The following is a 56113-nucleotide window of genomic DNA, read 5'->3' as shown; positions in this document are numbered from 1 at the left end:
CCACCCGGACGGCAGCGAGGTCGACACCGGCCGCACCGAGCTCTTCGAGGAGCTGCTCGATCATCGCGACCACGGCGTCCCCCTGCACGCTCCCCTGGTCGAGACCGGAGCGTTCATGGCCGTGATGGAGGCGGTGCGCACCGCACCCGAGCCCATGCCGGTACAGGATGCTGCGATCACGCTCCTCACCGACCGACCGTCACCCCTCACGACCATCGACGGCATCGCGGAGTGGGTCGAGCGCACCGCGAGATCCGGCGCCCTGTTCAGCGAGCTGCATGCCCCCTTCGCTGCGGCGCCACTGGCCGGTCGCACGCACGAGTTCCGTGTCGGCGCGACCGTCGTCGCCGTGCATGATGACGGATCGGCAGTCGCCCGCACGTCGGGATCGCGGCCCTTCCTGCACCCCGTGCGCACGCCGTCCGGCGTCGTCGTCTCCGCCGCGCACCCCGCCGATCACGATTGGCACCTCGGTGTCTCGATCGCGCTTCAGCATGTGAACGGTGTGAACTTCTGGGGTGGCCCCACCTACACGCGCGACCTCGGATATCGCTGGCTGAGCGACCACGGCCGCATCCGGATGACGTCGTTCGCCCTCGACGATGACGGCTTCTCCTCGACCGCCGACTGGGTCGCACCCGGCGGCGACGTGCTGTTGAGCGAATCCACGCGGTGGCAGCTGCGAGAGTCATCCGATCCGCGTGCGTGGCTGTTCCGGACGACGACGACGCTGCGGGCGGAGAGCACTCCGGTTGAACTCGGCAGTCCCGGCAGTAACGGCCGTGTCGGCGGCGGCTACGGCGGCTTCGCCTGGCGGTTCCCTGCGGCATCCGATGTCGACGTGCGTACCGGACGAGTGGCGGGCGAAGACGCTGTGCACGGCACCGTCGCGCCGTGGCTGGCGTTCAGCGCGCTTTTCGGTGACGGCGAGGCCACCGTCGCACTCGCCGGCGATGACGACCGCACGTGTGAGGACCCCTGGTTCGTGCGCGTCGACTCCTATCCCGGCGTGGGCTCGGCGCTCGCCTGGGAGGATGCGCTCCGACTCGACGCCGGCGCGAGCATCACCGTGTCGTTCCGCGGAGCCGTCGCTGATGGACGCCTCACGGATGACGAGATCGCCGGCCTGCTCGACGAGTGATCCGGCCGGTCTCACGACCGCTCTTGCACATCTCATCCGTCACCCTCTAGACTCGCATGAAACGATTCAATGACGATCTTCCGAAATGTGAACCCATGACCCGCCACTGCTTCCGGCTTCAGGTCCGCCCTGAGCTGCTGGACGAGTACCTCGCTCGCCATTCCCCGGTGTGGCCCGAAATGCTCGCCGAGATCGCGGCCGCCGGTCGCCGCAACTACTCCCTCTTCCTGGGCGGCAGCGGCACCCTCATCGGCTACTACGAGACCGACGACGACGCGGCAGCGCAGGCGTACCTCGCCGCCTCCGAGATCGCCTCCCGATGGGAGGCCGAAATGGGTCGCTTCTTCATCGGCCTCGACGGTCGTCCCGATCAGGCGGCCATCCCGCTGTCCGAGGTGTTCCATCTCGAAGACCAGCTCGTCGCAGCCGGCGAGCCCGATACATCCGACAAAGACGACGAAGGCAGCGCCCCATGAGCATCCTCTCCCCCGACACGCTGGCCGCCCTCGAGCAGCAGGCCATCGAGCTCCCCTCCTGGGCGTTCGGCAACTCCGGCACGCGCTTCAAGGTGTTCGGCACCCCGGGAACGCCACGCGACCCGTTCGAGAAGATCTCCGACGCCGCTCAGGTGCACAAGTACACCGCGCTTGCCCCGAGCGTGGCTCTGCACATCCCGTGGGACATGTGCGACTTCGCCGCTCTCCGCACGCACGCCGAGGACCTCGGCGTGGCCCTGGGCACCATCAACTCGAACACCTTCCAGGACGACGACTACAAGTACGGGGCCCTCACGCACGAGGATTCCGCGATCCGCCGGAAGGCGATCGACCACCACCTCGCCTGCATCGACGTCATGGATGCGACCGGGAGCCGTGACCTGAAGATCTGGCTCGCCGAGGGCTCGAACTACCCCGGCCAAGCCGACCTGCGCGGACGCCAGGACCGCCTGCAGGAATCGCTGCAGACGATCTACGCGCGCCTGGGAGATGACCAGCGCCTGGTGCTGGAGTACAAGTTCTTCGAGCCGGCTTTCTACCACACCGACGTTCCGGACTGGGGTACGTCGTACGCACAGGTCGCATCCCTCGGCGACAAGGCGATGGTCTGCCTCGACACCGGCCATCATGCACCGGGCACCAACATCGAATTCATCGTGATGCAGCTGCTGCGCCTCGGAAAGCTCGGCTCGTTCGACTTCAACTCGCGCTTCTACGCCGACGACGACCTGATCGTCGGCGCGGCCGACCCGTTCCAGCTGTTCCGCATTCTCTTCGAGGTGGTCCGGGGTGGCGGGCTGAACAACCCAGACGTGGCCTTCATGCTCGACCAGTGCCACAACGTCGAAGACAAGATCCCCGGCCAGATCCGCTCGGTGCTCAACGTGCAGGAGATGACGGCTCGCGCGCTGCTCGTCGATCGCAATGCTCTCACCCAGGCGCAGAAGTCCGGAGATGTGCTCGCCGCCAACGCCGTGTTCATGGATGCCTTCTACACCGACGTCCGTCCTGCCCTGGCCGAGTGGCGCGAGTCGCGCGGTCTCGCAGCGGACCCGATGAAGGCGTTCGCCGAGTCCGGCCACCTGGCGCGGATCGCGGCCGATCGCGTCGGCGGCGTGCAGGCCGGCTGGGGCGCCTGAGTCGATGACCACTCCCGTCGAGGTCGCCGACCGGATCCTGAGCGGACCGCACGGGCCGCTCCGCGTGCGCGTCTACTCGCCCTCATCCCCCCGCACGCACGGACTGGTCTGGGCGCACGGCGGCGGGTTCGCCGCCGGCGAGCTCGAGATGCCCGAGGCCGACTGGGTCAGCCACGCGTTCGCCGAGCGCGGCGTCACGGTCGTCAGCGTGGAGTACCGCTTGGCGCCGTTGCCCGCGGATGGCGGCGAATCGCCGGACGCCCGGGCACTCGGAGGCGCTCATTACCCCGTCGCGCACGAGGAGATGGTCTTCGCATTCCAGTGGGCCACGGAATCAGGTCTGGCGACCGGGCCGTGGGCGATCGGCGGCGCGAGCGCGGGCGGCAACCTGGCCGCCGGTGCGGCACTTCGTCTCGCGCACGAGAGCGATGTCGTCCCCGCGCTGGCTGTGCTCGCCTACCCGACGCTGCAGGCCGTGCAGGATGCCCCGGATGCCGCGCTGCGCGCGCTACTCGATGCGGATCCCGATGCCGACCGATTCGGCCCGGAGATCGTGCTCGGCATGTACGAGAACTACCTCGGCGGTGCTGTCGAGGACGCCGATGCCTACGCCATCCCCGGCACCGCGACGACAGCGCAACTCGCCGGTTTCCCCGCCACGATCATGATCAACGGCGAGGCCGACGAACTCCGGGTCTCCGGCGAAGCGTTCGCCCTGGCACTCGCAGAAGCGGGAGTCGAGATCGACGTGTCGACAGAGCCGGACACCACCCACGGGCACCTCAACCGTCCAGAGGAGGCCGCGGCCACGGCATCCGTCGAGCGATTCGCCGCACGCATCCACCGCGTGGACCTGTCACACCCGCCTCGACGCATGACGCGCTCGCACGTCGAGTCGACCCGAACTGCACCGACCCAAGAAGGCTGACATGACCAACCCCACCGCCGCCGCTCTCCTCGCGCGCAGCAATCGCCTGGGCGCCGACCCCAAGAACACGAACTACGCCGGCGGCAACACCTCCGCACAGGGCACCGAGATCGACCCCGTGACGGGACAGCCGGTCGAACTGCTCTGGGTGAAAGGCTCCGGCGGCGACCTCGGCACGCTGACCGAGCCGGGCCTGGCCGTGCTGCGCCTCGATCGCATGCGCGCGCTCGTCGACGTCTACCCCGGCATCGACCGGGAAGACGAGATGGTCACCGCCTTCGACTACTGCCTGCACGGCAAGGGAGGAGCCGCTCCCTCGATCGACACGGCCATGCACGGGCTCGTGGATGCCGCTCACGTCGACCACCTGCATCCCGACTCCGGCATCGCGATCGCGACGGCTGCAGACGGCGAGGAACTCACCGCGAAGATCTTCGGCGACGACGCAGGTGGACAGAAGGTCGTCTGGGTGCCCTGGCGGCGCCCCGGCTTCCAGCTCGGCCTCGACATCGCCGCCATCAAGGCGAAGAACCCGCAGGCAATCGGCTGCATCCTCGGCGGGCATGGCATCACCGCGTGGGGCGACACGTCCGAGGAGTCCGAGGCGAACTCCCTCTGGATCATCGACACCGCTGCTGCCTACATCGCCGAGCACGGCAAAGCCGATCCGTTCGGCGGCACCAGCGCCGGCTTCGAGGCCCTTCCCGATCCCGATCGTCGGGAACGCGCCGCTGCCCTCGCCGGCACGATCCGCGGCATCGCCTCGACCGACAGGCCGATGGTCGGGCACTTCACCGATGCTGATGTCGTGCTCGACTTCCTCGCGTCCGAGCGCGCCCCAGAACTCGCGGCTCTCGGCACGAGCTGCCCCGACCATTTCCTGCGCACCAAGGTGAAGCCGCTCATTCTCGACCTGCCTGGTTCGGCATCCGCCGAGGAACAGATCGCGCGCCTCCACGAGCTGCACGCCGAGTACCGCGCCGACTATCAGTCGTACTACGACGCGCATGCGACAGCCGAGTCCCCCGCGATCCGCGGCGCCGACCCGCTCATCGTGCTCGTGCCGGGCGTCGGCATGTTCTCCTATGGAGCGAACAAGCAGACCGCTCGGGTCGCCGGCGAGTTCTATGTCAACGCGATCAACGTGATGCGCGGCGCCGAGGCGCTGTCGACGTACTCCCCCATCTCCGATGCCGAGAAGTTCCGCATCGAGTACTGGGCGCTGGAAGAGGCGAAGCTGCAGCGGATGCCGAAGCCGAAGTCCCACCAGGGACGCATCGCGTTCGTCACGGGAGCAGCCTCCGGCATCGGCAAGGCCATCGCCACCCGACTCGCGGCCGAGGGCGCCTGTGTCGTCATCGCCGACCTCGACCTCGAAAAGGCGCAGGCTGCGGCAGCGGAACTCGGGAGCACCGATGTCGCGATCGGCGTCGCCGCGAACGTCGCCGACGCCGCCGCCGTACAGGCCGCGCTCGACGAGGCGGTCCTCGCCTTCGGAGGCGTCGACCTCGTGGTCAACAACGCCGGGCTGTCACTCTCGAAGCCACTGCTGGAGACGACCGAGAAGGACTGGGACCTGCAGCACGATGTGATGGCGAAGGGCTCGTTCCTGGTGTCGAAGGCGGCAGCGAAGGTACTCATCGACCAGAAGCTCGGCGGCGACATCATCTACATCTCGTCGAAGAACTCCGTCTTCGCCGGCCCGAACAACGTCGCGTACTCCGCGACGAAGGCCGACCAGGCGCACCAGGTGCGGCTGCTCGCCGTCGAGCTCGGTGAGTTCGGCATCCGCGTCAACGGCATCAACCCCGATGGCGTGGTCCGCGGCTCCGGCATCTTCGCCTCGGGTTGGGGCGCGAACCGCGCCGCGACCTACGGCGTCGCGGAGGAGGACCTCGGCCAGTTCTACGCGAACCGCACGATCCTCAAGCGCGAGGTCGTACCGGAGAATGTGGCGGATGCCGTCTATGTGCTCACCGGCCCGGAGCTGAGCCGCACGACCGGTCTGCACATCCCCGTCGACTCCGGCGTCGCGGCCGCGTTCCTGCGATGACCCTTCGGCAGCGTTTCGTCTCGCGGAGACCCGCACTGAGCGAGCGTCAGCGAGCCGAAGAGTCGCTCAACGCCCGGGGGTCGTCATCGGTCGTTGAGCCGGGCCCACGCCCCCGAGGCTCCGGGCAGCGCGAAGCGCTGGTCGGAGAGGGGTGGGGAGGAGCGCCAGCGACGAGACGAAACGCGTCGGTCCGTCCGCACGACCGAGGGACGGCCAGGCGATGACCGTGTGCTCCGTCGCAGCGGTGGACCTCGGCGCCACCAGCGGACGGGTGATGATCGGCCGTGTCGGCGAGGGCCGGCTCGAGCTCGAACTCGTCTCGCGGTTCCCGAACGGACCGGTCGAGCGCGAAGACGGCCTGCACTGGGACTTCGATGCCCTGTACGAGAACATCCTCGACGGCCTCGCCGAGGCCGTCCGCCGCGAACCCACGATCGAGAGTATCGGCATCGATTCGTGGGCGGTCGACTACGGCCTGCTGCGCGACGGCGAACTGCTCGATCAGCCGTTCCACTACCGTGACAGGCGCACTGAAAGGGGTGTCCTAGACGTCCACGATGTCGCCCCCTTCGACGAGCTCTACAAGCGCAACGGCCTGCAGTTCCTGCCGTTCAACACGCTGTACCAGTACCGGGCCGACGAGCGTCTGCCCGATGCCGACACCGCGCTGCTCATCCCCGACCTCATCGCGTTCCTGCTCACCGGAGCCCGCGTCGCCGAACGGACGAACGCGTCGACGACGGGACTTCTCGGCATCCGCACCGGTGAGTGGGATCTCGAGCTCGCCGAGCGCCTCGGCATCCCGGAGCGGCTGCTTCCCACCCTCGTCAACGAGGGAACACTGCTGGGAACGGTGCGCCCCGACATCGCCGCGCGGATCGGCGCCTCGCTGCCGGTCATCGCCGTGGGCTCGCACGACACGGCATCCGCCGTCGTCGCCGCACCCCTCTCTTCTCCGCGCTCCGCCTACATCTCCTGCGGCACCTGGGGACTGGTCGGCGTCGAGCTGGCAGAGCCAGTGCTGTCGGATGCCGCGCGCGACGCGAACTTCACCAATGAGCGCGGCGTCGACGGGCGCATCCGCTTCCTGCACAACGTCACCGGACTCTGGCTCCTCAGCGAGAGCGTGCGCGCCTGGGAAGCGGAGGACGGATCGCCGATCGACCTGGCTGAACTGCTGGCGGCGGCAGCAGAGGTCGCCGGAGACATTCCGCTGTTCGATGCGAACGACGCGACACTCAGCCTGCCAGGGGACATGCCGGCCCGGATCGCCACCCTGCTTCGGGCCGCCGGCGAAGGGGTCCCGAACGCGCGAGCCGCGTTCGTGCGCAGCATCGTCGAGAGCATCGCCGACGCGTTCGCCGACGCGATCCGCACCGCTGGCACGCTGTCAGGGCGCGAGATCGACGCCATCCATCTCGTCGGCGGCGGATCTCTGAATCGGCTGCTCTGCCAGGCAACGGCCGACCGCTCCGGTCTTCCCGTGCTGGCGGGTCCGGTCGAGGCGACCGCTCTGGGTAACATCCTCGTACAGGCACGCGCGCTGGGTGCCGCGCCGTCAGCGCTGGATGAACTGCGTGCGCTCGTTGCGGCGACTCACCCGCCCGCCCAATTCGACCCTCGAGGCTGATACAGCGGCCGCACCACGTTCAGTCCTTGCCGACGGAGTCCAGAACGATGTCCGCTTCCGAACCGTAGAACGAGTCGCCTACGAACGACGCGAGCGTGATCGTTCCACCGAGGTGATTCGAGTACACGTACGCCCCGCCGGAGTCGGTTCCCTGATAGTTCCACGCATAGACGGTGTCGCCCGCGTGGGCCGCTATCGGCGTCCCGCACGCGATCGCCAATGCGATCGCGCCAGCGGCCACTGCCCCTCGGACCTTGAAACCCATGACGTCATCCTCTCGACCCTGTTTCACCGGGGCGAGCCAACCTCGGCGGCATCATCGTCGTGTCGACGATCGTGCGCCTTCAGATTCGCACCCGACGAGACAGGCCGACATCCGTAGAATCACGGAAGTCCACTCGCATGCACGTCTCGCGCCGGGGCGGGTTCCTCAGGTCGTCGAGCCCCATTCGGGCTCGAACCAGAGCGCTACTCGACCGCGCCGACCTCGACGGCCGCAGGAAGCGTGTTCAACGCCGTCGCGAGCCCGCCATCGGCCACATCTCCGGTGATCTCCCCCGCGGCGTCCTTCACGACATCCGGAGCCTGCCCCATCGCCACCGCTCGGCCACCGACGCCGAGCGCCCAGCCGAACATGCCGATGTCGTTGCGGCCGTCACCGGCGACGAGCACCTGCTGGCCGTCGATACCGAGCCGCGCGCGCACGCGTTCCATGGCCGTACCCTTGTCGACGCCCTGCGGAGCGATGTCGAGCCAGGCCGTCCAGCCGATCGCGTAGGAGACCTCGTTGAGCCCGGCATCCGCGACGAGACGATGGAAGTCGTCCTCATCATGCCCGGGCGAGACCACGACGATGCGCGAGACCGGCGCGGCGCCGAGTTCTTCGAACAGCACCTGACGCCCACCGTCGAGGGTCCAGTCGTCGAGCTGCGCGGTGTACAGCCGCTGCCCCGATCCGAGTTCGACCATGTAGCGCGCATCCGGCAGACGCTCGCGCAGCAGCGAGAGCACCGTCGAGGGATCGAACGTCTCCACATGCCAGCGCTCCCACGCGTCGCCTGTGCGTCGCATGGTGACCGCGCCGTTCGAGCACACCACGTACTCCGGAGTCAGACCGAGCTCCTCGACGTAGCGCTGCGTGCCCATCCAGCTGCGACCGGTCGCGATCGTGACCACGTGGCCCAGGTCTCTGAGCCGCGCGACGGCTTCGGGCACGCCGGGACTCATCGTCTCGTCCTGCAGCAGGATGGTGCCGTCGACGTCGAGTCCGACGAGCCAGGGGGTCCCCGAGACGGGCGAAGGGTCGGTCACGCCTCCGGCTCCAGCACGGCGAGGCCGCCGAGATACGGCTGCAGCACCTCGGGCACGAGCACGGAGCCGTCGGCGCGCTGGTGCGTCTCCAGCAGCGCGACGATCCAGCGCGTGGTGGCGAGGGTGCCGTTCAGGGTCGCGACGTGCTGCGTCTTGGCGGACTTCCCGTCCTCCGCAGCCGGACGGTGCCGGATGTCGAGGCGACGAGCCTGGAACGTGGTGCAGTTCGAGGTCGACGTGAGTTCGCGGAACGCCCCCTGCGTGGGCACCCAGGCCTCGATGTCGTACTTGCGCGCGGCACTCGAGCCCAGATCTCCTGCGGCGACGTCGATCACCCGGTACGCGAGCCCGAGGGCTGTCAGCATCTCTTCCTGCAGGGCGACGAGGCGCAGGTGCTCGGCCTCGGCATCCTCCGCCGTCGTGTAGACGAACATCTCCAGCTTGTTGAACTGGTGCACGCGGATGATTCCGCGGGTGTCCTTGCCGTGCGAACCGGCCTCGCGGCGGTAGCAGGTCGACCAGCCGGCGTAGCGCAGCGCGCCCTTGGACAGGTCGACGATCTCGTCCTTGTGGTACCCGGCGAGCGCGACCTCGCTGGTGCCGATGAGGTACAGGTCGTCGTCCTTGTCGAGGTGGTACACCTCGTCGGCGTGCTCGCCGAGGAAGCCGGTGCCCTGCATGATCTCCGGCCGCACGAGGGTGGGCGTGATCAGCGGCACGAAGCCGTTCTGCAGCGCCTTGTCGAGCGCCAGGTTCATCAGCGCGATCTCGAGGCGGGCGCCGATTCCGCGGAGGAAGTAGAACCGCGCACCCGAGACCTTCGCGCCGCGTTCCATGTCGATCGCGCCGAGGATCTCGCCGAGCTCCAGGTGGTCGCGCGGCTCGAAGTCGAACGCGGGAACCTCGCCGACCCGGCGCAGCTCGACGAAGTCTGCCTCGCCACCGGCCGGAACGCCGTCGATGACGACGTTCTCGATGCGCGCGAGGGCAGCGGATGCGGCGTCGGCCGCCTCGTTCGCGACGACCTGCGCCTGCTTGACACGGTCTGCGAGGTCCTTGACCTGCGCGACGAGCGCGGCCTTCTCCTCCTTGGGCGCCCTCGCGACCTGCTTGCCGAACACGTTCTGCTCGGCCCGCAGCTCTTCGAACGTGGCGAGCGCGGCACGACGCGATCGATCGGCCTCGAGCGCTGCGTCGACGGTTCCCTGGTCGTTGCCACGCGCGGCCTGCGAGCGGCGGACGATCTCAGGCTGGTCGCGGAGAAGAGCGAGGTCGATCATCCCTCAAGTCTAGGGCGCGCGCGGGAACGACCCGGATGGCGGGATTAGAGTAGCGCCATGACGAAGCCCGCCGCAGCCCCGCGCCAGGCGGCACTCGTCTACAACCCGATCAAGGTCGACGAGAAGCGGCTGCGCGCCTTGCTGCGCGACCTTTCGAAGGACGCGGGGTGGGCCCACCCCGCGTTCTATCCGACGACGATCCAGGATGCCGGCCAGGGAGCAACCGCGCAGGCGCTCGCCCGCGGCATCGATGTGGTGCTCGTCGCCGGCGGCGACGGAACCGTGCGCGCCGTGGCGGAGGCGATCGCCGGCACCGGTGTGCCCCTGGCGATCCTGCCGAGCGGCACCGGCAACCTCCTCGCCCGCAACCTCGGCCTCCCGCTCAGCGACCCGGCCGAGATGATCCGGGCAGCACTCGGCGACTTCACGCACCCGATCGACATCTGCTGGGCAGCGCTCACCCGCACCGACGGCGAGACGTCGGAACATGCGTTCGTGGTGCTCGCCGGCATCGGACTGGATGCCGACATGATCGCGAACACGCGATCCGACCTGAAGAAGTCGGTCGGCTGGATCGCGTACGTCGACGGCGCTGCACGCTCCCTCGCCGGCGCGAAGCCGTTCCGTGCGATGTATCAGATCGACGACGGCCGACTGCACTCGACCAAGGTGCACAGCATCCTGTTCGCGAACTGCGGCACCCTCCCTGCGGGGATCGCGCTCATCCCCGATGCCTCGATCGCCGACGGCATCCTGGATATCGCCGTCATCCAGCCCACCGGCGTGCTCGGCTGGCTGGGCGTCTGGCGCAAGATCTGGTGGGACAACTCCGTTCTCCGTCGCTTCCGTGCCGGCCGGCTCGTGCTGCAGAGGCGCGGCAGGGATGCATCCGTGCACTATCTGCGCGGGCTGAGCGCAGAGGTCGCCGGAAGCGGCCCCACGCCGATCGAGTTGGATGGCGACGAGTTCGGACTGGCCGTCCGCATCCGCTGCCGCGTCGAGCCGAAGGCGCTGCTCCTGGCACTTCCCGCCGGGCACCCCGTCGACGCCCTCTGACCGCGGCCCCGGTCGTTGAGCGAGCGAAGCGAGACGAAACGCGCCGATCACCGTTCGACGCCTGATCAGCGCGTTTCGTCTCGGTCGCAAGCTCCCTCGCTCAACGACCGGTTAGGTCTTCAGTCGCCGAGGACGCTCACAGTGCCGTCGAGGTTGCCGCCGACGAGCGTCAACGTGAAGCCGTCCTCCTCGACGGAATCGTCACCGAAACTGAGCAGGGTGCCCCGCGGCGCCATGTCCATCGTGCACATCTGCTCGTCGTCGGTGGTGAACGTCACCGTGCCCGCATTGCCCGCACCCTCGACCGACTCGACGACCGGCGGGCAGCTCGACGAACCCCAGGTGAGCAGCACGAGACCGCCGTCACCGATCCAGCCGGCCGACGGCAGGTAGTCCGTCGAGGATCCGGGAACACCCGTGAATGCCGGATCACCGTCGAGATCCACGTCATCGACGAGGTCGCCGTAGGTGACGTTCAGCGTCAGTTCCTTGGTCGGGTCGACCCCCTCCGGCAGCGCCCCGATGCTCGCGCGCGGCGCCATGTCTCTTGTGCAGACCTCGTCGGCTTCGTTGTCCTTCACCGTGACCGTGACGTTCTGCCCGTCCGCCTCGACGGAGTCGACGACCGGCACGCAGGTGGACGACCCCCACGTGACGACGGCGAACATGCGCCCGCCGTCCAGCAGGGTGCCCTCGATGTCTGCGTAGTCGTCGTCCGGCGCACTCGACGGCGGCGCCGAACCGGTGCTCGTCGGCGTCACGGCGCCCGGCGTCGAAGTGCACCCGGCGATGAGCAGGACAGAGGCGGCGACCGCGGACAACGCGGCGACAAGGCGCATGGGGGAGGTCATGGCCCCCAGGGTACCCGCCGTCACTGCAGAGCGGAGGTGAGTCGTGCGAGATTGTCGAGAACCGTGGAGCGCAGCGGCTGCTGCATCCACTCCTCCAGGGTCAGCTCGCGGCTCAGCGCGCGGTACCGGTCCTCGACGGCGCGCATCCCGGCGACGAACTCCGCACCGCGCACCAGCATCGACACCTCGAGGTTCAGACCGAACGAGCGCATGTCCATGTTGCTGGACCCGATGACGGCGGTCTCCTCGTCGATGGTGAGGCTCTTGGTGTGCAGAATGTACGGCTGGCGGTACATCCAGATGCGCACGCCCGCCTTCAGCAGCGCCTCGTAGTAGCTGCGCTGGGCGTGATAGACGACCGCCTGGTCGCCCTCTTCCGAGACGAACAGCTCGACGGCCACGCCACGGTCGCATGCGGCCGAGACCGCGATCAGCAGCGCCTCGTCGGGCACGAAGTACGGGCTCACGATCATGATCTTGCGCTTGGCGGCGTAGAGCAGGCCCAGGAAGAGGCGCAGATTGTTCTCGGTCTCGAATCCCGGCCCCGACGGCACGACCTGGCAGTCCAGGTCTCCGGTGCCGGTCTCGACCTTGGTGATGTCGAGGTCGCTGAGCACCTCTCCGGTCTCGCTGTACCAATCGGCGAGGAAGACGGCGTTCACGCTCGCGACGACAGGGCCGTCGACGCGCACCATCAGGTCGACCCAGTGCAGGCCGCGCTTGATGTTCTTCGGCAGGTTGTACGTCGAATCGGTGACGTTCTGCGACCCGAGGAACCCCACTCGTCCGTCGACCACGAGCAGCTTGCGGTGGTTGCGCAGATCGGGCCGCTGCATCCGCCCCTTGAGGGGCTGCACCGGGAGCATCAGATGCCACTCGGCACCCATCGCATCCAGGCGAGCGATGGTCTTCTTGTAGCGCGGCTTCCAGCGGTTCGCCCAGTGATCGAGCAGCACGCGCACCGAGACGCCTCTGGCCGCGACCTCTTCGAGCGCGCGGAAGAAGTTGTCGGTGGCGGCATCCGACTGCAGGATGTAGAACTCCACATGGACGTAGGTCTCGGCTCTGCGGATGGCGTCGGCCATCGCATCCAGAGACTCCTGGTACTCCGAGATCAGCCGGGCCCCGTTGTCGCCCGACAACGGCAGCGCCCCCATGTTCTGGTTCATCTGCACCAGGGCGTCGAACCACTCCGGCGCATTCGGCCGCAGCGTGCCGAAGTGCAGATTCTCACTGGTCTCTTTGATGTACTCGTTGATCTGGTCCTGCTTGCGACGGCGGGCACGGGGCAGTCGCGGATTTCCGATAAGCAGGAACAGGAACACCCCGACGAATGGGATGAAGAAGATCGCGAGCAGCCAGGCCATCGCGGACGTGGGCCGCCGATTGCGCGGGATGATGATGATCGCGGTGATGCGGATGGCGATATCGAGGACCAGTAGGAAGCCGACGACCCACCACGGCCAGGCCTCCGGAATCATCGCGTCCCCTCGACCTCTCCTCGCCACGACGGCGTTCGCCGCAGCGCCGCGCCATGGGCGAGGCTTCGCTTCACAGTAGCGGAAGCCTGCACGTCAGGGGCGGGGCGGCATGCCTCGCGCAGCGCGCTCCTCGGCCTCGATCTGCGCGTGCACCTTGCGTTCGGTGCGGTCGAAACGCAGGATGCCGCGGATCACGATGAAGAAGACGATGCTCACACCGACGGTCGGCAGAAGGGACCATGCCGCTGCGAGCCAGAAATTCTCCATGCCTCCATGGTACGCGGACCGGCTGTGGCCTCGACTCCTCCTGCACAATCGCCGATCTCGGAGAATCCGTCCACATCGGACCGTTCGGCCCCCACGGGGCGACCCGCCCGAGCACACTCGCGTGATGACCACAGTTCTCCACGCATCCGGCTCCGCCGATTTCCTCGGCCTCGTCCCCGCCCTCGCCGGCTTCACGCCGCGCGAGAGCATCGTCCTGCTCCCCTTCCGCGGCAAGCGCGCCTACGGTGCGATGCGCCTCGATCTTCCCTCCAACGATGTCGACCTCGACGAGTACGTCGAGACGGCCATCGCGCTCATCTCGCGTGTGACGGGGACGGATGCTGTCGCGATCGTCGTCTACACCGATGAACCTGTACTGCCGACGCGCGACGGACTCGTGCTCCCCGTGGCGGTGGCGGTCGACGACCTCCTCGACAGTGCGGAGGATGTCGGTCTGCGCATCGTCGATGCGCTCTGCGTCACGCCGGACGGGTGGGCGAGCTACCTCGAGGAGGAGCCGAAGCTCGCTCCACTCGCCGACATCCCCGCCGCGCCGGTAGCGCCGGGCATCGGCGACGTCGCCGGCGATCAGCTCGCCGGCACAGCGCTGCCTCATATCGACCTCGCGGAGAAGGAGCGCGTGGGCACGGCCCTCCACGATCTCGAAGAGGTGCTCGCCCATGACGCCACCGGTCGGCTGACCGGAGGCGAGAATCCGCAGGCGCTCGCCGCCGTCGTGCTTCTCGACGACATTCCGGCCTTCTTCGAGATGCTCCTCGACGAGCCCGAGAATCTGCCTCCGTTCGCGACTGCGGCGTTGCTGTGGTGCCTGGGTCGACCGATCTTCCGCGATGTGGCGCTGACCCAGTGGGCGACCGATGCCGCTCGCGGCATCCGCGTGCTCGACGCCCAGCTCGCCTATTCGCACAGCGGCGAGACGATCCCCGACGACCTCGGCGCCGTCTTCCTCGGGCGCGGTCCGAAGCCCGATCCCGACCGGCTTCGGCTGGCCCTCGCCATCGTCCGGGGCGCTGCCGCACGAGCACCGCGCGCTTCTCGACCCGGGCCTCTGACGGTCGCGGCGTGGCTGTCGTGGGCGCTCGGACGCTCCAGTCACGCCGCTCACTACATCGATCTGGTGCGCGAGATCGATCCCGAGTACGGGCTCGCCGCTCTCCTGGGCTCGATGATCAGCGCCGCGATGCTGCCCGAGTGGGCCTTCCAGCGGGGCTGAGGCGCTACTTGACGAGCGGGAACAGGATGGTCTCGCGGATGCCGAGCCCGGTGATCGCCATCAGCAGCCGGTCGATGCCCATGCCCATGCCGCCGGACGGCGGCATGCCGTGCTCGAGAGCGCGCAGGAACTCATCATCGACGGGCATCGCCTCGACGTCACCGCGCGCGGCGAGCTTCGCCTGCTCGACGAAGCGCTCGCGCTGGATGACCGGGTCGACGAGCTCGGAGTATCCGGTGGCGAGTTCGAAACCGCGGATGTACAGGTCCCACTTCTCGACGACGCCGGCGATCGAGCGATGTTCACGCACCAGCGGCGAGGTGTCGACCGGGAAGTCCATCACGAACGTCGGGCGCACGAGGTCGCCCTTCACGAAGTGCTCCCAGAGCTCTTCGACGAGCTTCCCGTGCGTGGCCTGCGGCGGCAGGTCGACACCGGATGCTTCGGCGAACGCGATGAGGTCGGCGACATCGTCCTGCGGAGTGACGGTGCGACCGGATGCCGCGGAGAGTGACTCGTACATCGAGATGCGGTCCCACTCGCCACCGAGGTCGTATTCGGTGCCGTCGGCCCAGGTCACGGTCGTCGACCCGGTGACCGCGATGGCCGCCTGCTGCACGAGCTCCTGCGTGAGCCCCGCCATCTGGTTGTAGTCGCCGTAGGCCTGGTACGCCTCGAGCATCGCGAACTCGGGGCTGTGCGTGGAGTCAGCGCCCTCGTTGCGGAAGTTGCGGTTGATCTCGTACACCCGCTCGATGCCGCCGACGACGGCGCGCTTGAGGTAGAGCTCCGGCGCGATGCGCAGGTAGAGGTCGGTGTCGAACGCGTTCGAGTGGGTGATGAACGGACGAGCGGATGCTCCGCCGTGCTGCACCTGCAGCATCGGCGTCTCCACCTCGAGGTAGTCATGGCTGCCGAAAGTGGCGCGCAGACTGGCGTTCACCGCGGCGCGGGCGCGAACGGTCGTCCGGGCCTGCTCGCGCACGATGAGGTCGAGGTAGCGGCTGCGCACTCGACCCTCGTCGCTGAGCTCGGAGTAGGCGTTCGGCAGCGGGAGGATCGACTTCGACGCGATCGTCCAGGCATCGGCCATGATCGACAGCTCGCCGCGGCGGCTGGAGATGACCTCACCGTGCACGAAGACGTGGTCGCCCAGGTCGACGAGAGCCTTCCAGTCGGCGAGGGACTCCTCGCCGACGTTCGCGAGGGAGATCATCGCCTGGATGCGCGAGCCGTCACCGGCCTGCAGCGTCGCGAAGCAGAGCTTGCCCGTGTTGCGGCTGAAGACGATCCGCCCTGCCACGCCGACGATCAGGCCCGTCGCGGTGTCCGCCTCGATCTCGCCGTACTCCGCGCGCAGCGCCGGAATGGTGTGCGTCACCGGAACGGCGACGGGGAACGCACCGCCACCGGCATCCGACCGCTCTGCGATCAGGCGCTCGCGCTTCGCCAGGCGCACCGCCTTCTGCTCGAAGACGTCGTCTTCGAGGGTGTCGGCGGGGGTTGCAGCGGGCGCGGCAGACGCGTCAGTCATTCGGGGCTCCTTGGAAGTCGGTCCCAGTTTACCGGGGCGATTTCTGCCGACGATGGCGACAGCTGGGTAGCCTCGGAGAATGGCCGTCAACCGGATGCTCCCCGTTCTTACCGCGGTCGCCATAGCGGGCGCGGGACTGCTCGCCCCCGCCGCCGCCGCGGCATCCGCCGTCGACGCAGATCGGCAGGCATCGGCGGTCTCGGCCGACGTCGATGACTTCTCTTATGCGTCCTGGGATGCCCGATACGAGGTCAGCCTGGATGACGACGGCCGGTCGCACATGCTCGTCACCGAAACGCTCGTCGCCCGCTTCCCCGATTTCGACCAGAACCGGGGCATCGTCCGAGGGCTCCCGGTCACGTACGACAACGCGCACCTGGACACCCGTGTGATCTCCGTCACCGACGAGACCGGCGCGGCAGTACCGTTCGAGACCGAGGAGGACGACGGCCTCGTCCTCGTCCTCACCGGAGACGACGACTACGTGCAGGGACTCAACACCTACGTCATCGAGTACGAGATGACCGACGTGATCCTGCACCGCGACGACGGCCAGGCCGATGAGTTCTACTGGGATCTTCTCCCTCTGGACAGCAGTCAGGCGATCGAGTCGTTCCACGCTGAGATCGTCTTCGATGCGGCGATGAGCGCGCAGCTCACCGGCTCGGTGCGGTGCTACACCGGCTACGCGGGTTCCACCGACGAGTGCGCGATCCAGGGGCCGTCCGCCGATGGCGACGCGGCCTCGTTCCGCGTCGAGTCCGGTGAGCGCGCCGCCGGTGATGGTGTGACCGTCGCGATCGGGTTCGAGCCGAACACGGCCACGCAACCCTCCGCCCGCACGCCCAACACGGTGACCGACACCGTGCCGGCGCTGGCTGCCCTCGGAGCGTTCGGGCTCTCTGCGGGCGGATGTGCGGCTGTAGCCGTGCTCAAACGCCGGCGCCGCACCGCCACCGGCGTCGTCATCGCGCAGTACGACGTGCCCGATTCGATGCCGCCGCTGCTCGCGGCCGCGATCGTGCCTGGTGCGAAGGATCCGATCCCCGCCGAGATCGTGCACCTCGCGGTTCGCGGCACTCTTCGCATCGAGGAAGCCGGCGACAGCGAAGGCGCCACCGGACAGCCCCGGTTGCGGAGAACACCAGGAGGCCGGATCCCCGACCAGCTGGATGTCGAGGCACTCGACGCGCTGTTCCTCGGAGCGGATGCCGAGGGCGTCGTGAGCCTCCCGTTGACCGACGAGTCTTTCGCCGGGCGCATGAACGGCCTCCTGCAGAGCGGGAAGACAGCGGCCGCATCGCGTGGACTCACTACGAGAGTCCGCAGCCGTGGGGCGATGGTCCTGCAGTGGTGTGCGATCGCCGTCGTCGCTGTCGGGCTCGGCTTGAGCCTGTGGGGGGCGATCTCCGGCCGGGTGACCGGCATCCCGGCTCTCGTCGCGATCTCCTTCGGCGGGTTCGCCGTCTTGATGTCGAGCCTGTTCACGTTCTCGAAGCACACGGTCCTCACGCCGGAGGGTGCTCTCGCCCACGAGTACCTGCTCGGCGTGCGCGAGTTCATCCGCGTGGCCGAAGCCGACCGGCTGCAGATGCTGCAGTCGTACACCGGTGCCGAGCGTCGCCAGGACGGCACCGTGAACGTCATCGAGCTCTACGAGCTTCTGCTGCCGTACGCGATGCTGTTCGGGCAGGAAGACCAATGGGGCGGTGTGCTCGAAGCCGCGTACGCGCAAGCGCAACGCGGACCGGGGTGGATCGGCGACCCGACTTCCCCGTATCTCCGCACTCATCTCGCGGCATTCGCCGTGTCGTCGCACGCCGCGGCCACGTATTCGGAGAGTTCCTCGAGTGCGGGCGGCTCGTCGGGCGGCGGATTCTCCGGCGGCGGCGGGGGCGGCGGCTCGTCGGGAGGGCGCTGAGCGCGCCGCATCCGCTCTCCCCTGGCCTGGCCGTGCCTCTCGCCTGGCCTGGCCGCGCCTCTCGCCTCTTGCCCCGTCCCTTGGTCTGACACCTCGGGTCGGAATGCGCGCCGAATACCGACCCGAGGTGTCAGATCAGCCTCGCGCCAGCACGTTCATCTGACACCTCGGGCCGCAATCCCGGTGGTGTAGCGACCCGAGGTGTCAGATGAAAGTGGCGCCGGAGTCAGGCAGAGTGTCGATGGGGCCGGATGCTTCGCGCAGCGCCCGTTCGACGGTGGATTGCACGAGCGCGGAGAGGTAGCTCCCAGGGTTGTCCACACCGATCTCTCGCAGCCGGCTCGTCGACTGGCCGATGATCGAGCGGGAGAACTCGGTGGCGGTCTGGATCGCGTCGGCGTACGCCGTCCGATCCGCCTCTGCGATGACCACGGGTTCGCAGCCCATCTCGACGGCGAGCGCCTGACCGATCGGCAGGACGGCCGCAGGTGCCGTCACGGCGGCGAAACCCGCCTGCAACTGGCGCAGGTCGATCGACGTTCCGGTGAAAGTGATCGCCGGATGAACCGCCAGGGGAATCGCGCCGCGCTCGGCAGCGGGACGCAGCACCTCGATGCCGTAGGCGGGATCGGTGTGCAGCACGAGCTGGCCGATCTGCCATCCGCCGATCTCCGCGATGCCGGCGACGAGCGACGGGAGCTGGTCATGGGGGACGGCGATCACGATGAGCTCGCTGCGGCGAACGATCTCCAGTGCGTCCAGCACGGGCACGTCTGGGAGCACGGCCGAGGCTCGATCGTCATCGGACCCCGTGGTGATCCCGATGATCGCGTGGCCTGCCCCGGCGAGCGCCGCGCCGATCACGGGACCGACCCGGCCCGCGCCGATGATGCCGACGCCGAGGCGCCCGTCACGAGGCATCGCTACTCCCCCGGCTGCGTCGCTGTGGGCGGTACCGGCGGCGCGGCTGGCGGAACCGGCGCGGCCGGAGGAGCGGGCGGCGGCGGCGCGGGCGCGAACGTCGGAGGCGCGGGGGGCTGCGCCACCGGCGGCTGCCCGTACCCCGCAGGTGGTGCAGGCGGAGCAGGCGCGAATCCTGGCATCGGCGGAGCAACCGGCGCACCGGGGAAGGGCTGCCCGACGATCCCCGCCGAGGGCACCTGCTCGGGCGCCCACGACACCGCAGGCGCCTGTGGTGCGTACTCGCCCCAGCGGTGCGTGTGGTCCCGATGCGCCGCTTCCGCCGCGGCACGACCCACCCCGTCGAGCAGGGCGAGCGCGTCGTCGCGTTCCAGGCCGGAGAGGTACCCCTGGATGGGCCCGGGAACCGTGTGCACCTGTGCGCCGGAAACGCGCTGTGCGCGGTCGATCGGCCCCTGCGAGAGCGAGACGCCCTGCAGTCGCGCGAGCGGGAAGACGGCGAGCTTGCGCCACACGATGCCCCGGCGCAGCACGAGGCCGAACTCGGTGAGCACGTATCCGTGGCGCTTCCACGACAGCGGGCGACGCCACCATGCTCTCGCCGGCATCGTGCGATAGGGATCGCCCTCCACCGGACCCAGGATGCCGTGCTCCCACACCAGCGGGATGTCGGAGACCGGAGCATCCGGCAGCATCAGCGCGAGCACGCGTTCGACATCGGCTCGCTTGCCGACCGGAAGCACGATGTTGAACTGCTGCGCGCTCCCGGACGACTGCTGCGCGACGCTCTTGCCGCTCATCCGGTTGATCTTGACCGTCCACCAGCCGAACGGGCGCCACAGCAGCGACTGCGAGACCTCGACTGCGAAGATGCGCCCGGGCGGGAGCGTCTCGGTCACCGTGGTCAGCAGGCCGTACGTGATCCGCACGCCGTCAGGGGTCGGGGCGATGGAGTATCGCAGCGACTTCGAGATCTGCGCCCAGGTGATACCGACGGCGGCGATGATCAGCGGGATGCCCATGCCCAGCCCGATGGCGAGCACGACGATCCCGGTCTCCCCGTCGTCTTCGGCGAGGGTCCCGACGACGGCACTGCCCATCGCGACCGCGAAGATCACCCCGAAGAACAACAGCCAGAGCACGCCGGCGATCACCTGTGACCCGATCAGACGACCGGTAGGGATCTTGACGACGCTCTCGGGGGCGACATCCGCGAGGTCCACGCCCTCGATGAGGCCGGTCACACCCGCATTCACTGAGCCGACGAGCTGAGCCCGCGCCCTACCGGGAACGCTGGGCGTGCCAGGAGCAGCGATGGTCGCGCCTTCGCCGCTCGCTGCATCCGTCGCCGCGTGGCGCGCCGCGCGCGCTCCCGAGGCGAGGCGCAGGATGTCTGCGCGCACGGACTCCGCCCGCGCCGTCGCCAGATACTCGAGCGGCACGTTCGCATCGGTGCCGGCACCGACGACCTCGAGCTTGGCGAGTCCGATGATGCGCGCAGGGAACGGACGCGTGAGGTTGACGCCCTGCACGCGGTCGAGAGGTGCGCGGCGATGCGATCGGAAGATGATCCCCTTGCGCACCTCGACATGGTCGCCGGTGATGCGGAACTGCTGGAAGCGCCAGACGAGCCAGAACGCGCCGACGAGCACGACGACCAGGACCAGCACGCCCAGCAGCACGATCAGAATCAGGTTGTTCTCGAGAACCCAGTCGACGGGGTCTCCGCCGTTCTGCCCGTAATGCGCCTCTTCCGGCGCGAACAGGTTGACGACCCACGCGATGACGCGATCGCGCATGTTCGTGATCAGGATGCCGCCGATGATGAGGAGAGCAAGCCCACCCTTGAACAGCGGGGTGAGCGGATGCATCCGGTGCCACTCACCGTCCGCGAGCGACGTCGAGTCATCCGCCGGTGGCGCGACAGGCGCGGCCGCGGGCGGCGGGAACTGCGGCTCGCTCACAGGCCGGTCCGGCGCGTCTCGGCGACCTGGATGAGGGTGTCGCGGAGAGCCTCCGCCGCGCCCTGCGTGAGTCCGGGGATCTGCACTCCGGTCGTCGCCGCGGCGGTGACCATCTTCAGCTGACTCACTCCGAAGGCACGATCCAACGGGCCCTGTGTGATGTCGACCAGCTGCATCCGCCCGTACGGAACGGCGATCATGCGCTGCCAGAGGATGCCCTTGCGGAAGACGATGTCGTCGGCGCGGAGCATGTACCCGATCGCCTTCGCCTGCCGGGGCAGGATGATCAGGGTGATCAGCGTGACCAGGACGATCACTGCCGCGGGGATCCAGGCCCAGGTCTGCTCGAATCCCAGTGCCATGACGGATGCCGCGATCGCGACGACCACGATGAAGATCACGTTCTGCACGATCTGCGACACCACGTAGCGCGGCGAGATCTGGTGCCAGGCGCCGTCGAGCTCGAGTCGATTCTCGTTGCGCGCTGTGCGCAGCTGTCCGTAGGTGCCCTGGTCGAGGGCTGCGCGGTCAGTGCCCTCCGTAGGGTTCAGGGGCGTGGTCTCTGGGTTCTGAGTCATCAGGATCCTTCGGCAGGGTGCAGAACTGTTCGGCGATGAGGCCGGCGATCACGAGGGCGATCGCGCTCCCCATCAGCGCCAGCATGGCCACAGTCGACCCTACCGGGGGATCGATCGGACGGGTCAGCAGGAACACGAGGAGCCCCGCTCCGATTCCGGCCATGATCGCACCGAGCAGGCTGGACGCGCGAGCGAGCGTGGCCGCCCGCAAGGCGCGGAACGGGTCGATCCGTCCGGCGCCCCGCACGCTCCGGCGCACCGGCCACGCCACCCCGAGCGACGCGGCGGCGACGAGCAGCAGGAGAACTGGAAGCAGAAGCGACGGGGTGAACGTCGCGCGGCCCGTCGCGGTGAGGAGCTGATCGAGCAGGAAACCGGCTCCGACCCCGAGGAGCGCGAGCAGCGCCAGGAGACCTGCCGAGGTGCGTTTCATACCGCGTCCTGTGCGCGCAGCCTCGTCGCGAGGTCGGCCACCCGACCGTGCCCGACGAGCTCGGCCTCCGGGTCGAGCGTCAGCCACGGCTCGAGCACGAACAGCCGTTCGGCAGCGCGCGGATGCGGCAGCTGGAGGCGCTCGTCGACGGACGTGACATCGCCGTAGGCGATCAGGTCGAGGTCGAGGGTGCGATCGCCCCAGCGTTCGTGTCGCACCCTGCCGTTCTCGTCCTCGATGGCGTGCAGCATCCCGAGGAGGATCTCGGGGGCGAGCTGCGTGGTCACGAGTGCCACGGCATTCACGTACCCCGGGGCATCCGGGTCAGGACCGTCGAGGCGCAGCGCGACGGTCTCGAAGAGCTCGGACAGCCGCACCTCGCTCACCAGCGGCAGACGCCCGATGCGCTCGGCAGCATGACGGATCGTCGCCTGCCGATCGCCGAGGTTGGCGCCGAAGGCGACGACCGCGACAGCATCCTCTCGTCCTGGGCGGACGGGGGGTGCCGGCGGCGGGTTGGTGAGGTTGCGGCTCATGCCGGCCACTCCGACGTGGAGGCGCCATCCGACGTGCGTCCGCGGTGCAGTGTCACCGCGACGTCGGCGAAGGTGAGCGGGATCGGGGCGTGCGGCTTGTGCACGGTGACGGCGGCGTGCTGCACCCGCGGGTGTTCGAGGACGACGTCGGCGATCCGCGCCGCGAGCGTCTCGATGAGATTCACCGGCTCGCCGGCGACGACCGCTGCGACTTTCTCAGCGAGTTCGCCATAGTGCACGGTGTCGGTGACGTCATCGGACTCGGCCGCCCGCGCCAGCGACATCGACAGGCGCAGATCGATGGTGAACTCCTGGCCGTCCTCGCGCTCGTGGTCGTAGACGCCGTGACGTCCGAACACGGTGAGGCCGGTGAGGACGATGTGGTCGAGCTCGAACATGAGGATTACCCTTCCCAGGCGTGAGCGATGGCGAGGGCGTCGCGGGTTGCAGCCACATCGTGCACGCGAACGGCCCACACGCCCGCGCGCAGGGCGAGGGCGCTCGTGACGGCGGTCGCGAGATCGCGGCGCGCCTCGGAGACGGAGGCTTCGGCATCCGCCTGCAGCGTCTCCGCCAGGAAACGCTTCCGGGAGGTGCCGATGAGCACCCGCGGGCCGAGGGCGACGATCTCGTCGAGGCCCCGCAGCACGTCCCAGTTCTGGGCGCCGGCCTTCGCGAAACCGATGCCAGGGTCGACGATGAGACGCGAGGGGGCGATGCCAGCCGCAGCCGCCTCGCCGATGCGCTCCTGCAGCTCGCCGGCGACCTCACGTGCGACGCGGCGATAATCCGCGTGGGCGTACATGTCTGCGGACGGACCCCGCCAGTGCCCGATCGCGAAGTCTGCACCGGACTCGGCGACCACTGCGCGCATCTCCGGGTCGGCCAGACCGCCGGAGACGTCATTGACGATGCGGGCGCCCGCATGAACGGCTGCGGCCGCAGTGGCTGCATTGAGTGTGTCGATGCTCACCGGCACGCCCGACTCGGCGAGGCGTTCGATCACCGGGATGACGCGCTGCTGCTCGACGTCGGCACCGATGCGCTCGGCGCCGGGGCGGGTCGATTCACCGCCGATGTCAAGGATGGTGGCTCCCTGTTCGCGCAGCAGCAGGCCGTGGGCGACCGCGTGCTCGACGTCGAGGTAGCGTCCGCCGTCGCTGAACGAATCGGGCGTGACATTGAGGATGCCCCAGATCGCCGTCACAACGCGCTTCCCGTACCGCTCGATGAGCGCCCGGATGGGCTGCCGATCAGCGTGATCAGTTCGGCGCGTGCGATCGGCTCGGTGTACACGCCGCGGGCTGCGATCGTGAGCGTGGATGCCTCGGGCTGACGGCCGCCGCGCATCGTGACGCACCCGTGGCTGGCATCGAGGACGACGAGCACGCCACGCGTGTCGAGGTGCTCGGCGATCGTGTCGGCGATCTGTTCGCCGAGACGCTCCTGCACCTGCGGTCGCGCGGCGAGCGTCTCCACGACGCGCACGAGCGCCCCCAGGCCGACCACCTGCTCGCCGGGAAGATAGGCGAGGTGAGCGTGACCGGCGAAGGGGAGCAGGTGATGCTCGCAGACGGAGCGGAAGCGGATGTCGCGCAGCAGTACGGCGCCGGACGGAAGCGTGTCCGGAGCCGGACCACGGGCCACGCTGATCGTGTGTGCGAGCGGTGCCGCCGCATCCTGACCGACGCCGGCGAAGTACTCCGAGTACAGCTCAGCCATCCGTGCGGGCGTCTGCTTCAGACCGGGGCGATCCGGGTCCTCGCCGATCGCCTCGAGCAGCTCACGAGTGAGTCGCTCGACACGCGCCCTGTCGACGGCCACGGTCACGCCGTCGCTGGTCGGCTGTGACCCGTCGCGTTCGCTGATCCGGCCTGACTGCGCGTCGACACGGCATCCGCCGGCGCCTCGACGGAGGCAGCCAGCGAGACATCGCGCTTGGGAACCTCGATCGGAGGCCGCTGCGAGACCGGGCGGTCTTCGCTGCTCAACCACAGCGGGCGCTCGGGGAGCTTCTGCACCTCGGTGAAGATCTCGGCGATCTGGTTGTGGTCGAGGGTCTCCTGCTCGAGCAGTGCCAGCGCGAGTCGGTCGAGGATGTCGCGGTTCTGGCTGATCACCTGATAGGCCTCGTTGTGCGCCTGCTCGATGAGGGCGCGCACCTCGGCATCGACACGCTCGGCGACGCTCTCGGAGTACTCACGGCCGCGTCCGACGTCGCGGGCGACGAACATGTCGCCACCCTCGTGTCCGAGCTTGACCGGGCCGACCTCGGTGGTCATGCCGTACTCGATGACCATCTTGCGGGCGATCGACGTCGCCTTCTCGATGTCGTTCGATGCACCGGTGGTCGGGTCGTGGAAGACGATCTCCTCGGCGACGCGGCCGCCCATGGCGTAGGCGAGCTGATCCTGCAGCTCGTTGCGGGTGACCGAGTACTTGTCGTCGAGCGGCAGCACCATCGTGTAGCCGAGGGCCTTGCCGCGCGGAAGGATCGTGATCTTCGTGACCGGATCGGTGTAGTTCATCGCCGCCGCCGCGAGCGCGTGTCCGCCCTCGTGGTACGCCGTGATGAGCTTCTCCTTGTCCTTCATCACGCGGGTGCGGCGCTGCGGGCCGCCGATCACGCGGTCGATGGCCTCGTCGAGCGCGCGGTTGTCGACGAGCTGCGCGTTGGAGCGAGCGGTCAGCAGAGCCGCCTCGTTGAGGACGTTGGCGAGGTCCGCACCGGTGAAGCCCGGCGTCTTGCGCGCGACGATCTCGAGGTCGACGCTCTTGGCCAGCGGCTTGCCCTTCGAGTGCACCTCGAGGATCTTCTGGCGACCCTTGAGGTCAGGGGCATCCACGCCGATCTGCCGGTCGAAACGGCCGGGGCGCAGCAGCGCAGGGTCGAGGATGTCGGGGCGGTTCGTCGCCGCGATCACGATGACGTTCGCGTTCGGGTCGAAGCCGTCCATCTCGACGAGCATCTGGTTGAGGGTCTGCTCGCGCTCGTCGTTGCCGCCGCCCATGCCGGCACCGCGGTGACGGCCGACGGCGTCGATCTCATCGATGAAGATGATCGCGGGCGCCGCTTCCTTCGCCTGGTTGAACAGGTCGCGGACGCGGGATGCTCCGACACCGACGAACATCTCGACGAAGTCCGATCCGGAGATGGAGTAGAACGGGGCTCCGGCCTCACCGGCGACAGCGCGGGCGAGGAGGGTCTTACCGGTTCCGGGAGGGCCGTACAGCAGCACGCCCTTCGGGATACGCGCTCCGATGGCCTGGAACTTCGCGGGGTCCTGCAGGAACTCCTTAATCTCGTGGAGCTCCTCGATCGCCTCGTCAGCCCCGGCGACGTCGGCGAAGGTGACCGTCGGGGTCTCCTTGTTCACCAGCTTCGCCTTGGACTTGCCGAACTGCATGACCTTGCTGCCGCCGCCCTGCATGGACGAGAGCAGCCACCAGAACAGCAGACCGAGCAGCACCAGCGGGAGCAGCAGCGAGAGGAAGCCGTCGAACCAGGTCGCACGCGGCACGGCGTCGTTGAAGCCGTCCTTGGGCTCGGCGTCGTTGATCGCGGTGACGACTTCGTCGGCCCGGGCGGTCACGTAGTAGAACTGCACGTTCTCGGCGCCCTCGAACGGCTTCGACAGTTTCATGTCGACGCGCTGATCGCCGTCTGTGTTCACCACCTCGGTGACGGAGCTGCCGGCGAGCAGCTTCAGGCCCTCCTGCGTGGAAATCTGCTTGGGGGCTCCGAGGTTCGAGATCAGCAGGAAGCCGCCGAACAGGAGCAGTCCGATCAGCGCCACGTAGATCAGCGGATTCCGGGTGATCTTCTTCACATCCATGATCCGATCAGCGTATCGCGCCGCACTTTACGGTCGGCTGTGATTCGCCCACGGCGTACGCGCGCGGGCGCGAGCGTTAGGAGTAGACGTGCGGTGCGAGCACCGCGACATCGCGAAGATTGCGGTAGCGCTCGTTGTAGTCGAGGCCGTAGCCGACGACGAAGTCGGTGGGAATGTCGAAGCCGACGTAGCGGCAGTCGATCTCGACCTTCGCCGCCTCCGGCTTGCGCAGCAGTGCCAGTACCTCGATCGACTCGGCGCCGCGGGACTCGAAGTTCTCCAGCAGCCAGCTGAGGGTGAGGCCCGAATCGATGATGTCCTCGACGATCAGCACATGCTTGCCGTTGATGTCGACGTCGAGGTCCTTGCGGATCTGCACGACGCCGCTGGACCTCGTGCTCGCGCCATAGCTGGACACCGCCATCCAGTCCATCGGAGCGTGGAACGGCAGCGCACGGGCGAAGTCAGCCATCACCATGATCGCGCCCTTGAGCACGCCGATGAGGATCAGGTCCTTGCCCGCGTAGTCCGCGGCGACGCGGGCGGCGAGCTCCTCGAGCTTGGCGAGGATCTCCTCCTCTGTGACGAGGATTTGAGCAAGGTCATCCTGGATTTCCGCGGCGCGCATGGATCGATTTTAGGTGACGCGATCGGATGCTCGGGCACAGCTCTTGCGATCCAACACTGCCAACCCTCCTCAGCGGGCCGCATCCGCACTACTGTGAGCGGGAGAAGAGGGGCGGACGCCCACTGACGGAAGGATTCACCCATGGCTCTTGACGACATCCTCAAGCAGGTGCCGATCGACGACATCGCGAAGAAGCTGGGCGTCTCCCCCGACGTCGCCAAGCAGGCGGTCGAGCAGGGCGGCGCCGTGCTGCTCAGCGGTCTCGCGAAGAACGCTGAGACCTCAGAGGGGTCCGCGGCGATCGAGAACGCGCTCAAGAAGCACAAGGGTGCGAAGGGCGCGGCGACCGTCGACGACATCGATCAGGCCGACGGCGGCAAGATCGTCTCGCACATCCTCGGCGCGAAGGAGAAGGAGGTCACCGCCACTCTCACCGAGTCGAAGGAGACCGCCGGCATCGACTTCGGCAAGCTTCTGCCGATCCTCGCCCCGATCGTGATGGGCCTGATCGCGAACGCGACCAAGGGCAAGACCGGCACGACCGAGGCCGCGACGGAGCAGTCCGGCGGCGGGATCGGCGACCTCATCGGTGGCTTGCTCGGCGGCGGCAGCGGCTCGGGAGGCAGCAGCAGCGGTGGCGGAATCGGCGACCTCCTCGGCGGCCTCCTGGGCGGCGGCTCCGGCGGCGGCACGGGCGGCGGCGGAATCGGCGACCTCCTGGGCGGCCTCCTCGGCGGCAAGAAGTAACAGCACCGAACGCATCGACGGGCTCAGGTGATCCCTGAGCCCGTCGAACTGTTTCCGGATGCCGGATGCTCAGCGCACCCGGCATCCGGTGGGTGTCACTGCCGGAGGTCCGCCGTATCGAGGACGAGCGGTTCCGACGTGTTGCCGGCGTAATCCGTCACGACGATGGAGATCTTCTCGGCGTCGGGATACGGCCGCGTGGTCAACAGCTCGCGGTTCGCGTCGGTGCCGCCGCGGGTCGCCGTGAACTGCTCCACGCCGTCGTACGCGACGGTCAGCGTGTGCCAGTCCCACGTACTCGGCGGTGTCAGCCGCCATCCGTCGGCATCCGATACGACGTCCGCCGGCAGATACGAAGCCGCGAGCGAATCGTGGGTGTTCCCGCGGTACGAGACCGGCATGACGCCTCGCGGCTTCCCGGCCGGGTTCAGCGGCACCACAGATACGTCGTAGCGGCGCCCCTCAGGATCGGCCACCGGAACGACAGCCGTTCGGGCATCCGCACCCACCCGCACCTCGATCTTCTCCGCACCGGCGACGTCCTGCGCAGTGAGTTCCACCAGGTACCCGCCGACCCTCGCGGGCGAGGCGGGCGCCTGCCATGACACCTGCACGGAACCTGCCTCTGCCGCCTGCGTGCGGAAGCCACGAGCATCCGTGGTCTCCGCGACGCTGACCGCGGAGACGGACTTGTCCAGGCCGATGAGCTGGGTCTCCGGCTCGGATCGCGCGCCGTCCTTGCCCACCGCGACGACCTCGATGGCGAGGTCGCCGCGCCCCGGCTCCATGTCGAGGTTCTGCACATGCAGCGTGCCGTCGTAGGTGCCGCCGACCCAGACCCGCTCGCCGTCGCCGCGAGTGGCGTAGACCTCGTAGGAATCGACCTCGTCGAACGACTGCAGGTCCCACGACAGCACCGCCTCGCCCGATGCGTACAGGGCATCGACGCTGAGCGCGCTCGGCGCAGCCGGTGCAGACTCGTCCGCGCCGACCTGGATGCCGCCGAGATTGACCTGCACTCCGTCCGACTGTCCTGCCAGCGTCAGACCGAGCGTGGCGATGCGCCGGCCGGACTGCTCGCCCAGGTCGACCGTTTCGGTCGCCCAGTCCGCCCCGCTGTGCGACAGCGGGTAGTTCACGACGGTGTCCGGCTGGTCGGCGTAGACCACAGCGAGCTGCACGCCGACGCCTGCACCGGACGGCACCGCGTAGGTGACATCGACCTCGGTGGCGGATTCGACGGCGAGATCGGTCTTGAACAGTCGCATCGTGGTGTCTTCGGCCAGGCCGCCGTAGATCGCCAGCGACGAGCCGCCCCGGAACGCCCCGATCGGCGCGAACGGCGTCGCGGTCTCCGCCCCCTGGGTGTCCTTACGAGCGAGGTCGGTGCCGTAGTCGAAATCGGCGTGCAGGCTAGATGCCGCACCCGATGCCGTCTCGAACCACCACTGCCACGACGGCAGCAGCGACTGGATGCTGATGTTCGTCCACTCCTGCGCAGAGGAGTGACGCCCGTCATCCCACCATCCGACGCCGTGCCCCGTGTTGAACCAGCTGGCGAACTCGGTGCCGCCGGCGACCGATCGCTCGGGCGTGAAGTCGGCGACGCCGGTCCACGCGTCGGCATCGGCGACGCCGACATCCGGACGGGCGTACCCGGCTTCGGCGCCTGTTCGGGTGACGTCTTCGCGAACGCCGGAGAAGAACATCCGCTCGCGTTCGGTGACCATCCACTGGTACGCGTCGGTCTGCATCAGCGGGAGCGGCTCGGTCTTCTGCAGATCCGCGCCGAGGTCGTCGTCGAGCGATCGCTGGTAGAAGTCGGACGGGGTGAAGAGCGCGACCGAGGTGCGCGGATTCTTCGTGCCCGGCTCGTAGATGCTCGGGAACTCGGCGGTCGTCGGGTGCCCGCCACCGAGCTTGCCCTGGTTGGCCTCCACCCCGAGGAAGAACTCGTCATAGAGTTCAGGCCCGTACGCGTCTCGGATGCGATCCCATTCGGTGGCATCCGGCGCCCACTCCGGCCACCCGTAGTTCACGAAGACCGAGTCATGGATCTGCCCGTGCTCCTCGTCCTTCAGCCAGGCGACCTTGTCGTCGTCGATCGAGCTGTTCACGTCGTAGTAGTTCGTGTACATGCCGTTCGCCGTGAGGTACGCCATGAACTTCTTGAACGTGGCATCGGGGTGCGGGCTGTGCTCCTCCTTGTTGAAGAAGTACCCGTCGTAGCCGAAGTATTCGGCCATCTCGATGAGCTTGTCCGCGACGGGGAAAGACCCGTCCTCGCGCTGATCGAGCAGCAGTTCGTCGACGCTGACGCCGGGGCGGAAGTACGGGTCGAAATAGATCGTCGCGATCGACAGAGCGCCGTTGCGATGCGCCGCGTTGGTGTACGCGGGGTTGGGGATGTTGACCGATCCGAATTCGAAGCCGCGGTTGCGCCAATCGGACGTCGCGGGGTCGTACAGCGCGGAGGGAGTGGCCCGGGTGGCGGCGCCGTGCCATGGGGCGAAGATGTCGGTGTACTGCCAGAAGTTGAGAGTGTGTTCGGAGAACTCGTCGTTGTACGGCGTGCTGCCGAAGAACGAGTTGCCGTAGTCGCCCTGCATCAGCAGCACCTGCGCGTCGCCGGTGAGGTCGGGATTGGCCTGGGTCGGGGCGAAAGGCTCGATCCGCGGCTGCAGCGGGATGCGGGCACGCAGCATCTCGGCGTCGGGGTCGGTCTCGGGAGACCAGTTCAGGATGTCGCGGACGCGATAGCCCGGGAATGACGGCTGCGCAGCGTCGACGGCGGCCTCTCCGGCGGGCGGATGCGAATCGGCAGCGTGGGCGGGCACGAGGCCGGCCACGACGAGGGCTGCACCGAGCGTCGTACCGACGAGCGCTCTGCGACGGTTTCGGTGGGGGCGCGTATGCGCGGGGACGGTGTTCAACGCAGATCTCCTTCGATGAGCGGAGCGACAGATGCTGGGGGCATCACTAAATCGCTTTAGTTGACGCGCCTGACATTACCGCGCCCGAACGCGGTCCACAAGATCCGCACCCGGAAGCGTTACCGTCAGCGGGCGGTGAACACGATCCGTCCGCCGTGGCGCTGCGCTGAGCATCCCGGCAGGTCGATCGGCCCCTGACCGGACCAGTCCGTGACGAGGCGCGCGACCTCCAGCGTCTGCGTGCGCGTCAGGCTCACCCCGAACTCGCTGTCGACGACGAGGCGGATGATGCGGTTGCGCAGCGCGGCGGGGTTCGCGGCGAGAGCGGCGACGCTGACCGAGATGCCGGCCTCGGCGTGCTCGACGATGTCTTCGATGGTCTCGTGGATCATCTCGTCGAAGGCCTCGGCATCCTCACGCAATTGCTCCGCCGTGCGCGCGAGGGCTTCGGCAATCCCGGGGCCGAGCTCGGCCTCCAGCACCGGCAGCACCTGCGCGCGCACGCGCACCCGAGCGAAACGTTCGTCGACGTTGTGCGGGTCATCCCAGAACTCGAGATCGGATGCCGCGCAGAAGGCCCGGGTCGTCTCACGTCGCACGCCCAGCAGCGGGCGCATCCAGCGGATGCCGTCCTCATCCTCGCGGACCGGAGCCATCCCCTGCAGGCTGGCCGCGCCCGAGCCTCGGGCGAGGCCCAGCAGTACAGTCTCGGCCTGGTCGTCGAGGGTATGCCCCAGCAGCACTGCGGCCGCACGCAAGTCGAGAGCCGCATCGCGAAGCACCCCGTAGCGCACCTCACGCGCGGCGTTCTCGGGACCGCCCTCGGTACCGACCTTCACCTTCACGATCAGCGGGTCGACGCCGAGGCGGGCGGCGGCCCGACCGGCTTGGGCTGCGACCGCATCCGACCCCGGCTGCAGGCCGTGATCCACTGTCAGTGACGCGACCCGTAGACCCCGCTTCGGCGCCTCGAAACCGACGGCCGCGGCGAGCGCGAGCGAGTCGGCGCCTCCCGAGAGGGCGACGAGCACGGTGGCTCCGTCGGGCACGGCGGCGAGCGCGGTGCGCACCGCAAGGCGGATCTCGGCGATGGCCGGCGACAGGGAAGGCACAGCACAACGGTAGTCCTACCGCGCAGCCCAGCCGCCGTCCATCGTGTAGCTGGCACCGGTCACCATCGCGGATTCGTCGCCGGCGAGCCACGCCACCAGCGCGGCCACCTCCTCCGGCTCGATGAGCCGCTTGATGGCGCTTTCGGTGAGCATGATCTTCGTCGGCACCTCCGTTTCGGGGATGCCGTGGACCCGCGCCTGGTCCGCGATCTGCTTCTCCACCAGCGGGGTCCTGACATAGCCGGGGTTGACGCAGTTGCTGGTCACGCCGTGCTCGCCGCCTTCGAGCGCGGTGACCTTGGAGAGCCCCTCGAGACCGTGCTTGGCCGTGACGTAGGCCGATTTGAAGGGCGAAGCGCGCAGTCCGTGCACAGACGAGATGTTGATGATCCGGCCGAAGCCCCGCGCGTACATCCCCGGCAGCGCCGCCCGGATCAGGAGGAAGGGGACCTCGAGCATCAGCGACATGATCCGGCGGAAGTCCTGAGGGTCGAAGTCCTGGATCGGGCTGATGTGCTGGATGCCAGCATTGTTCACCAGGATGTCCACCCCGGCCAGCGCTTCCGACAACCGCTGATCGGTGAGGGCGGCGGGGTCCAGCAGGTCGGCGGCCCAGCTCGATCCGCCCACCGCCGCCGCCAATGCCTCTGCACCGGCCCGGTCCTTGTCCGCGACGATGACGTGCGCACCCCGGGCCGCCAGCGCCTGCACCGCGGCCGCGCCGATCCCGCTGGCGCCGCCGGTGACCAACGCCCGTCTTCCGGAGAGCGGCTCCGCTGCGGGGCTCAACTGCGCACCCGCGCCGTGTTCAGACCGTGCTTGCGGGCGTCGGCGTCGTCGATGTCGTGCAGGGAGATGCCCCTCGTCTCCTTCAGGGTGATCACCGCGACCGCTGTGACGGCACAGGCGGCCGCCACGTATACGGCCACGGGCAGCCAGGAACCGAAGTCCTGCAGCAATGCCGTCGCGATGATCGGCGCCAGCGAGCCGGCGACGATCGAGGTGACCTGGTAGCCGAGGGAGACACCGGAGTAGCGCATGCGGGTGGGGAACATCTCGGCCATGATGGCCGGCTGTCCGGCGTACATCAGGGCGTGGAAGCACAGGCCGATGGCGACAGCAGCCGTGATGATGAACGGGTTCAGAGTGTCGAACATCGGGAACGCGAAGAACGCCCAGGATGCTCCGAGTATCGCGCCGGCCAGGTAGACCGGTTTGCGGCCGAAGGCGTCGGAGAGCCGGCCGACCTGCGGAATCACGATGAAGTGGATGACGTGGGCCACCAGCAGCGCCAGCAGCAGCTGGCTCGTGTCGTACTCGTGCACGGTCTTCAGGTACACGATGGTGAAGGACACGATGATGTAGTACAGGATGTTCTCGGCGAAGCGCAGGCCCATCGCTCCGAAGATGCCCCGCGGGTACTTCTTCACGACCTCCAGCACGCCGTAGCTGACGGCCTTCTCGGCTTCCGCCTGTGCACGGGCCTCGAGGAAGATCGGCGCCTCGCTGACGTGGGTGCGGATGTAGTAGCCGATGATGACGACGATGGCCGACACCCAGAAGGCCACACGCCAGCCCCAGCTCAGGAACTGGTCCGAGGGAAGGATCCAGGACATGCCCAGCAGCACCAGCGTCGCCAGCAGGTTCCCTACCGGAACGGCGGCCTGCGGCCAGCTGGACCAGAAGCCACGTGACTTGTCGGGGCTGTGCTCGGCCACCAGCAGGACGGCCCCACCCCACTCGCCGCCCACGGCGAATCCCTGCACGAAACGAAGGATCACCAGCAGCGCCGGCGCCCAGTAGCCGATCGAGGTGAAACCGGGCAGACAGCCCATGAGGAAGGTGGCGACGCCCACCAGGATGATGGTGACCTGCAGCGTGTGCTTGCGGCCGAGCTTGTCGCCGATTTGGCCGAACACGATGCCGCCGAGCGGGCGGGCCACGAAGCCCACCGCGTAGGTCAGGAATGCCGCGATGATGCCATCCAGCTCGGTACCGGCATTCGGGAAGAAGAACGTGCCGAACACCAGCGAGGCGGCGGTCGCGTAGAGGAAGAACTCGTACCACTCCACCACCGTGCCCACCATCGAGGCGGCCACGATCTTCTTGAGTCCCGAGGTCTTCGTCTCGGGGACGATGGTCGTCTTATCGGCGCTCACGCTCACTCCTTCGTGTTCTGCCGACGTCCGCGTTGACCTCGGCGTGCGGCGCCCGGGCTCTCACGGGCAGGGCGGCCTCAGCAAGTATGGGCACGCGCGGCAGTGTGCATCAATGACCAGTCGAGCAGAGATCGTGTGCACAATTGCAGATATGAATATCCCGACTCGTGGCACCGTCGCCGCGAACCCCGACGACCTCCTGATCCTTCTCGCCGTGGCGCGCACCGGACGGTTCACCACCGCGGCCGAGAGCCTGGGTCTGAATCACACCACCGTGTCGCGCCGGATCGCCGCGCTGGAGATGTCGCTCGGCGGACGCACGCTGTCGCGCACCGCCGGCGGTTGGGAGCTGACCGACCTCGGCCGCCGCGCCGTTCGCGCCGCCGAAGACGTCGAGACCGCGGTCGCCACCATCCACGAGGGCGATGACGAGGCCGATCAGATCGCCGGCGTCGTGCGCATCTCCGCCACCGACGGGTTCAGCGCGTTCATCGTCGCACCGGCGGTGGCGCATCTGCGACGGCGGCACCCGAGGCTCAGCGTCGAGATCGTCAACGTGACCCGGCGCGCCCTGCAGCACCGCTCTGGGCTTGATCTGGAGGTCGTGGTCGGCGAGCCGCAGGTGCACAGGGCCGAGGCGATCCGGCTCGGCGATTACACGCTGGGGATGTACGCCTCGCGCGACTACCTCGACGAATTCGGAACTCCGGCCGGCATCGCGGATCTGAGCACGCACCCCCTGGTGTACTTCGTCGATTCCATGCTGCAGGTCGACGACCTCGACGCGCCGCGGCGCTTGGTTCCCGGGATGCTGGATTCGCTCAGCTCGACGAATGTCTTCGTCCATGTCGAAGCCACCCGCGCCGGAGCAGGCATCGGCTTCCTGCCGTGCTTCATGGCGGGCCGACACCCTGATCTGGTGCGGCTGCTGCCCGAAGACTTCGCCGAACGCCTGCCCTACTGGATGGTGCTGCGACCCGACTCGCTGCGTCAACCCGCCGTCGCCGCGGTGGCAGACGCGCTGCGTCGCCGCACGGCCGCCGTGCACGACGCGCTGCTGGGCCTCGCGCCTCTGGAGTACTGAAGGCGCCGTGCACTCCTCCGGGGTGGCGCGTTTCGCATCCGCCGTCATACTCTGAGCGCGTGACCGACGAGAGAACGCCCCATCCGCTCAAAGCCGAGCGATTCAAGGCGTTCGTCGACGCGGTGGTCGCGATCGCGATGACGCTGCTCATCCTGCCGCTGCTGGAATCGGTGTCCGAAGCGGCAAACGAAGGACTCGGCACGGCGGAATTCCTCGCTGAGCACAGCGGGCAGCTGCTGAGCTTCGGATTGAGCTTCGTCCTCATCGCCGCGTTCTGGATGGAGCACCACCGCATGTACTCGCGGGTCGAGGGCATGACCGGTCCGCTGCTGTGGATCAACGCCGGCTGGATGCTGACGATCGTGTGGCTTCCGGTGCCGACAGCGATGCTCGGTCAGATGGAGGGCGACGCCCTGCAGACCGTGCTCTACATCGGCACGCTGATCCTGACCCAGGTCACGACGCTCGCGGCGAAGCTCTATCTGCTGCGGCATCCGGAGCTTCATGACTTCCCCGCCGGCGAGCTGCGTCATGGCGCACTCGGAGACGTCGCGGCGATCATCCTGTTCGCCATCGCCATGCCGATCGCCGCCTGGGTGCATCCGATCGGGTACTACGCCCTCCTCCTGATCGCACTGACCGGACCCGTCACCAGGATTCTGACGCGGCTGCCCAGGTAGGCTGGTCGGCGGCATCCAACCGTCTTTCTGAGGAGCACACGCATGGGCGCACACGACGCCGTCATCGAGATCCCGCGCGGCAGCCGCGTGAAGTACGAGGTCGACCACGAGACCGGACGAGTCCACCTCGACCGCGTGCTCTACACGACCTTCGGCTACCCCGCCGACTACGGCTACTTCGACAACACCCTCGGCGAGGACGGCGACCCGCTCGACGTGCTGGTGCTGCTCGACCACGCCATCTACCCGGGCGTCGTCGTCGAGGTCCGCCCCGTCGCCGTGCTGAAGATGAGCGACGAGGCCGGCGGAGACGACAAGCTCGTCGCCGTGCTGTCCAAGGATCCGCGCTGGGCGCACATCCAGGACATCGGCGACGTCGCCGAGTTCACCAAGAAGGAGATCGAGCACTTCTTCGAGCACTACAAGGACCTCGAGCCCAACAAGTGGGTCAAGGTCGACGCGTGGGGCGACGCCGCTGAGGCGCAGCGCATCCTCGACGAGGCGATCGTGCGGTTCGGCGAGCAGGGTCACTGACCCTTCGCGACAGAAGAAGACCCCCGGTCCGCTCAGCGGCCGGGGGTCTTTCTTTCGGAATTCTTCGGGCGGATGCTCAGAAGTAGACGCCGCGGTCGCCCATGAACCACTCGGGGTTGTTGGGGTAGCCGTCGATGTAGACCTCGAAGTGCAGGTGGCAGCCGAAGGAACCACCGGTGTTGCCGGCGTACGCGATGACCTGCCCGGCCTCCACCCACTGCCCGTAACCCACGGCGAACTCGTTGATGTGCGCGTACCCGGTGGCGATGCCGCCGCCGTGCTGGATCCGGATGTAGCGGCCGTAGCCGTCGTTCCAGAAGGCCGCATCGACCGTGCCGGAGTATGCCGCGTAGATGGGGGCGCCACAGCCGTTGGCCAGGTCGACACCTCGGTGGAAGCTCGACGAGCACCCGTTCGACCCGCACTGCGACTCACGGGGACCGTACCCGGAGGACTTCCCTCCGCCATGCGGGCGAACCCAGCCACTGGAGGAAGGAGTGCCTCCGCCTCCGCCACCTCCACCGTTTCCGCCACCACCGCCGGCCGCAGCCTCCGCGGCCTCGCGCTCTCGACGCTGTCGCTCTTCCTCTTCACGCGCCGCGACACCGGCCTGGTAGCCGGCGACCGTGGTGGCCGTGGCATCCTTCAGCGCAGCGAGCTGCCCCTGCAGGGTGTTGAGGTTCGCGGCCTGCTCGTCGAGCGCGGCCTGAGCGGCCTGAGCCGCCTGCTGGGCCGCGACCATCTTCTGCTCGGCGATCTGTTGCAGGCGGTCACGCTCGGTGCGCGCGACGACGGCCTGGTCGCTGAGCGACTGCGCAGAGTTGCGTGCGGCGACAGCGTCGTCGTAGATGGACTGGTTGTACTGCAGCAGCTTGTCCATCGTGCCGAGGCGCGTGAGCAGTTCGTCGGCGTTCGCGGCAGAGCCGGCGAAGAAGAGTTCGAGCGACGTGTCGTCGCCGCCGTTGCGGTAGAGCTGAGCCGCGACCTGGCCGGCCTTGCGAGCGGAATCATCGGCGATGCCGGCCTGCTCGTCGGCCTTCGACTGCAGTTCTTCGGCATCGGTGACGGCCTGGAAGAACGCCTGCTGTGCGGCGTAGAACTCCTCGCCTGCGAGCTTCGCGGCCGCCTGCGCGTCCGCGACCTTCTGCGTCAGGGACTGGATCAGTCCTTCGATGCGGGTGATCTCGGCAGCCTTGGCTCCCTCGTTCTGCATGGCCGCCTGCACGTCGTCCCAGCTGGGGTACGACGCAGCGTTGGCGGCGGACACACCGGACGAGACGCCGAACGCGCTGAGCGCGACGACGCTGAGAGCACCGAGGCCGAGAACACCGCGGCGGCTGATCGAGCCGCGGTTCCAGAACGCTTTGCGCTCCACGGATGTAGGCGCGCACCCGCATTCAGAGGATGCCGCAGCAGCAGCATCCAGCGTGGTCTTGTCGTTCACGCGGCCCCTTTCGCCGGATTCACACATGTCACACTAACAACAACAACCACATCCACACCAGGGCTGCGTGTTGGAGAGTTGACACGGTGACGGTTCCATCGTCCTCCGTTTCATGGCACTCCGGGGGCAGACTCGCCCTCGATTCGCGTTTTGCCTCGATCGTCGTTTATGCTTGAGCGTCGGCAAGGAGTGCTCCCCCGGGAAGCACAACGGCCCCATCGTTTAGCGGCCTAGGACGCCGCCCTTTCACGGCGGTAGCACGGGTTCGAATCCCGTTGGGGTCACTCATCCGATATAATTGAATACAAGTATGGCCCTGTAGCGCAGTTGGTTAGCGTGCCGCCCTGTCACGGCGGAGGTCGCGGGTTCAAGTCCCGTCAGGGTCGCTCCACGCGTTGAGCCTTCTTTCGAGGAGGCTCTTCGTCTAGGACGCGACAGGTTCGCCGGTCGCGCGGCTCTGTAGCTCAGTTGGTAGAGCGTTCGACTGAAAATCGAGAGGTCACGGGATCGACGCCCGTCGGAGCCACAGGGTGATCATTACAATCACCTTAGAAACCCTCGCCTAGCTTCTACATGGCGGGGGTTTTGCTTTTCCCTGGACCGGCCACAGAGAATCGAGTCACCCATGAGCGCTGACGCCCTTCTCTCCTCTCGCCGCATCGAGCTGACTCTCGTCAAGCCCTGGTTCGCGCTGTACGCCGGGGTCCGGCCGACCCTCGTCATCGAGGGGCGCGGTCAGCCGACGCAATGGGGCCTTGGCACCTGGCAGGTTCCGTCCGACCGAACAGTCACTCTGGGCGTGTTCCTCTTCAACCGCCTCTGGCGCTTCGGCGAGGCCGAATTCGCACTCGAACCCCATGACGCGCCGGCCCTCGTATATCGGGCGCCGGCCCTGCCCTTCTTGCGCGGGCGGATTCGCCTGCATTCCGATCACACCGCTGACAGCTGACGCAGCCGGTCTCAGGCTTCGCTGGTGTACGGTCTGGCCATGACGAGAACGACTTTCAAGCCCGGCGACGAGGTCTTCACAACCCGCTCTCGCGGAATCATCATCGACATCTGCGCCACGCCTTCGGGGCAGTTCATCTTCGGGGTCGAAGACGCCGACGGCGAAGTGATCTACTACACGCCCAAGGCGCTGCGGCACGTATAGGTTCGCTCAGAGCAGGTCGAACATGCCGCCGAATGGGAAGGCATCGTCTCCGTCGTCGTCGGTATCGAACTGAACGGTCTCGACGGAGATCACCACTTGACTGCCCGCCGAGATGAGCACGCTCACGACACGATTGCCCATGACGGTGAAGTCGACGAATCTTCCGCCGGCACGAACGGCTTCCTCGATCAGCCCTTTGAGGTCATCGACGTTCTGCCCCTGCGCGAGGAAGAAGCTGCCGCCGTTGACGGCGACCTGGGTTCGCACCATCGTCTGCACCTCGTCCATCTGGCGAACGCTACCCCTGGAGGCTTGAGGAAGTAAGGGGGGTTGCATCTTTGACAGGCAAGTGTCAGACCCGATGAGACGGGAACGTCACGGAGGACTTACGGTTCTCTCATGGGCAGACTCAAGTACGACGGCACGTCGGATCCGATCCTCATCGAGGACGCGACGCTGGCACATCTCAAGATCATCATCGCCACGAAGCTTCGACGCCAGGAGAGCTTCATGATGACGTGGCGCCCGATCGGCCAAGGACCCGACGCCCGAGCGACCGTGTGGATCCACCCGGCCATCCCGCTGCAGTTCGGATTCGATGACGCCGAGGCCCCGCCCATCGATGCGCACCGCATCACCGAGATGATGGGTGCGCTCAATGCGACCGGAGAACTGGTCCTCGACCACTTCACCTCGCAGTGAAGCCGCTAGTCGCCCGGGCGCGGAATAGGCCCGCAACGACTCCGGTTGCAGTCGAAGGCACAACGGCCACCGAGGTGAGGAACACATGAGAATTCTGCTGATCGGCGCAAGCGGACACGTCGGCGCCGCTGCGACACGCGCGCTCGAGACCCGTCACACCGTCATCCCGGTCGGGCGCTCCACCTCACCGCGCGTGGACGTCACGGATGCCGCCTCGATCACGGCGCTGTTCGAAGCCGTCGGCGAGGTCGATGCCGTCGTCGTCACCGCGGGATCAGTCCCCTTCGAGCCGCTCGCGGAACTGGGACCCGACGACTACCGCAGCGCCTTCGAGGGCAAGGTCCTCTCCCAGATCGACGTCGTCCGGATCGGAACGCCCTACGTCGCCGACGGCGGTTCTTTCACGCTCACCACCGGCATCCTGGCACGCGAACCCATCGCCACCGGCGCTGCCGCCTCGATGGCGAACGGCGCCGTGGAATCGTTCGTGCTCGCCGCGGCGACCGAACTGCCCCGTGGCATCCGCGTCAACGCCGTCAGCCCCACGGTTCTCGAAGAATCCAAGGGTTACCACGCTGCGTTCCCCGGATTCATCCCGGTCTCCTCCGTCGCCGTCGGCCAGGCGTTCACGAAGTCGGTCGACGGAGTGCAGACCGGTCAGGTCTTCCGGCTCGACTGATCAGCCGAGCCGCGGCGCCGAAAGCGTGAGCGGCAGATTCCGCATGACGACGACGCTGTCGAACACCGCCGCACCAGGCGGCAACGCGTCGAAGAACGACGAGCGCAGGCTGCGCATTCTGGCCCCTTCCACAGACCACTCCTCGGATGCGAGCACCACCGGCTCCAAGGTCACACCGTCGTGCCGGCGCGACCACCCGATGCGTCCGGCGCGGTAGAACTCCGAGGCGTCGTCGACGGTGTCGAAGAAGTCACTGCGCCATTCGCCTCCGACTTCGACGTCGGCGGCGAGGATCTCCCCTTTCGCATCCATCGTCAGCGCATACCTGTCGCCGGACTCGTCGATCGTGAATCGCGCCTTCCGGTGAACACCGGGAAACAGCCGCCCTCCGAACAGCACGGGACTCCACGCGGAACTGTGCCGTTCGAAGATGTAGACACCGCGATGAGTCTCGCCGGCGTCGTCCCACTCGACGGCCATGCGGTGCGCGGCGTTCTCCGAGCGCAGGCCCCACCGTCCGCGAAGCCATGTCGGGCGGACGTCCTCGATTCCCAGGACGCAGACCCCGGCGAGCGCATATCCCTTGATGAGCTGCGGGCGGAACCGCGCGGGGAGGAGGCTGCGAGCCACTTCCGGGTCGAGTCGGTAACTGAGGAGGAGTCGCCGACGAAGGTGCGCCCGTACCTCTCGCAGAACAGTCATTCGATCGCCTCACCCTTCGCAGTATTCGCCGAACGTCTCTTGCGCACTTCGCGCACCACGACCTGTTCCGGGCACACGGTGGAGAGGAAGTCTCCGACCGTGAGGGCGAGGCGTCCGCTGACGAGCGAGTACAGGATGCGATTGGCGTCGCGCCGCTCGCTGATCAGTCCTGCACCTCGAAGAACGCGAAGGTGACGAGAGATGGTGGGCCCCGTCGCGTGGAACTGCGCGGCGATCTGGCCAGCGGCCAGCTCGCCGTCTTTCAAGTCCTGGAGGATCTGCCGTCGGGTCGGATGCGCCAGCGCCTCGAAGACTGAGGTCGCTTCGTCTTCCATATTTGCAATATAGCACTAGTGCAAAATAGCTTCGCCCTCCGCTTCCCGTAGCCGGACCTCGATCCAAGACTCCATCCCCGAATCACAGCACGCAAAGATAAGCTGTGTGCGCGGCGCATGTCTCTCCGGCTTCCGGAAGGGCATTGTGGCGGCGTTCCCCACGACATCCCCTTGGCCCCGCGAAATCGCTCCGCCCCTGCCGCATGATCCGGGCGGACCGAGTTCGACGGATGCGCCACCCCAGAAAGGCCTGAGCACATGAGCGACTCCCCCGGCACCGGCGATCGCGGAGACGACTTCTTCGACCAGCTGGTTCAGAGCAACCCCCGTGAGCAGTCCGCGTTCACCGTGGGCTTCCGCGGATACGACAAGGGCGAGGTCGATACGGCGCTCTCGGGCCTGCGGCACCAGCTGCAGCAGGTCACCGCCGATCTGAACGACATCAACGAACGCCACACTTCGGAGCTCGAAGCCGTGCGCGCCGAGGAGAGCGCCGTTCGAGAAGCTCTCGAGTCGCAGATCGCCGCCGCCAAGGCCCAGGCTGCCGAGGCCGAGCAGCAGGTCAGCACGCTCACCTCCGAGCTCGTCGACGCTCCCCGCCCGGAAGGCAAGGAAGCGCCGTCGCGCCAGCAGTTCGAGGCGATCCTGCGGGTCGCCGAGGAGCAGGCCAACGTGCTCATCCAGAACGCGGCAGTGCAGGCCGACCGTCTGATGGCAGCCGCTCGTGAAGAAGTCGCCGCACAGCGCGCCGAGGCCGACGCAGACGCCACCCGGATCACCGCGCAGGCGCAGCGCGATGCCGACCAGGTGCGTCTGAAGATGGACACCGAGTACACCGCGCACGAGGCCCGGATCGAACGCGAAGCCGCGCACGCAGACGAGAAGGTCGCCCAGGCCGCTCAGGAAGCGACTGCGATCCGCACCGAGGCCGAGAAGGGTGCGGCCGCACTGCGCTCGCTGGTGACCCGCGAGACGACACAGCTGCGAGCGGATGCCGAGCGCGAGGTCCGCGAGATGAACGCCCGCGTTCTCGAATTCGAGGAGACGCTCACCCGCCGCCAGGACGACGCACAGCAGGAGTTCCTGGTGCTGCACAACCAGGCGGTCGCGCACGCCGAGCGCATCACCACCGACGCGAACGAGCAGGTTGCCGCCTCCCTGGAGCACGCCCAGCGGATCTCCGGCAAGGCCGACGACTACGAGCGCCTGATGCGCGCGCAGGCCGCGACGATCGAGGCCGATACTCATGTGCGTGCCCGCGACACCCTCGACCGCGCTCGCGTGAAGTCGCAGAAGATCGTCGACACTGTCATGGAGCACGCCACGACCGTGCTGCGCGACGCCGAGGACCGCACCCGCCAGCTGCGCTGGCAGCAGCAGCAGTTGTCGAGCTTCATGTCCGAGGTGCGCGAGCTGATCCGCCCCGACGGCATCCTTGCCGCCGAGCCGACCGCTGCCGACTCCGCGGCGGCCGCCGTCAGCACCAAGAGCACCAAGAACGCCAAGGACACCAAGAACGCGATCGATTCCGAGGCGGAGCTCGTGACCGAGGCCGAAGTGGAAGACGCCGCAGACGCCGCGCCGGAAGCGCCCGTCGGCGACGAGTCTTTCCTCGGCGATGAGGCGCTCGACGACGAATTGATCGACGATGAGTCGATCGTCGCCAACAAGATCACCATCGAGGTCGTCGAGGCCGACGAGGAGCACGCAGGACGCTGATCACCGTCCTCTCGAACTGAGGCGCGAACGGATTTCCGTTCGCGCCTCAGTCGTCTCTCGGTGCAAGGGCCCACCGACCGACGGACCCCGGACTCCGCCTCCTCACCGCTGCTGTCACGCCGCCGCAAAGCACGAATGGCCCGATCTCCGGAGAGATCGAGCCATTCAGCGTTTCGAGGAGCGGACTACGCTCGGCGCATCTGCCCGGCTGCGGGGCAGTCGAACGGGTCGCTGCCCGCGGCGAGGCCCACGCGGTTCAGGTACTCGATGACGATCTTGTACGACTGGATGAGCGTCGTCTCGGTGTACGGCACGTTGTTCGCGGCGCAGTAGTCACGGACGATCTCGCGCGCCTTCGCCAGGTGCGGGCGCGGCATGTTCGGAAAGAGGTGGTGCTCGACCTGGTAGTTCAGGCCGCCCATCAGCCAGGTGGTCCGCCATCCGCCGGTGATGTTCCGGGAGGTGCGCACCTGCTTGGAGAAGAAGTCGAGACGAGCGTTCGGATCGATGATCGGCATGCCCTTGTGGTTCGGTGCGAACGCGGCGCCCATGTACACGCCGAAGACGGCGAACTGCACACCCATGAAGGCGAACGCCATTCCGAGCGGGAGCATCATGAAGACCGGCACCAGGAGGAGAACGAAACGAGCGGCGATGATGCTGAGCTCGATCCAGCGTCCCTTGACGTTCTTCGTCGTCAGGAGGTACTTCAGGCCGAGGAAATGAAGGTTCAGCCCCTCGAGGGTGAGCAGCGGGAAGAAGAACCAGCCCTGCTTGCGGGTGATGAGCTTGATCAGGCCCTTGGCCTTCGCGGCATCCTCTTCGAGGAACGAGATCGTGTCGACTTCGATGTCGGGGTCTTTGCCGACCTGGTTCGGGTTGCCGTGGTGCTTGGTGTGCTTCGAGTCCCACCAGGAGTAGCTCATGCCGATGCTGGCGATCACGATGCGGGCGAGCTTGAAGTTCGCCGGCCCCGAGGTGAGGATCTGACGGTGTGCGGCCTCGTGTCCGAGGAACGCGATCTGCGTCAGGACGATGCCGAGTCCGGCGGCGATGAGCAGCTGGAACCAGCTGTCGCCGAGCAGGATGAAGCCGGTGATCAAACCGCCGAGGGCGACGGCGATACCGGAGGCTACGGCGATGTAGAACCAGGTCGCTCGGCGCAGAAGGCCGGTCTCACGGACAACTTGCGAAACCTGCTTGAAGGCCTGAGCCATAGGCGGGATCTCGGCTGACCCGGCGTACGTCTGGCGTACGGGGCCGAGGGTGTTCGAGGTCGATTCGACCTTGGTGATGGAGATGATGCTCTCCTGCCAGTTGGGAGCCCTGGAGCTGCAGGAGCCGATGGCGGATGCCGAAGGCTTCACCTCAGGCTACGCCCCTGTGTATGCACCACCGGGCATACGCAGGTGTGATCCTTCTGATACTCAGGGCTGAGATCCTGGCGCCTCTTCGCCCACCGGCGGCCGCAGCACGAGGATCACCACGACGACCACCAGCACGATGGCCGTGAACACCACCGGAGTCGGCAGCAACGGGTCCAGCAGCACCAGCACCGCCGCGAGCGGAATCGCCGTGTTGACGACGCGATCCGCGTTCTCGCGGATCGCGATCCACCAGATGCCGAGCAGGAACACCGCGATCGGAACGGTGACCGTGAAGGACGCCTGGACCGCATCGAGCTTTGAGTGATGCGTCAGGCGATCGATCTCGACCTCGATGCCTGCGGAGAATGCCGCTGCGGCCGCGAAGACGAAGAAGTGGGTGTAGCCGTAGCGGACGGAGCTTGCCAGGGTGGTGATGGCGCGGTGGTGCGGCGGCCAGAAGTAGATCCACCACAGCGCGGCGGTGACGACGAGAGTGAGGACGGCGATGGAGATGAGCGGTCCGAGCGACTCGACCTCGTCGAGAGCTTCGATGATCGCGTTGGACGAGGCCAGCAGACTCTCGCCGAGGACGATCAGCGTGAACAGGCTGTAACGCTCGGTGATGTGGTGCGGATGCCACGGCGTCTGCCCCTGGCGCTCGGCGATGACCGGCACCGCGAGCTCGAAGATCACGAACAGGAGGAAGACCGCGATCTGCGCCTCTGCGGGGACGAACAGGAAGGCGACCCAGCAGAGCTGAACGATCGTGATGCCTGCCGCATAGAACAGCGTCGCCTTGCGCGCGCTGCCTGCCGACCGGGACGCACGAAGCCATTGCACGATCATCGCGACGCGCATCACGATGTAGGCGATGACCGGCACGGTGAAGTCACCGTGGAATGCGGCCGGGATCCCCGCCGCGAGCACGAGGACCCCGCCCATCTGCACGAAGGTGAGGATGCGGTACAGCCAGTCGTCGGTCGAGAACGAGGTCGCGAACCAGGTGAAGTTCATCCACGCCCACCAGATGGCGAAGAAGACCAGCCCGTAGGAGACGAGGCCGTTCTCCACATGTCCGGCCGAGAGTTCGTGGTGCAGCTGGGCCGAAGCCGTGCTCACTGCGACGACGAAGACGAGGTCGAAGAAGAGCTCGAGCGGCGTCGCCGCGCGGTGTCCCTGATGGGGGTCGCGCGGGTGCATGCGGGTCAGCCGGAAGCGCGGGGCCGTTGCGATGTCAGTCACCGGGACAGAATAGTGCCTACCCATTCACACGGTGGCGTCTACAGCTCTCCCGGCCGCATCGCCTCGGCATCGATCGCGCGGATGATCCGCTGCGTCGCGGTGTCGACCGGCGGCTCAACCGCGACACCTGCCGGTCGCCGGCCGCGAGGCGCGTAGACGACGAGGGAGTGGAACAGGAACCGCGCGAAGAACGCGACGATGAGGGATATCCCTGTGGCGACCACGCTCGAGATGTGCCAGGACTCGACCATCAGTGCCATCAACGGGATGCGCAGCGCTGCCTCGATGCCGTTGAACGTGACGGAGGTGGCGAACCGGATGCCGAGGCCTCGGGCACCGGTGCGCATGTCGGCGAAGACGAACCGCTCCTGCAGGATGAAGTTGCCGATGATGGTCGTCCCGGCGCCGATGATCGCGGCCCAGATGTAGTCCATCCCGGCCGTGGTGAGCAGCCACATGATGCCGAGGTTCACGATCGCCCCGACGAGACCGATCAGGGCGAACAGCGACATCTTTCCGAAGCGCAGGCGGGTGAGGTGGGCGACGAACGTCATCCCCTGACGCAGACTCGCCTTGGACGTTCCGTGCCGGCGCTCACCGAACTCCATCGGGATCTCGGCGATCCGCAGGTCGGAGCGGGCCAGGATTTCGAGCAGGATCTTGAAGCCCTGCGGACGCAGACCGGGGAGATCGACGCGGCTGCGGTCGACGAGGAAGAATCCCGTCATCGGGTCGGTGCTCCGGGCCAGTCGCAGCGGGAACATCGCCTTCGTCAGCCAGGTCGCCGCCCGCGAAACCCCGAAGCGCAGCGCCGTGCCGAGTCCGCCGGAGTCCCCGCCGCCGATGTAGCGCGAGGCGCCGACCACATCGGCATCGCCCTGCGCGTGTCGCGCGAGCAGCTGGGGCAGCAGTTCCGGCGGATGCTGCAGGTCGCCGTCCATCACGATGCAGATGTCGGATGCCGCCGCGGCCAGCCCCTCGGCGACTGCGCCGCCGAGCCCACCGGTGTTCACGGCGCGATGGATGACGCGCACCGGCAGGGGCGCGTCTGCGGCGACGCGCTCGACCTCGGCCGTGGTGTCATCGGCACTGTCGTCGACGAAGAGGATCTCGGCATCCCACCCGCGCAGCGCCGTCGCCGTGCGCTCGACGAGCTCGGCCACGTTGTCACGCTCGTTGAAGGTCGGCACGATGACCGTGACCGTTGTCTTCACGTGCACCCTTCCCGTCGGATGATATTCGGCTCCATCGTTCCATGTCTGGCCGCGCCGTGCTTTCTCTCAGCGCTTGCTCTGCTGAACGGCCCTACCCTTGATACATGACTTCTCCTGCTTCTGACACCATCACGATGTTCGGCGCCGAGTGGTGCGGCGACTGCCGCCGTACCAAGAAGCAGCTCGACGGACTGGGAATCGAGTACACCTACGTCGATCTCGCCGCCGACCCTGCTGCCGCAGACATCGCGAAGGACATCTCCGGTCGTATGAACATCCCGGTCGTCGTCTACCCGGACTCCTCGCACCACGTCGAGCCGTCGAACGCCGACGTTGAAGCGAAACTGCGCGAACTCGCGCTGATCTGAGGCCCGCGCCGCGACGTCGCCTGTGACATGCGCGCCGATACACTGGCGCGATGAGCTCAGACGCTCGACCGGAGCGCGCATCCGTCCGCCTCTCTCCCCGCACGATCGTGCTGTACGCGGTCGGCTCGCTGGGCACCGGAGGCTACGCCACCCTGCCGGGGCTGGTGCTGACGTACTTCCTCACCGACAACCTCGGTGTCGCCGCTCTCGCCGCGGGACTCATCGTGACCGCCGCGAAGATCTGGGACGTCATCATCGACCCCCTCATCGGCGCGGCATCCGACCGCCAGCTGGCGCGCACCGGCTCGCGCCGCGGATTCATGGTCACCGGCGCGCTCACCCTGCCGCTGTTCTTCGCGCTCACCTTCGCCGTCCCGCCGTCGTGGGGTCCTGCAGCCGGCGCGACCTGCGTGCTGCTGGCATTCCTCGCGACGGCGACGGCGTTCAGCCTCTTCCAGGTGCCGTACGTCGCGCTTCCCGCCGAACTGACCGGCAGCTACGACGAACGCAGCCGGCTGCTCGGCTGGCGCGTGGTCGTGCTCACCGCGGCGATCCTGATGTTCGGAGCGGGCGGCCCTGCCCTGCGCAGGGCGGGATCTGATCCGGTCGCGGGCTATCTCTTGATGGGTGTCGTCGCCGGCGTGGTCATCGGGGCGGGAATGTTCATCGCCGCACGCACTGCGGTTGCCGGGACGAAGGGCGCTTCTCGGACTGCGGCTCCCCCGGCCGGAATCCGCGAGCAGTATCTCGCCGGGTTCCGCGCGCTGGGACGCAGCATCCCGTTCCGCGCGCTGCTCGGCACGTTCTTGCTGCAGGCCCTCGCCACCGGCACGATGCTCGCCGGCGCACAATACGTTGCGACCTGGGTGCTGCGATCCGAGGATGCCGTGACCTTCGTGTTCATCGCCCTGGTCGGGCCGGCGCTGCTCGCGGCGCCCGGATGGACGACCTTCGCCCGACGCCTCGGCAAAGAGCGGGCCTTCATGATCGCCAGTGTGCTGTTCACGCTGGCCGCGGCATCCATCACCGCCGCCGTCTGGGCGCCCGGACCGTGGATATACGCCTCGGTGGCGGTCGCGGGAATCGCCTATGCGGGGCTGCAGGCCCTGCCGATGGCGATGCTCCCCGATGTGATCTCGCACGACGAACGCACGCACGGTGCCGGCCAGGCCGGCACTTTCACCGGCGTCTGGACGGCCGGCGAGACGGTCGGCTTCGCTCTCGGCGCTTCGGCGGTCTCGCTCACGCTGGCCGCGACCGGCTACGTCTCCACCGTCGCCGGAGTCTCGGTGGAGCAGCCGGATGCCGCGATCACGGGCATCGTGCTCAGCTTCAGCATCCTTCCCGCCGCGTTGATGGCGGCGAGCCTGGTGACGCTGCGGGGATACCGGCTGCGCCGCGCGGACATCGACGAGGCTCCCGCTCGCATCCGCGATCCGCACGCATAAGCTGGGACCCCGCCCGAAGGAGACGTCGATGACTTCTACGACCACGTCCGCCCCTGCTGACCTCGACGACGCGGAGCGCGCACGTCTCGATCAGGACGTGGCCGCGCTCCAGACCGGCACCCGCACCTGGTCGAGCCTCACCGTCGGCCAGCGGGCAACGCTGCTTCGCGCGGTACGCGCAGGTGTGGCGGCGACCGCCGAGGACTGGGCGACGACAGCGGCGGCATCCAAGGGCCTTGACGCGAAGCATCCGCTGCGCGGCGAGGAGTGGCTCAGCGGCCCGTACAGCGTTCTCGGCGCGCTCGACGCCTACATCGAGACCCTCTCCCGTCTCGCCCAGGGCGTCAACCCGCTCGATGGCGTGCGACTCGACCGGGCACCGGGCGGCCGTACGCGCGTGCACGCGTTCCCCCTCACCGGGATCGACAAGTTCCTGCTCTCGGGGTACACCGGAGAGGTCTGGCTCGAGCCCGGCATCACCCCGAACGCCGCACGCGCCGCGGCCGGCCTCGCCCAGCGCACACCCACCGAGTCCGGGGGCGTCGGCCTGGTGCTCGGCGCCGGCAATATCACCTCCATCCCGGTGCTCGACGTGCTCTACGAGCTGCTCGCCCACAACCGCACCGCCCTCCTCAAGGTCAACCCGACGCAGGACTCGCTCGTGCCGGTGTACAAGCGCGCGTTCGCCGCTCTCATCGAGCCGGGGTTCCTCCGGATCGTCCGAGGCGGGCCGGCGGTCGGGGCGCACCTGACAAGCCACCCTGACCTGGTGCACGTGCACATCACCGGGTCCGCAGCGACGTTCGATGCGATCGTGTGGGGCCAGGGCGCGGCGGCCAAACGGCGCCGGCGCGAGAACCGTCCGCAGTTGAAGAAGCCGATCACGGCTGAGCTGGGCGGTGTCTCGCCGATCATCGTCGTACCTGGGGAATGGACCGATGCCGACATCACGTTCCAGGCGGAGCACATCGCGACGATGCGGCTGCAGAACAGCGGACACAACTGCATCGCCGGCCAGGTCGTGATCCTCTCCTCGGACTGGGCACAGGCCGATGCCTTCCGCGCCGCTCTGCGCCGCGCCTACGCGAACGCCCCGGAGCGGCCGACCTGGTACCCCGGCTCGCCATCGCGGATGCAGTCGGCGGCGGATGCCTACCCCGACGCGCTCGTACTCGGCGACCGCGTGCTCGTGGAGATCGAGAACGGTCAGGATGCCGCGCCCCTCGAGCACACCGAGTACTTCGCTCCGGTGCTCGGCGTCGTCACCGTGCCGGGTCACGGCCAGGACTTCCTCGATGCGGCCGTCGCGCACGCGAACAACGAGTTGCAGGGCACGCTCGGTGCGAACCTGCTGATCGACCCGGCGACCGAGAAGGCTCTCGGCGCCGGCTTCGAGCGGGCGATCACCGCCCTGCGCTACGGATCGATCGCGATCAACGGCTGGACGGCGTTCGGCTTCATCACCCCGACCCTCACCTGGGGCGCTTTTCCCGGCAGCACGATCGACGATGTGGGCAGCGGGATCGGCGTGGTGCACAACGCGCTGCTGCTGGACGGTGTCGAACGTTCGGTCGTCCGCGGACCGTTCCGGCCATTCCCGCGGTCACTTCCCCTGCTGAACGGCGGCGGGCGCCTGAGCATCCTGCCGAAGCCGCCGTGGTTCGTATCGTCTCGCACCGGCGCCGTGGTGAGCGAGGGCCTGACCCGCTTCCGCGTGACCGGCAGCGTCCCCGGACTCGTACGAACCCTGCTCCAGGCGCTTCGCGCCTGACCCGACTTCCGGTCGTTGAGCGAGCGCCCTTCGTCTCGTCGCTTCGCTCCTCGCTCAGGGGCCTGTCGAAACGCGTCATCCAGCGTTCGAGGTCGGATCGATGCGTTTCGTCTCGGTCGCTGCGCTCCCTCGCTCGACGACCAGCGAGACCTGGGCCGCTCAGACGGCGAGCAGATCCGTCGCGTCGCGCAGCGCCTGCTGGATCGCGGGCTCGGATGCCGAGTGTCCGGCCTCGACGATGACGAATTCCGCCTCCGGCCATGCACGATGCAGATCCCAGGCCGTCATTACCGGGGTGCAGACGTCGTACCGCCCCTGCACGATGATCGCCGGGATATGGCGGATCGCATCGATGCCGGCAAGCAGCTGACCCTCGCTCCACCATCCGCGGTTCACGAAGAAGTGGTTCTCGATGCGGGCGAACGCGACGGCGCGCTCGGGATCTGCCATCTCGGCGATGTGCTCCGGGTCAGGGCGCATCGTCACGGTCGACGCCTCCCATGTGGTCCAGGCGACCGCCGCGGGAACGTGCACCGCGGGATCCGGGTCGAAGAGGCGACGGTGGTACGCCTCGATCATCCGTGAGCGCTCGAGCACCGGGATCGGTGCGATGAAGTCCTCCCACAGATCGGGGAAGAGCGCGGCCGCGCCGCCCTCGTAGAACCACTCGAGCTCTTCACGGCGCAGCGTGAAGATGCCGCGGAGCACGAGGCCGGTGACGGCATCCGGATGCGCCTGCGCGTAGGCCAGGGCGAGGCTGCTGCCCCAGGAGCCGCCGAACACCTGCCAGGCCTCGATCCCGAGGTTCCTGCGCAGCAGCTCCATGTCGGCGATCAAGTGCGCCGTGGTGACGAAGCGCAGGTCCGCGCCGGGCTCCGCGGCGTGCGGAGTGCTCTTGCCGCAACCGCGCTGATCGAAGAGCACGATCCGGTACTTCTCCGGGTCGAAGAAGCGGCGCTGCCAGGGCGAGGTGCCACTGCCCGGTCCGCCGTGCAGGAAGACCACCGGCTTGCCCTCGGGGTTGCCGCTGACCTCCCAATGGATGCGGTGCCCGTCACCGACGAGCAGCTGCCCCTCGTCGTACGGCTCGATCGATGGATACAGTGCATCCAGGTTCATCATCATTGGTCCCCCGACCCGGTGAAAAGAAGTTCAACCTTCCACGCTAGCCGAGGGATGACGACCTCCTGGTATTACAGGTCGCCCTCGGCGACGGTGAAGGTGTCGCAGACGCCCAGGCCGTTCTGGTATCCGTTCGCGAACCAGTACTGGCGCTGATCGCTGGAGCCGTGCGTGAAGCTCTCCGGGTTCACGAAACCGGACTGCTCCTGGATGTGGTCGTCGCCGACCGTGACCGCCGCATTGATGGCGTCGTTCAGCTCCGCCTCCGTGGGCTTCAGCAGGTACGGGTCGCCATCGGGATCCTTCTGCTTGGTCATCTGCCCGATCCAGGCGCCCGCGTAGCAGTCGGCCTGCAACTCCATGCGCACACCGTTGCTGCCGGGACCGGTGCCGTTGTTCGGGTACTGCTCCATGTAGCCGGTGATGTTCTGGATGTGGTGACCCCACTCGTGCCCGACGATGTACAGCTGCGCGAGGTTGCCGGCGGATGCTCCGAACTGCTGCCGCATGAGATCGAAGAACGTCGGATCGAGGTATACGCCTTCTTCGGGCGGGCAGTAGAACGGTCCGACGGCGTTGGATGCGGTACCGCACTGCGTCGGAGTCTGCCCGTCGACGACGGTGAGCTGCGGGGCTCGATAGCCCTCGATGTTCTCCGCCCAGAACTCGTCGAGTGCGACCTGCGCGCCTGCCATCCGGCAGTCGACATCCGCGTTGGCGTCCGCGCCGGTCTTGCAGTCCTCGATGACTGAACCGCCGGCGGGCTCCGTACCGCCGCCCGTCGCGCCGCCACCGAGAAGACCGGTGAGATCCACACCGAGGAGCGGTCCGACCAGGAGAGCGATGATGCCGAGGACACCCACGCCACCGCCGGCGATCGCCGCGTTGCGTCCGCGGCGTCGCGTGGTGTTGCCCGAGATGTCGGCGTCGGGGTTGAAGGTCATGAATCGAGGGTACTCCCGTGCCGATCAGACGTAGGCTCGGAATCATGACGACGACCATCACCATCACCGGCGCGGGCGGGCAGATCGGTTACGCGCTGCTGTTTCGAATCGCGGCCGGCGACATGCTCGGATCGGAGGAGAAGGTGCGGCTGCGGTTGCTGGAGATCCCCCAAGGGCTCGGCGCCGCCGAGGGTGCGGCGCTCGAACTGCAGGACGGCGCGTTCGGCCTGCTCGAGCACGTCGAGGTGACGGATGACCCGGCCGTCGGGTTCGATGGTTGCGATCTCGCGTTGCTCGTCGGTGCCCGTCCTCGGGGTCCCGGCATGGAGCGTGCCGACCTACTCGCTGCGAACGCCGGGATCTTCGGCCCGCAAGGCGAGGCGATCGCCGCCAACGCGGCATCCGGTGTGCGGGTGACGGTCGTCGGCAACCCGGCGAACACGAACGCGCTGATCGCGGCAGCATCCGCTGACGGGGTTCCGGCCGAGCGCTTCACCGCACTCACCCGCCTCGACGAGAACCGCGCCAAGGCGCAGCTTGCTCAGGCCCTCGGGGCTCGCGTCGGGAGCATCGGTCGGGTGCCGATCTGGGGCAACCATTCGGCGACGCAGTTCCCTGACGTGTCGCACGCGACCGTCGACGGGCGACCGGTCACCGAGGCTCTGGCCGCGATCGTCGGCGATGTACCGGCGTGGTTGGAGAGCACGTTCATCCCGCGGGTGGCGAAGCGCGGCGCCGAGATCATCGAGGTGCGCGGTTCGTCGTCGGTGGCGTCGGCCGCGAGCGCGACGATCGACCACGTGCGGGACTGGGTGCACGGCACCGAGGACTGGACCAGCGCCGGTGTCGTCTCGCACGGCGAGTACGGAGTTCCGGAGGGACTGATCTCCTCGTTCCCGGTACGTTCCGTTGCGGGCGAGTGGCAGGTCGTCGAAGGGCTGGAGCTGAGCGAGTGGGCACGCGCGCGGGTCGACGCCTCCGTGACCGAACTGGTCGAGGAGCGCGAGGCCGTACGGGCGCTCGGGATGCTCTGAATCGGTCGCCATCCGGCTACGCAGCAAGGCAGAATGGATGCTGGAGGTGCGCCGATGAGCGATTCAACTGAGCTGACGACCGGGAACGTGCATATCGACGACCCGCGGACCAGCCCGGTGCACCTGCCGCATGCTGCGGCCGAGTGCCCGAAGTGCTTCACCGAGTTGCAGCAGAACCGCAATTTCTGGTCGGCGCGACCCGATGGTTCACGTCTGGTCGGGCTCGTCGTCGCCCGCGAGGGGATGCCATCGGTCGTGCAGCAGCGCGATGACCTCACCCGCTTCGGCGTGCCCATCGAGGGCTTCCGCCACCCGGCGCCCGACATCCTGGAGAGCTGGAGTGAGCGGCTGGGCCGACTCATCGCGACCTTGAAGCCCGGTGACGTTCTCGTGGTCGCCAACCTCAACGCTCTCGGCCGGGACAGCGATGAGGGCACGCGCGCCGTGGCCGAGCTGCGCCGCCGCGGCATCATGGTGAAGGTTCTCAGCCACGACTCCCGGCACCTGGCCGACGCCGGCGCCGGCGCCTGAGCCACAGCATCAGCTCGCCCTGGCTCCTCCGGCGAGCAACTGGTCGCGCAGCGATTCGGGCTTCTCGTCGCTGAAGTAGGCGACCGCGACGAACTCGTCGAACAGCGCGCACATCACGTTCTCCAGCTCACCCAACGGGGTGGAGAAACGCACCATCAGGATCCGTTTCGTGTCGGGCACGGGGATCCAGTAGTCGGCGATCAACCGCATGACTCCGTCCGACTCCGCACCTTCCTCGACCAGCTCGACACGGTGCGTACGCAGCGCGGGGACCCCAGGACCGCGCACCTCGACCATCGACGCGAACGCTGCAGGATCGATCTGCTTCAACCCCTCGGCCATGACCTTCAGCACCTTCTGCGGCGCAGTGCCGACCGCGGGACTCATCCGAAGATCGGCCGGCTCGAATACGAGCAGCGTCACCGGCAGCGGGGTGCCCGGTGCGATCTCGGTCGAGAACATGATGGCGCGGACGTCGCCCTGCGCGCCCGCTGCCACCGCCTCGTGCAGCTGGTTGCGCACCGTAGCGCGCTCGACGGCACGATCGTCGGCAGGGCCGATCGCATCTCGTGCGATGCGTCTGATGGAGGAGTTCGTCGCCTCCTCGGTGGACAGATCCACCGAGAACCAGCGCCCCGGAAGGCGGAACCGCAGGCCGCGGCCGCTCACTCGGGTGCCGCCCACTCTCCGTAGCGGGCGTTCATATCGGTCAGGCTGACGCCGCCCGTGCCCGCCTCCGTGACGCCCAGGGGGTCGAGTTCCGCTGCGGCAGACCTGAGATCGACGACCTCGTGGCCCTGCGCCGTGTCGGCGCCGGCCGTGATCTTGATCGTGTTCGGCTCCCACGGCAGAGCGCCCCAAATGGCCTCGACCACGGCATCCAGCTCGCTGGCGGTGAGCGGCTCGGCGGAGTCGACTTCGAGCCCGAGACTGATCCGATGGCCGAACCCGTTGGCCGAACGAGCGAGGTCTCGCACGCCCACGATCCTCGGCTCGGCCGCCGTCACGGCATCCGCCACGTCACCGTAGTCCACTGTCGTTCCTTCCGTCTGTTCCGTTCCGGGCGTCGCGATCGCGCAACCCGACAGTGCACCGCTCAGCAACGAACCCGCGAGCGTCACGGCGAGGAGACGGCGCGTACCGATGTGTCGTCGCTTCATGTTCATTCATTCCAGTGGTAGTACGAGGTGTCCGTATACCCATCTTCGTTGAAGAAGTTCCCCAGGTCGGGATGGTTCGCCTGCACTTCGGCGAGATGCTCCTGATAGGTCTGCGAGTACTTGTCGGCGTTGTGGGCACCGGCGTCCACGCCGAGGACCGGGTTCGGATTCGGCGGATCGACGTTGATGGTCGTCCAGTTCGGTCCGTGCTCGGTGCCGAGGTCCCCCGCGACGATGTCGAGGTTCGGAACCGGGTCGCCGTTGTGCTGCACCGAGACCACGTCCACCGAATCCGGGATGGGCATGTGATCGATGGGCGCTCCCGAGACGACGACGGCCTGCCAGTTGTAGTCGGAGTTGTACGCCGCGAGATGCCCCGCCATGATGCCGCCCTGGCTGAAGCCGACGAGCATGACCGGGTCGTTCTCGCCGATTCCGGCCTGCTCCATGGCCTCGAGCACGGCCCGCTCGTATTGCGTCTGCAGGGCCGGCGTCAGCATCAAGGCCAGGTTGCTGTCGAGGTCGTTGACGGCCCCCTGGTCGCCGAAGCGCGACAGCCACTCCTGTGTGCTCGGAAGCGTGACGGTGTAGTACCAGCCGTCGGGCCCGAGCACCTTGGTGATCTTGACGACGGAGTCGGTCTCCCCGCCGAGCTCATCCACCTCCCCGGTGCCGTTGAGCACCGTGGCCAGGCTCGGATCCGCCGGAAC

56 protein-coding genes and 3 tRNA genes (2 of these 59 only partly in view) are annotated in these 56113 nt (G+C 67.9%); 26 read left to right on the top strand and 33 right to left on the bottom strand.

Features of this window, described 5'->3' with window-relative positions:
- From MRBLWH12_RS16905 to MRBLWH12_RS16880, 6 genes are all read left to right on the top strand, one after another.
- Positions 1-1141, top strand: partial view of a DUF6807 family protein gene (locus MRBLWH12_RS16905; protein WP_363550868.1) — the 3' portion only. Its footprint begins 791 nt before the window's first position; the window shows 1141 of its 1932 coding nt (coding positions 792-1932); its start codon lies beyond the left edge, outside the window; its stop codon occupies positions 1139-1141.
- Positions 1142-1236: 95 nt separating this feature from the next.
- The gene (locus MRBLWH12_RS16900; RefSeq protein WP_363550867.1) at positions 1237-1617 is read left to right on the top strand and encodes an L-rhamnose mutarotase; all 381 of its coding nucleotides are present in this window, start codon (positions 1237-1239) and stop codon (positions 1615-1617) included.
- Complete coding sequence (gene rhaI / locus MRBLWH12_RS16895; RefSeq protein ID WP_363550866.1) at positions 1614-2777, top strand: L-rhamnose isomerase; 1164 nt, start codon at positions 1614-1616, stop codon at positions 2775-2777. Before MRBLWH12_RS16900 ends, rhaI begins: the two co-directional genes overlap by 4 nt.
- A 4-nt stretch (positions 2778-2781) precedes the next feature.
- Positions 2782-3705, top strand: a complete 924-nt coding sequence (locus tag MRBLWH12_RS16890) for an alpha/beta hydrolase (RefSeq protein WP_363550865.1) — start codon at positions 2782-2784, stop codon at positions 3703-3705.
- Position 3706: 1 nt separating this feature from the next.
- Complete coding sequence (locus MRBLWH12_RS16885; protein WP_363550863.1) at positions 3707-5758, top strand: bifunctional aldolase/short-chain dehydrogenase; 2052 nt, start codon at positions 3707-3709, stop codon at positions 5756-5758.
- A gap of 220 nt (positions 5759-5978) precedes the next feature.
- Entirely contained in the window at positions 5979-7388 is a 1410-nt protein-coding gene (locus MRBLWH12_RS16880) for a rhamnulokinase (protein WP_363550862.1), read from the top strand.
- A 19-nt stretch (positions 7389-7407) separates the two neighbouring features.
- On the opposite strand, the gene MRBLWH12_RS16875 is transcribed toward MRBLWH12_RS16880, so the two are convergent.
- From MRBLWH12_RS16875 to serS, 3 genes are all read right to left on the bottom strand, one after another.
- Positions 7408-7653, bottom strand: a complete 246-nt coding sequence (locus MRBLWH12_RS16875; protein ID WP_341976072.1) for a hypothetical protein — start codon at positions 7651-7653, stop codon at positions 7408-7410.
- A 203-nt stretch (positions 7654-7856) separates the two neighbouring features.
- Positions 7857-8699, bottom strand: coding sequence for an HAD family hydrolase (locus tag MRBLWH12_RS16870; RefSeq protein ID WP_363550860.1), 843 nt, complete (start codon positions 8697-8699; stop codon positions 7857-7859).
- On the bottom strand, positions 8696-9979 hold the full coding sequence (gene serS / locus MRBLWH12_RS16865) for a serine--tRNA ligase (protein ID WP_363550859.1): 1284 nt from the start codon (positions 9977-9979) through the stop codon (positions 8696-8698). The genes MRBLWH12_RS16870 and serS overlap by 4 nt, the downstream gene beginning before the upstream one ends.
- Before the next feature lie 57 nt (positions 9980-10036).
- Here serS and MRBLWH12_RS16860 point away from each other — a divergent pair, with 57 nt between their 5' ends.
- The gene (locus MRBLWH12_RS16860) at positions 10037-11035 is read left to right on the top strand and encodes a diacylglycerol/lipid kinase family protein (protein ID WP_363550858.1); all 999 of its coding nucleotides are present in this window, start codon (positions 10037-10039) and stop codon (positions 11033-11035) included.
- A 119-nt stretch (positions 11036-11154) separates the two neighbouring features.
- Here the strand turns inward: MRBLWH12_RS16860 and MRBLWH12_RS16855 are convergent, their stop codons facing one another.
- The 3 genes from MRBLWH12_RS16855 to MRBLWH12_RS16845 all read right to left on the bottom strand — a co-directional run bounded on the left by MRBLWH12_RS16855 (position 11155) and on the right by MRBLWH12_RS16845 (position 13634).
- Positions 11155-11886 carry a hypothetical protein gene (locus MRBLWH12_RS16855; protein WP_363550857.1) on the bottom strand — a complete coding sequence of 244 codons (732 nt, stop codon included), beginning with the start codon at positions 11884-11886 and terminating at the stop codon, positions 11155-11157.
- Between the two features lie 20 nt (positions 11887-11906).
- A complete protein-coding gene (gene cls, locus MRBLWH12_RS16850; protein WP_363550855.1) occupies positions 11907-13367 on the bottom strand; it encodes a cardiolipin synthase in 1461 nt (486 codons plus the stop codon).
- Positions 13368-13460: 93 nt separating this feature from the next.
- Positions 13461-13634 (bottom strand): hypothetical protein, encoded by a 174-nt coding sequence (locus MRBLWH12_RS16845; RefSeq protein WP_363550853.1) that lies wholly within the window; start codon positions 13632-13634, stop codon positions 13461-13463.
- A gap of 124 nt (positions 13635-13758) precedes the next feature.
- On the opposite strand from MRBLWH12_RS16845, the gene MRBLWH12_RS16840 reads away from it, so the two are divergent.
- Positions 13759-14868, top strand: coding sequence for a DUF4192 family protein (locus MRBLWH12_RS16840; protein WP_363550851.1), 1110 nt, complete (start codon positions 13759-13761; stop codon positions 14866-14868).
- 4 nt (positions 14869-14872) lie between these two features.
- On the opposite strand, the gene lysS is transcribed toward MRBLWH12_RS16840, so the two are convergent.
- Positions 14873-16402: a lysine--tRNA ligase gene (gene lysS, locus MRBLWH12_RS16835; protein ID WP_363550849.1), complete on the bottom strand. Its 1530-nt coding sequence runs from the start codon at positions 16400-16402 to the stop codon at positions 14873-14875.
- 79 nt (positions 16403-16481) lie between these two features.
- Between lysS and MRBLWH12_RS16830 the strand changes: the two genes are divergently transcribed.
- Complete coding sequence (locus MRBLWH12_RS16830) at positions 16482-18323, top strand: DUF2207 domain-containing protein (protein WP_363550848.1); 1842 nt, start codon at positions 16482-16484, stop codon at positions 18321-18323.
- A gap of 204 nt (positions 18324-18527) precedes the next feature.
- Here MRBLWH12_RS16830 and MRBLWH12_RS16825 read toward each other — a convergent pair whose 3' ends face one another.
- From MRBLWH12_RS16825 to hpt, 10 genes are all read right to left on the bottom strand, one after another.
- Positions 18528-19244, bottom strand: coding sequence for a DUF2520 domain-containing protein (locus tag MRBLWH12_RS16825; RefSeq protein WP_363550847.1), 717 nt, complete (start codon positions 19242-19244; stop codon positions 18528-18530).
- Between the two features lie 2 nt (positions 19245-19246).
- Positions 19247-21208, bottom strand: coding sequence for a PH domain-containing protein (locus MRBLWH12_RS16820; protein ID WP_363550846.1), 1962 nt, complete (start codon positions 21206-21208; stop codon positions 19247-19249).
- Entirely contained in the window at positions 21205-21786 is a 582-nt protein-coding gene (locus MRBLWH12_RS16815; protein WP_363550845.1) for a PH domain-containing protein, read from the bottom strand. Before MRBLWH12_RS16815 ends, MRBLWH12_RS16820 begins: the two co-directional genes overlap by 4 nt.
- Entirely contained in the window at positions 21737-22219 is a 483-nt protein-coding gene (locus MRBLWH12_RS16810) for a DUF3180 domain-containing protein (RefSeq protein ID WP_341976090.1), read from the bottom strand. Before MRBLWH12_RS16810 ends, MRBLWH12_RS16815 begins: the two co-directional genes overlap by 50 nt.
- Complete coding sequence (gene folK / locus MRBLWH12_RS16805) at positions 22216-22755, bottom strand: 2-amino-4-hydroxy-6-hydroxymethyldihydropteridine diphosphokinase (RefSeq protein WP_341976092.1); 540 nt, start codon at positions 22753-22755, stop codon at positions 22216-22218. Before folK ends, MRBLWH12_RS16810 begins: the two co-directional genes overlap by 4 nt.
- Entirely contained in the window at positions 22752-23153 is a 402-nt protein-coding gene (gene folB, locus MRBLWH12_RS16800; protein ID WP_363550844.1) for a dihydroneopterin aldolase, read from the bottom strand. The genes folK and folB overlap by 4 nt, the downstream gene beginning before the upstream one ends.
- A 5-nt stretch (positions 23154-23158) precedes the next feature.
- Positions 23159-23962, bottom strand: a complete 804-nt coding sequence (gene folP / locus MRBLWH12_RS16795) for a dihydropteroate synthase (RefSeq protein WP_363550843.1) — start codon at positions 23960-23962, stop codon at positions 23159-23161.
- Complete coding sequence (folE, locus tag MRBLWH12_RS16790; RefSeq protein ID WP_363551397.1) at positions 23959-24579, bottom strand: GTP cyclohydrolase I; 621 nt, start codon at positions 24577-24579, stop codon at positions 23959-23961. Before folE ends, folP begins: the two co-directional genes overlap by 4 nt.
- Before the next feature lie 2 nt (positions 24580-24581).
- On the bottom strand, positions 24582-26591 hold the full coding sequence (gene ftsH, locus MRBLWH12_RS16785) for an ATP-dependent zinc metalloprotease FtsH (protein ID WP_363550842.1): 2010 nt from the start codon (positions 26589-26591) through the stop codon (positions 24582-24584).
- A 76-nt stretch (positions 26592-26667) separates the two neighbouring features.
- Positions 26668-27219 (bottom strand): hypoxanthine phosphoribosyltransferase, encoded by a 552-nt coding sequence (hpt, locus tag MRBLWH12_RS16780; protein ID WP_363550841.1) that lies wholly within the window; start codon positions 27217-27219, stop codon positions 26668-26670.
- A 141-nt stretch (positions 27220-27360) separates the two neighbouring features.
- On the opposite strand from hpt, the gene MRBLWH12_RS16775 reads away from it, so the two are divergent.
- On the top strand, positions 27361-27966 hold the full coding sequence (locus MRBLWH12_RS16775; RefSeq protein ID WP_363550839.1) for a DUF937 domain-containing protein: 606 nt from the start codon (positions 27361-27363) through the stop codon (positions 27964-27966).
- A 95-nt stretch (positions 27967-28061) separates the two neighbouring features.
- Here the strand turns inward: MRBLWH12_RS16775 and MRBLWH12_RS16770 are convergent, their stop codons facing one another.
- From MRBLWH12_RS16770 to MRBLWH12_RS16755, 4 genes are all read right to left on the bottom strand, one after another.
- The gene (locus tag MRBLWH12_RS16770; protein WP_363550838.1) at positions 28062-30899 is read right to left on the bottom strand and encodes an endo-beta-N-acetylglucosaminidase; all 2838 of its coding nucleotides are present in this window, start codon (positions 30897-30899) and stop codon (positions 28062-28064) included.
- A 125-nt stretch (positions 30900-31024) separates the two neighbouring features.
- Positions 31025-32011 (bottom strand): tRNA lysidine(34) synthetase TilS, encoded by a 987-nt coding sequence (tilS, locus tag MRBLWH12_RS16765; RefSeq protein WP_363550837.1) that lies wholly within the window; start codon positions 32009-32011, stop codon positions 31025-31027.
- 15 nt (positions 32012-32026) lie between these two features.
- Entirely contained in the window at positions 32027-32800 is a 774-nt protein-coding gene (locus MRBLWH12_RS16760) for a 3-hydroxybutyrate dehydrogenase (protein ID WP_363550836.1), read from the bottom strand.
- The gene (locus MRBLWH12_RS16755; protein ID WP_363550835.1) at positions 32797-34170 is read right to left on the bottom strand and encodes an MFS transporter; all 1374 of its coding nucleotides are present in this window, start codon (positions 34168-34170) and stop codon (positions 32797-32799) included. Before MRBLWH12_RS16755 ends, MRBLWH12_RS16760 begins: the two co-directional genes overlap by 4 nt.
- A gap of 151 nt (positions 34171-34321) precedes the next feature.
- Here MRBLWH12_RS16755 and MRBLWH12_RS16750 point away from each other — a divergent pair, with 151 nt between their 5' ends.
- Genes MRBLWH12_RS16750 through MRBLWH12_RS16740 form a run of 3 tightly spaced genes read left to right on the top strand, consistent with a single transcriptional unit; the run spans position 34322 to position 36468 of the window.
- Positions 34322-35254 carry a LysR family transcriptional regulator gene (locus tag MRBLWH12_RS16750; RefSeq protein ID WP_363550834.1) on the top strand — a complete coding sequence of 311 codons (933 nt, stop codon included), beginning with the start codon at positions 34322-34324 and terminating at the stop codon, positions 35252-35254.
- A 59-nt stretch (positions 35255-35313) separates the two neighbouring features.
- A complete protein-coding gene (locus tag MRBLWH12_RS16745) occupies positions 35314-35934 on the top strand; it encodes a TMEM175 family protein (protein WP_341976108.1) in 621 nt (206 codons plus the stop codon).
- A 42-nt stretch (positions 35935-35976) separates the two neighbouring features.
- A complete protein-coding gene (locus tag MRBLWH12_RS16740) occupies positions 35977-36468 on the top strand; it encodes an inorganic diphosphatase (RefSeq protein WP_042536967.1) in 492 nt (163 codons plus the stop codon).
- Positions 36469-36544: 76 nt separating this feature from the next.
- Here MRBLWH12_RS16740 and MRBLWH12_RS16735 read toward each other — a convergent pair whose 3' ends face one another.
- Positions 36545-37912 carry a M23 family metallopeptidase gene (locus MRBLWH12_RS16735; RefSeq protein WP_341976111.1) on the bottom strand — a complete coding sequence of 456 codons (1368 nt, stop codon included), beginning with the start codon at positions 37910-37912 and terminating at the stop codon, positions 36545-36547.
- A gap of 211 nt (positions 37913-38123) precedes the next feature.
- On the opposite strand from MRBLWH12_RS16735, the gene MRBLWH12_RS16730 reads away from it, so the two are divergent.
- The 5 genes from MRBLWH12_RS16730 to MRBLWH12_RS16710 all read left to right on the top strand — a co-directional run bounded on the left by MRBLWH12_RS16730 (position 38124) and on the right by MRBLWH12_RS16710 (position 39065).
- A tRNA-Glu gene (locus MRBLWH12_RS16730) sits at positions 38124-38196 on the top strand.
- 28 nt (positions 38197-38224) lie between these two features.
- Positions 38225-38298: transfer RNA gene (locus MRBLWH12_RS16725), tRNA-Asp, on the top strand.
- 67 nt (positions 38299-38365) lie between these two features.
- Positions 38366-38438, top strand: a tRNA-Phe gene (locus tag MRBLWH12_RS16720).
- A 99-nt stretch (positions 38439-38537) separates the two neighbouring features.
- A complete protein-coding gene (locus MRBLWH12_RS16715) occupies positions 38538-38861 on the top strand; it encodes a hypothetical protein (protein ID WP_341976113.1) in 324 nt (107 codons plus the stop codon).
- Positions 38862-38900: 39 nt separating this feature from the next.
- The gene (locus MRBLWH12_RS16710; protein ID WP_341976114.1) at positions 38901-39065 is read left to right on the top strand and encodes a hypothetical protein; all 165 of its coding nucleotides are present in this window, start codon (positions 38901-38903) and stop codon (positions 39063-39065) included.
- Positions 39066-39071: 6 nt separating this feature from the next.
- Here MRBLWH12_RS16710 and MRBLWH12_RS16705 read toward each other — a convergent pair whose 3' ends face one another.
- Positions 39072-39353: a hypothetical protein gene (locus tag MRBLWH12_RS16705; protein ID WP_363550833.1), complete on the bottom strand. Its 282-nt coding sequence runs from the start codon at positions 39351-39353 to the stop codon at positions 39072-39074.
- 111 nt (positions 39354-39464) lie between these two features.
- Between MRBLWH12_RS16705 and MRBLWH12_RS16700 the strand changes: the two genes are divergently transcribed.
- Both MRBLWH12_RS16700 and MRBLWH12_RS16695 read left to right on the top strand, forming a co-directional pair.
- Positions 39465-39767: a hypothetical protein gene (locus tag MRBLWH12_RS16700; protein WP_341976118.1), complete on the top strand. Its 303-nt coding sequence runs from the start codon at positions 39465-39467 to the stop codon at positions 39765-39767.
- Positions 39768-39852: 85 nt separating this feature from the next.
- Entirely contained in the window at positions 39853-40446 is a 594-nt protein-coding gene (locus tag MRBLWH12_RS16695) for a short chain dehydrogenase (protein WP_363550832.1), read from the top strand.
- Here the strand turns inward: MRBLWH12_RS16695 and MRBLWH12_RS16690 are convergent, their stop codons facing one another.
- Positions 40447-41148, bottom strand: a complete 702-nt coding sequence (locus tag MRBLWH12_RS16690; protein WP_363550831.1) for a DUF2071 domain-containing protein — start codon at positions 41146-41148, stop codon at positions 40447-40449.
- Positions 41145-41483, bottom strand: a complete 339-nt coding sequence (locus tag MRBLWH12_RS16685; RefSeq protein WP_363550829.1) for a metalloregulator ArsR/SmtB family transcription factor — start codon at positions 41481-41483, stop codon at positions 41145-41147. Before MRBLWH12_RS16685 ends, MRBLWH12_RS16690 begins: the two co-directional genes overlap by 4 nt.
- A 258-nt stretch (positions 41484-41741) precedes the next feature.
- On the opposite strand from MRBLWH12_RS16685, the gene MRBLWH12_RS16680 reads away from it, so the two are divergent.
- Positions 41742-43202, top strand: a complete 1461-nt coding sequence (locus MRBLWH12_RS16680; RefSeq protein WP_363550827.1) for a cell division initiation protein — start codon at positions 41742-41744, stop codon at positions 43200-43202.
- Positions 43203-43387: 185 nt separating this feature from the next.
- Here MRBLWH12_RS16680 and MRBLWH12_RS16675 read toward each other — a convergent pair whose 3' ends face one another.
- From MRBLWH12_RS16675 to MRBLWH12_RS16665, 3 genes are all read right to left on the bottom strand, one after another.
- Positions 43388-44506 carry a fatty acid desaturase family protein gene (locus MRBLWH12_RS16675; RefSeq protein ID WP_363551396.1) on the bottom strand — a complete coding sequence of 373 codons (1119 nt, stop codon included), beginning with the start codon at positions 44504-44506 and terminating at the stop codon, positions 43388-43390.
- Positions 44507-44629: 123 nt separating this feature from the next.
- A complete protein-coding gene (locus MRBLWH12_RS16670) occupies positions 44630-45769 on the bottom strand; it encodes a low temperature requirement protein A (protein WP_363551395.1) in 1140 nt (379 codons plus the stop codon).
- A gap of 80 nt (positions 45770-45849) precedes the next feature.
- On the bottom strand, positions 45850-47025 hold the full coding sequence (locus MRBLWH12_RS16665; RefSeq protein ID WP_363550825.1) for a glycosyltransferase: 1176 nt from the start codon (positions 47023-47025) through the stop codon (positions 45850-45852).
- Between the two features lie 104 nt (positions 47026-47129).
- Between MRBLWH12_RS16665 and MRBLWH12_RS16660 the strand changes: the two genes are divergently transcribed.
- From MRBLWH12_RS16660 to MRBLWH12_RS16650, 3 genes are read left to right on the top strand one after another with little or no spacing between them, the layout of a single operon-like run.
- Complete coding sequence (locus tag MRBLWH12_RS16660; RefSeq protein WP_341976129.1) at positions 47130-47393, top strand: glutaredoxin domain-containing protein; 264 nt, start codon at positions 47130-47132, stop codon at positions 47391-47393.
- A gap of 50 nt (positions 47394-47443) precedes the next feature.
- A complete protein-coding gene (locus MRBLWH12_RS16655) occupies positions 47444-48841 on the top strand; it encodes an MFS transporter (RefSeq protein WP_363550824.1) in 1398 nt (465 codons plus the stop codon).
- Positions 48842-48869: 28 nt separating this feature from the next.
- Positions 48870-50612: an aldehyde dehydrogenase family protein gene (locus MRBLWH12_RS16650; protein WP_363550823.1), complete on the top strand. Its 1743-nt coding sequence runs from the start codon at positions 48870-48872 to the stop codon at positions 50610-50612.
- A 159-nt stretch (positions 50613-50771) separates the two neighbouring features.
- Here the strand turns inward: MRBLWH12_RS16650 and pip are convergent, their stop codons facing one another.
- Complete coding sequence (pip, locus tag MRBLWH12_RS16645; protein WP_363550822.1) at positions 50772-51737, bottom strand: prolyl aminopeptidase; 966 nt, start codon at positions 51735-51737, stop codon at positions 50772-50774.
- A gap of 68 nt (positions 51738-51805) precedes the next feature.
- Positions 51806-52678, bottom strand: coding sequence for a KPN_02809 family neutral zinc metallopeptidase (gene ypfJ / locus MRBLWH12_RS16640; protein ID WP_363550821.1), 873 nt, complete (start codon positions 52676-52678; stop codon positions 51806-51808).
- Positions 52679-52722: 44 nt separating this feature from the next.
- Between ypfJ and MRBLWH12_RS16635 the strand changes: the two genes are divergently transcribed.
- Both MRBLWH12_RS16635 and MRBLWH12_RS16630 read left to right on the top strand, forming a co-directional pair.
- Positions 52723-53712: a malate dehydrogenase gene (locus tag MRBLWH12_RS16635; protein ID WP_363550820.1), complete on the top strand. Its 990-nt coding sequence runs from the start codon at positions 52723-52725 to the stop codon at positions 53710-53712.
- 54 nt (positions 53713-53766) lie between these two features.
- Positions 53767-54243, top strand: coding sequence for a recombinase family protein (locus tag MRBLWH12_RS16630; protein ID WP_363550819.1), 477 nt, complete (start codon positions 53767-53769; stop codon positions 54241-54243).
- Positions 54244-54252: 9 nt separating this feature from the next.
- Here MRBLWH12_RS16630 and MRBLWH12_RS16625 read toward each other — a convergent pair whose 3' ends face one another.
- The 3 genes in view from MRBLWH12_RS16625 to MRBLWH12_RS16615 are tightly spaced (at most 2 nt apart) and all read right to left on the bottom strand, a layout consistent with a single transcriptional unit that may run on beyond the window.
- Complete coding sequence (locus MRBLWH12_RS16625; RefSeq protein ID WP_363550818.1) at positions 54253-54912, bottom strand: hypothetical protein; 660 nt, start codon at positions 54910-54912, stop codon at positions 54253-54255.
- Positions 54909-55403, bottom strand: coding sequence for a hypothetical protein (locus MRBLWH12_RS16620; RefSeq protein WP_341976138.1), 495 nt, complete (start codon positions 55401-55403; stop codon positions 54909-54911). The genes MRBLWH12_RS16625 and MRBLWH12_RS16620 overlap by 4 nt, the downstream gene beginning before the upstream one ends.
- Positions 55404-55405: 2 nt before the next feature.
- Positions 55406-56113: the final stretch of a hypothetical protein gene (locus tag MRBLWH12_RS16615; protein ID WP_363550817.1), read on the bottom strand. 855 nt of this gene lie beyond the right edge of the window; only the last 708 of its 1563 coding nucleotides appear in the window; the start codon falls outside the window, past its right edge; it ends in the stop codon at positions 55406-55408.

Origin of the sequence: Microbacterium sp. LWH12-1.2 (assembly GCF_040675825.1) — a bacterium.
Lineage (GTDB): Bacteria > Actinomycetota > Actinomycetes > Actinomycetales > Microbacteriaceae > Microbacterium.
This window is presented reverse-complemented; position numbering and strand designations above follow the sequence as displayed.

Excerpts from the sequence above, each read along its gene's own strand:
- MRBLWH12_RS16900 (WP_363550867.1), top strand. The coding sequence starts at position 1,237 with ATGACCCGCCACTGCTTCCGGCTTCAGGTCCGCCCTGAGCTGCTGGAC.
- rhaI (WP_363550866.1), top strand. The coding sequence starts at position 1,614 with ATGAGCATCCTCTCCCCCGACACGCTGGCCGCCCTCGAGCAGCAGGCC.
- MRBLWH12_RS16890 (WP_363550865.1), top strand. The coding sequence starts at position 2,782 with ATGACCACTCCCGTCGAGGTCGCCGACCGGATCCTGAGCGGACCGCAC.
- MRBLWH12_RS16885 (WP_363550863.1), top strand. The coding sequence starts at position 3,707 with ATGACCAACCCCACCGCCGCCGCTCTCCTCGCGCGCAGCAATCGCCTG.
- MRBLWH12_RS16880 (WP_363550862.1), top strand. The coding sequence starts at position 5,979 with ATGACCGTGTGCTCCGTCGCAGCGGTGGACCTCGGCGCCACCAGCGGA.
- MRBLWH12_RS16875 (WP_341976072.1), bottom strand. The coding sequence starts at position 7,653 with ATGGGTTTCAAGGTCCGAGGGGCAGTGGCCGCTGGCGCGATCGCATTG.
- serS (WP_363550859.1), bottom strand. The coding sequence starts at position 9,979 with ATGATCGACCTCGCTCTTCTCCGCGACCAGCCTGAGATCGTCCGCCGC.
- MRBLWH12_RS16860 (WP_363550858.1), top strand. The coding sequence starts at position 10,037 with ATGACGAAGCCCGCCGCAGCCCCGCGCCAGGCGGCACTCGTCTACAAC.
- MRBLWH12_RS16855 (WP_363550857.1), bottom strand. The coding sequence starts at position 11,886 with ATGACCTCCCCCATGCGCCTTGTCGCCGCGTTGTCCGCGGTCGCCGCC.
- cls (WP_363550855.1), bottom strand. The coding sequence starts at position 13,367 with ATGATTCCGGAGGCCTGGCCGTGGTGGGTCGTCGGCTTCCTACTGGTC.
- MRBLWH12_RS16845 (WP_363550853.1), bottom strand. The coding sequence starts at position 13,634 with ATGGAGAATTTCTGGCTCGCAGCGGCATGGTCCCTTCTGCCGACCGTC.
- MRBLWH12_RS16840 (WP_363550851.1), top strand. The coding sequence starts at position 13,759 with ATGACCACAGTTCTCCACGCATCCGGCTCCGCCGATTTCCTCGGCCTC.
- lysS (WP_363550849.1), bottom strand. The coding sequence starts at position 16,402 with ATGACTGACGCGTCTGCCGCGCCCGCTGCAACCCCCGCCGACACCCTC.
- MRBLWH12_RS16830 (WP_363550848.1), top strand. The coding sequence starts at position 16,482 with ATGGCCGTCAACCGGATGCTCCCCGTTCTTACCGCGGTCGCCATAGCG.
- MRBLWH12_RS16825 (WP_363550847.1), bottom strand. The coding sequence starts at position 19,244 with ATGCCTCGTGACGGGCGCCTCGGCGTCGGCATCATCGGCGCGGGCCGG.
- MRBLWH12_RS16815 (WP_363550845.1), bottom strand. The coding sequence starts at position 21,786 with ATGACTCAGAACCCAGAGACCACGCCCCTGAACCCTACGGAGGGCACT.
- MRBLWH12_RS16810 (WP_341976090.1), bottom strand. The coding sequence starts at position 22,219 with ATGAAACGCACCTCGGCAGGTCTCCTGGCGCTGCTCGCGCTCCTCGGG.
- folK (WP_341976092.1), bottom strand. The coding sequence starts at position 22,755 with ATGAGCCGCAACCTCACCAACCCGCCGCCGGCACCCCCCGTCCGCCCA.
- folB (WP_363550844.1), bottom strand. The coding sequence starts at position 23,153 with ATGTTCGAGCTCGACCACATCGTCCTCACCGGCCTCACCGTGTTCGGA.
- ftsH (WP_363550842.1), bottom strand. The coding sequence starts at position 26,591 with ATGGATGTGAAGAAGATCACCCGGAATCCGCTGATCTACGTGGCGCTG.
- hpt (WP_363550841.1), bottom strand. The coding sequence starts at position 27,219 with ATGCGCGCCGCGGAAATCCAGGATGACCTTGCTCAAATCCTCGTCACA.
- MRBLWH12_RS16775 (WP_363550839.1), top strand. The coding sequence starts at position 27,361 with ATGGCTCTTGACGACATCCTCAAGCAGGTGCCGATCGACGACATCGCG.
- MRBLWH12_RS16750 (WP_363550834.1), top strand. The coding sequence starts at position 34,322 with ATGAATATCCCGACTCGTGGCACCGTCGCCGCGAACCCCGACGACCTC.
- MRBLWH12_RS16740 (WP_042536967.1), top strand. The coding sequence starts at position 35,977 with ATGGGCGCACACGACGCCGTCATCGAGATCCCGCGCGGCAGCCGCGTG.
- MRBLWH12_RS16715 (WP_341976113.1), top strand. The coding sequence starts at position 38,538 with ATGAGCGCTGACGCCCTTCTCTCCTCTCGCCGCATCGAGCTGACTCTC.
- MRBLWH12_RS16710 (WP_341976114.1), top strand. The coding sequence starts at position 38,901 with ATGACGAGAACGACTTTCAAGCCCGGCGACGAGGTCTTCACAACCCGC.
- MRBLWH12_RS16705 (WP_363550833.1), bottom strand. The coding sequence starts at position 39,353 with ATGGACGAGGTGCAGACGATGGTGCGAACCCAGGTCGCCGTCAACGGC.
- MRBLWH12_RS16700 (WP_341976118.1), top strand. The coding sequence starts at position 39,465 with ATGGGCAGACTCAAGTACGACGGCACGTCGGATCCGATCCTCATCGAG.
- MRBLWH12_RS16695 (WP_363550832.1), top strand. The coding sequence starts at position 39,853 with ATGAGAATTCTGCTGATCGGCGCAAGCGGACACGTCGGCGCCGCTGCG.
- MRBLWH12_RS16690 (WP_363550831.1), bottom strand. The coding sequence starts at position 41,148 with ATGACTGTTCTGCGAGAGGTACGGGCGCACCTTCGTCGGCGACTCCTC.
- MRBLWH12_RS16685 (WP_363550829.1), bottom strand. The coding sequence starts at position 41,483 with ATGGAAGACGAAGCGACCTCAGTCTTCGAGGCGCTGGCGCATCCGACC.
- MRBLWH12_RS16680 (WP_363550827.1), top strand. The coding sequence starts at position 41,742 with ATGAGCGACTCCCCCGGCACCGGCGATCGCGGAGACGACTTCTTCGAC.
- MRBLWH12_RS16670 (WP_363551395.1), bottom strand. The coding sequence starts at position 45,769 with ATGCACCCGCGCGACCCCCATCAGGGACACCGCGCGGCGACGCCGCTC.
- MRBLWH12_RS16660 (WP_341976129.1), top strand. The coding sequence starts at position 47,130 with ATGACTTCTCCTGCTTCTGACACCATCACGATGTTCGGCGCCGAGTGG.
- MRBLWH12_RS16655 (WP_363550824.1), top strand. The coding sequence starts at position 47,444 with ATGAGCTCAGACGCTCGACCGGAGCGCGCATCCGTCCGCCTCTCTCCC.
- MRBLWH12_RS16650 (WP_363550823.1), top strand. The coding sequence starts at position 48,870 with ATGACTTCTACGACCACGTCCGCCCCTGCTGACCTCGACGACGCGGAG.
- pip (WP_363550822.1), bottom strand. The coding sequence starts at position 51,737 with ATGATGATGAACCTGGATGCACTGTATCCATCGATCGAGCCGTACGAC.
- ypfJ (WP_363550821.1), bottom strand. The coding sequence starts at position 52,678 with ATGACCTTCAACCCCGACGCCGACATCTCGGGCAACACCACGCGACGC.
- MRBLWH12_RS16635 (WP_363550820.1), top strand. The coding sequence starts at position 52,723 with ATGACGACGACCATCACCATCACCGGCGCGGGCGGGCAGATCGGTTAC.
- MRBLWH12_RS16630 (WP_363550819.1), top strand. The coding sequence starts at position 53,767 with ATGAGCGATTCAACTGAGCTGACGACCGGGAACGTGCATATCGACGAC.
- MRBLWH12_RS16620 (WP_341976138.1), bottom strand. The coding sequence starts at position 55,403 with ATGAAGCGACGACACATCGGTACGCGCCGTCTCCTCGCCGTGACGCTC.